Here is a 57523-nt window from a genome sequence, read left to right on the forward strand (position 1 = left end):
GGATTGTCGTTTGCCTTCGAGGAGCGTCGCCGGGAGCATAGCCGGGCTATGTGACCGGCGGCGCGACGAAGAAGGCGAGCGAAAAGACCAGCAAGGCGGTATGAGCTTTGACAGAAATCGCCTTAGTGAGATCGCTTGCGGCCCCGGTCTACGCTGTCGGCGTCGCTTGCGCGTGCGGTGGTCGGGAGCGGCGCGGTACCCGCTGGCGGCGGACGCCGTGAACCCGTCCCTGGGGGCTTGCGGATCGCCGTCCGGGCGATCCACACCGCCGCCAGCGGGTACCGCACCGCTCCTTCTTGCCTCGGGGCGGGTTGCTGCTGGGGCTGATGCTGTGAGGCGGGTCGTTGGGCGGTTCCGGTCACCTAACTGGTCGCCGGGCATCGGTGTTGTGCGAGGCAGAGCTGGCGGGCTGTGCTATGGTGCCGCGCAACTCGTTAATCGTTTTGCTTTCTCCTGAATTTGGCCGTGACCGAGCCGGATCGTGTGATCAGTCCTGATGCTGCCAGCGATGACGGGGCGCTCGATCGGGCGATCCGGCCGCGGCGCCTTACGGACTATGTCGGGCAGCCGGCGGTCTGCGAGCAGATGGGGATCTTCATTGGTGCGGCGCGCGGACGCGGCGAGGCGCTCGATCACACGCTGATCTTCGGCCCGCCCGGGCTCGGCAAGACCACGCTGTCGCATATCATCGCCCACGAGATGCAGGTGAATCTGCGTCAGACCTCGGGGCCGGTATTGGAGAAGCCGGGCGATCTGGCGGCTCTGCTGACGAATCTGGAGTCGGGCGATGTCCTGTTCGTCGACGAGATCCATCGGCTGAGTCCGGTCGTCGAGGAGGTGCTCTATCCGGCGATGGAGGATTTCCAGCTCGACATCATGATCGGCGACGGGCCGGCGGCGCGCTCGATCAAGCTGGATCTGCCGCCGTTCACCTTGGTCGGGGCGACGACGCGGGCTGGGTTGCTGACCTCGCCGCTGCGTGATCGCTTTGGGATCGTGCAGCGGTTGGAGTACTACTCGGATGCCGATCTGGCCCGTATCGTCCAGCGCTCGGCCGCGATCCTGGCGATCGAGGCCGATCAGGACGGTGCCGAGGAGATCGCTCGGCGTTCGCGCGGCACGCCGCGGATCGCGAATCGATTATTGCGCCGGGTGCGCGACTTCGCACAGGTGCGGGCAAGTGGACAGATCAGCCGTGCGGTGGCCGATGAGGCGCTGGCGATGCTCAAGGTCGACGCGCGCGGCTTCGATCACATGGATCGGCGCCTTCTCAGCGCGGTGATCGAGAAGTTCGATGGCGGGCCGGTCGGGGTCGAGAGCCTGGCGGCGGCGATTGGTGAGGAGCGGGGCACGATCGAGGATGTGCTGGAGCCGTTCCTGATCCAACAGGGCTATCTGATGCGCACGCCGCGCGGCCGGATGGCGACCCAGACCGCCTATGCACATTTCGGGCTCAGGCCGCCGCGGCAAGAGTCGCCTGTGGTGCCGGACCTATTTGACGAAAACGGTTAGACTTGCAGTCTGTTGCCGTCGGGTGGATGGCGCCTATGGTGCCGTCGCTCGCCTACCAGCCGCGTTCCCCTTTTATGGCAGTCAAGGACTCCGCGTTCGAATGGCTCGTGCGCGTCTATTACGAAGATACCGATGCCGGTGGTCTCGTCTATCACGCCCGTTATCTCCATTTCATGGAGCGAGCCCGGACCGAGTGGCTTAGGGCGTTGGGTTTCGAGCAGCAACAGCTTCGCGATGAGCGGGGCATCCTATTCGCGGTGCGTAAGATGACGCTGGATTTCGTGCGGCCGGCTCGCTTTGACCAGCTTCTGCGGGTCACCGCGATGCCGACCGCGCGCGGGCGAGCGAGTATCGAGTTCGCGCAGCAGGTCCTGGACGCAGGTGACGGCGCTGTTTGCTGCCGCGCGACGGTCAATGTCGCTTGCATCGACGCTGCTCGGCTGCGGCCCACTCGCATTCCCGGCGCCTTGGGGGCCGTGCTCGAGCCGGCGGATGCTGTTGTTGTCGATGGAGGGGTTGCCCATGGGCGCTGAGCTGTCACTGGTCGATCTGGTGATGCAGGCGAGTCTCGTCGTGCAGTTGGTGCTGCTGGTCCTGGTACTCGCCTCGGTGCTGTCCTGGGCGGCCATCTTCGACCGTGGACGGGTGCTGCGCCGGGCGCGTGCCGCAGCGGATGCGTTCGAGCAACAGTTCTGGTCGGGGGGGGATCTCAGTGCGCTCTACCGTGACCTCGGCAAGGACGAGCACCGTCTCTCCGGGTTGCCGGCGATCTTCCGCAACGGTTTCAAGGAGTACGTTCGGCTGCGCAAGGTTGCACCGAACGACACACTCGCGCTGATCCAAGGCGCCGAGCGCTCGATGCGGGTGGCGCTGAGCCGCGAGATGGACCGGCTCGAGTCCAATCTGTCGTTTTTGGCTACCGTGGGCTCGACGAGCCCGTACATCGGGCTGTTCGGGACCGTCTGGGGGATCATGCACGCCTTCCACGCCCTCGGAAACGTTCAGCAGGCCACCCTGGCGCTGGTCGCTCCGGGGATCTCCGAGGCGCTGGTCGCAACCGCGGTCGGACTCTTCGCGGCAATTCCCGCTGTCGTGGCCTATAACCGTTACTCGAATCAGGTCGAGCGCTTGAACAACCGCTACGAGGAGTTCATGGAGGAGTTCTCGACGCTGTTGCAGCGTCAGGGGCGTGGCTGACTTGCGCCATTGCGAGGACGAGAGCGAAACCGGTCGATGAAACGAAAGGAGCGCCGCAACCGTCGCCGGCCGATGGCCGAGATCAATGTCGTGCCCTACATCGATGTGATGCTGGTGCTGCTGGTCATCTTCATGGTGACCGCGCCGCTGATCACTCAGGGTGTCAAGGTGGATCTCCCGAGGGCCGAGGCCCAGCCACAGCCCGGCGACGGCGCGCCGCCGGTCGTGATCCATGTGGATCAGTTCGGGGATACCTATGTCGACCTCGGTGACGCCGAGCTGCTGCCTGTCGATCAACGATTGCTCTATGAGCGACTCAGGGCCGTGCTGACGAATGCCCCAGGGACGACGGTCGTGATCCGAGCTGATCGCTCGGTCGATTACGGCGTGGTCGTCGAAGCGATGGTTGCGGCCCAGGCGGCGGGTGCGCCGAGCGTTGGTCTCGTGACTCAGCCGCTCGTCAGCCCTTCGGGCGACGCGGTTCGCTGACAGGCGAGTCATGTGGGAGATCCTGCAGCGTTTCCCGCGGGCGTTTCTCTGGTCGATCCTGCTCCACCTGCTGCTATTCGCGCTGATGGTCGTCGGGATCGATTGGCGGGTCCGTAATCAGGAGCTTGGCGCGTTCGAGAACATGGTCCAGGCGCGGATGGGCGCATCACCGGAGCTTGCTGAGCAGATTGCAGCATTGCGGGCCGGCTCCGGTGGGTCGTCGGAGCCGGAACCGCGCGCGTTATCATCGGAGCCAGAGCCAGAGCCAGAGCCAGAGCCAGAGCCAGAGCCAGAGCCAGAGCCAGAAGCTGCGCCTGAAAGCGCAAGGGATGCGGCGGCTGCGGCCGCGCGTCTGCAGGCTGAGGCTGAGGCTGAGGCTGAGGCAGAGCGCCGGGCAGAAGAGGCGGCTCGTCGTGAAGCTGAGCGGGAGGCCGAGGAGGCGGCGCGACGAGAGGCGGAACGCCGTGCTGAGCTCGAGCGCCAGCGGCGGGCCGAAGAGGAGGCGCGACGCGAAGCGGAGCGTCGAGCGGAAGAGGCTGCCCGCCGAGAGCGGGAGCGCCAAGCCGAGGCGGAGGCGCGCCGGGAGGCTGAGCGCCAACGCGAGGCTGAGGAGGCTGCGCGACGCGAAGCTGAGCGCCAGGCCGCGGAAGCGGCTCGTCGAGAAGCTGAACGCCAGGCCGAGCTCGCGCGTCAGCGTCGAGCCGAAGAGGAGGCAAGGCGCGAAGCGGAACGTGAAGCGGAATTGGAACGCCAGCGCCGCGCTGAGGAGGCCGCGCGCCAGCAGGCGGAGCGCCAGGCAGCGCTTCAGCGCAGACGCGAGGCTGAAGAGGCCGCAAGACGTGAGGCTGAGCGTCAAGCGGAGCTTGAACGGCAACGTCGAGCGGACGAGCAACGCCGAGCCGAGGAAGCAGCACGCCGGGAAGCGGAGCGGGAAGCGGCGCGTCAAGCGGAACTGGAGCGCCAGCGTGAGGCTGAAGAGGTGGCGCGCCGGGAAGCGGAGCTGGAACGTCAGCGCCGAGCCGAGGAGACAGCGCGTCTGGAGGCCGAGCGTCAAGCGCAGCGCGAAGCCGAAATCGAGCGCGAGCGGGCGGAACTGCGTCGGATACGCGAGGCCGAGCAGGCCGATGGACAGCGGCGAGCCGAAGACGCGGATCGCCGTGAGGCCGAGGGGCGCGCCGCGGCACGTGAACGGGATCTCCTCGACGCCCTCGAAGCCGAGGAAAGGCGACGCGAGAGCAGTGGCGGACAATCGGGCGCCGCCGCCCGAGCACAGGTCGCAAGCCGTTGGGTGCCGCAGATCAAGAGTCGGGTACTGCAGTATTGGACCCGGCCACCGAGCGCACGTCGCGAGCTGCGCACGGTCGTGAATCTGCGGTTGGAAGAAGGTGGCGCCGTGGTGCCGAACAGCGTGCGCGTGGTCGAGGGCAGCGGCAAGGCGGCCTTCGATCAGTCAGTGGTGGCAGCCATCTATCGGGCGTCGCCGCTGCCCGTCCCGGAGGGGGAGGAGTTTGAGCTGTTCCGGGACTTCAATTTCGTTTTCCGGCCCTGAGTCCGGACTGCTGGGGGAGAAGCAACCGATGCAACGTCTCAGTCTCGTGGTCGCCGGCACGTTCCTTTGCCTGCTGATGCTGGCCGCTATCGGTCAGGCACATGCGAAGCTGACGATCGAGGTCACGGGTGGCGCCGAGGGCGCGCAGCCGATCGCGATCGTGCCGTTCGGCGATGTCGATGGCGCCCGGCCGGGGGTCGATGTCGCCAATGTCATCAGTGCCGATCTGACCCGGAGCGGTCGTTTCCGCGCCATGGCCAGACGTGAGATGTTGGCGACGCCCTCTCGGCAGGAGGATGTGGACTTTCGGGAATGGCAGCTGCTCGGCATGAACAATCTGCTGATCGGGGAGATCCGGCCTGCCGAGGGTGGCGGCTACGACCTGAGCTGGCGCCTGTTCGATGTCTTTAGCGGTGACCAGCTTGCAGCACGCTCTTTGCGCTCGACGGAGCGCGGTCTGCGCCACGCTGCGCATCGCATCGCCGATCAGGTCTACGAAACCCTCACCGGTGAGCGCGGGGTGTTCGCGACCCGGCTCGCCTATGTGACCTCCCGCGATCGCAGCGTTGATTCGCGTGTGATCCTTCGCGTCTCGGATTCGGATGGCTACAATCCCCAAACCATCGTCGACTCGGCCGAGCCGATCCTGTCCCCCGCCTGGTCACCAGACGGGAAGCGCCTCGCTTATGTCTCGTTCGAGAATCGACAGCCGAGCATCTACATCCAGGAATTGGCAACGGGACGCCGGCAGCGCGTCGCGAGCTACGAGGGCATCAATGGCTCCCCGGCGTTTTCTCCGGATGGACGCAGGCTGGCGATGACCCTCTCGAAGGACGGCAGCCCCGACATCTATCTCATGGACCTGGCGTCGGGTAACCTGACCCAGCTCACCGATCACTATGCGATCGATACCGAGCCGGCCTGGTCCCCGGATGGCCGGCATCTCGTCTTCACCTCCGATCGCGGTGGGCGGCCTCAGATCTATCGGGTTGCGGCGAGCGGCGGGCCTGCGGAGCGCGTCACCTACGAAGGCGAGTACAATGCTGCGGCGAGCTATTCGCCGGATGGGCAGTACCTGGTGATGGTGACGCGTGTCGGCGGGCGCTTTCGGATTGCGTTGACCGACGCGCAGGGTGGTTCGCGGCGCCTGTTGAGCAATGGGGCGCTGGACGAGTCGCCAAGTTTCGCGCCGAACGGCAGCATGGTAATTTACGCGAGCGAGAACAATGGTCGCGGAGTGCTGTCAGTGACCCCGATCGCCGGTGGTGCAGGCCAACGTCTGTCGCAAGAGGTCGGCGAGGTCCGTGAGCCGGCATGGTCGCCATTCCCTCGCTAACGTTCATGACGGGGTGCCACTCCGGACGATGCATCTGGCGTGATTCACGGTAAGCGTCCGGCTCAGTCACTCGCCGAGCTCCTGGTTGAGCCGCCATCGCTCAAGCCGGCGATTGGTGCATTCGCTATAACGCTATGAGCTTGCCTGGCTAACGGAGACAGCGGCTTCACCCGCGCAGGAGTCCCATGAGCATTCGCTGGCAATTGTCGCTCTCGGTCTTGGTGCTGGCGCTGACCGGCTGCGCGACCCCGCCACCTCCACCGACCGCTGCGCCGAGCGCCGACGAGCTCGATGCAATGGGGTCGCGCCCGGCTCCGGGGATCGAAGCGACCCGAGAGCGCTCGCCATTGGACGATCCAGCGAGTCCGCTCTATCGCAAGGTCGTCTATTTCGAGTATGACGCTGCCAGGATTCAGCCGCAGTATGCCGGGCTGTTGCGGGCACATGCGGACTACATCTACAACACGCCGGGCGCCGAGGTCACACTTGAAGGCCACAGCGACGAGCGCGGCACCCGCGAGTACAATCTGGCGCTGGGCGACCGTCGCAGCGATGCGGTCAAGCGCTTTCTGATGGCGGAAGGGGTGCCCGAAGAGCGTATCCGCACGCTGAGCTATGGCGAAGAGCGTCCGGCCGATCCGGGCCGCACGGAGCGCGCCTGGAGCGAGAACCGTCGGGTCGAGCTCGTCTACTGAGAGGCATCTGCATGAGCCAAGCGCAGGGTTTCCGCTTACCGCTTCCGGCTGCGATCGCTGCAGCCTTGATGCTGGGGCTGGCGGGTCCGTTGCCGGCGATGGCGGCTGATCCAGCGCTCGAGGCGCGGGTCTCGCGCCTCGAGCAGATGCTGAGCGAGCGCTCGCTGTCCGATCTGCTGCTGCAGATCCAGCAGCTGCAGCAAGAGGTACAGGAGCTCCGCGGCCAGGTCGAGACTCAGCAATATCTCTTGCGTCAGCAGGGAATGACCGGCGCGGGCAGTAACGGGACCGAAGGCGACTCAGCGTCGACCCCGGATAGGGAGCGCTTGCGGCCGCGCTTCTCTGGGGATGCGCCCGGCGGTGCATTCAGAGGCGAAGCAGACAGGACCTCGGATTGGCGGTTGAACCGCGTGCCAGGCAGCCGAGTTACGACTGAGCTCGGCGGCCCGTTGCAACTGGACCCGTTTTCAGCCAGCGATTCCCAAGACCGCGCGACCGCTGCTAAGGCGCGGACTGAGGCTGCTCGAGCGGGCTCTCAGGCCGCGGGCTCCGGCCTATTGGCGCTGCCGTCCCCAGAGACCTCGGCCGGGGGTGAGCGCGAGCTCTACCGCAAGGCCTTCGATCTACTCAAGGCGCGGGATTATCCGGCCGCGCGCACGGCATTCGAGCAGATGCTCAGCCATTATCCGCAGGGCCAGTTTGCTGACAACGCTCGTTATTGGCTCGGCGAGATCGGCTATGTGACCCAGGATTACGCAGCCGCTGAGGCGCAGTTCGACCGGCTCGTGACCGATTACCCGCTTAGTCCGAAGGTGCCGGGGGCGATGCTCAAGCTCGGCTACCTCTATTACGAGCAGGATCAGCTCGTTGAGGCCCGGGAGATGCTGAAGCAGGTGGCGCAGCGCTTTCCGGATACCTCCGAGGCGCAGTTGGCCCAGGGCCGGCTCGAGCGCATGGAGCGAGAGGGCGACTGACCGCTCCGCGCCCGCGTCGGGGCCCCCGCGATTTGCGCTGGCTTCTAGTGCAAGACAGCGGAACTCCCGAGACCGATGGTCGCTGCCGCCAATGGTCGTGGGATAGGAGCCCGCTTGCGGGCGATTGTCGCCGCCGTCAGCGCGGCCTGGTCGCCCGCAAGCGGGCTCCTGCAGCGCTGCGAGCCAGATGGCAGGAAAAGCGTCTCGGGATTTCTGACGCGCTGCACTAGGCAAACCTAAGCGGGGCGAAATAGGCGTGGATTCCATTCGTCTCCGACCCCGGAGCTCTTGAGCAAGATCCCGATAAGCGCTTCAGGCGATCCGGGTTACACTGCGTCCAGTTTGGGCTGTGCAATCTTGACCGCGCCTGCTGCGAAAAAATGACATTTCTTGTCTCTGGACGCGGTTTCAGCCGCCTCCAGTCCGCCCCATGCGGCGGTTAGTCGGCACGCGTCGACGCATTGCCTATCTGCGGTTCCGGATGCGTATGGCGCAGCACCCATTTGGCCGCTTCCAGCACTGGCACGATCGAGAAGGCCGCTGCGAGCACCAACAGCCAATCGCTCGCCGGCAGCGCGTAGGTGCCGAACGCGTTCGATAGCATCGGCACGTAGATGATCAGCGTCAGCAGCCCGAGCTCCCATAGGATCGCGAGGTTGAGCCACTTATTTGCGAAGGTCTGCTGGAACAGCGAACGTCGGTCCGAGCGAAAGTTGTACGCCTTGAAGAACTGGATCAGCACCAATGAGACGAAGGTCATGGTCATTGCGTGCTTCAGCGCCTGCTCTGGATCGAGCCCCGAGGCGGCGCCGTTGTTGAGCTCGTAGACGAACAGACCGAGATTCACCAGCGTCGACCAGATCCCGCCGACCAACATCAGCAGGATGACCGGCGGGGTAAAGATGCCGGTCTTCGGGTCGCGCGGCGGCCGCTCCATCAGGTCGTCCTCGGGCGGATCGACCGCGAGCGCGAGCGCCGGCAGTCCGTCAGTGGCGAGGTTGACATAGAGGATCTGCACCGCCGAGAGCGGCAGCGGCAGGCCGGCCAGGGTGGCGGCCGCCATGAGCCCGATCTCGCCGATGTTCGACGACAGCAGATACATCAGGTACTTCTTGATGTTCGAGAAGATGCCGCGGCCCTCCTCGACGGCACCGACGATGCTGGCGAAGTTGTCGTCGGTCAGGGTCATATCGGCCGCTTCGCGGCTGACGTCGGTGCCGGTGATGCCCATCGCAATGCCGATATCGGCACGCTTGAGTGCCGGGGCGTCATTGACCCCGTCGCCGGTCATCGCGCAGATGCGCCCCTGTTTCTGCCAGGCCTGGACCACGCGCAGCTTGTGCTCGGGCGAAACGCGGGCATAGACCTCGATCTCCTCGACGGCGGCCTCGAGCTCGGCATCGTTCATGCGGTCGAGCTCATGGCCGACGATGACCCGCCCCGCGCGCAGGATGCCGAGCTCGCGGGCGATGGCGCGGGCGGTATCCGGGTGGTCACCGGTGATCATGACGGGCCGGATGCCGGCTCGCTCGCAGGCGGCGATGGCCTCTTGCGCCTCGCTGCGCGGCGGGTCGATCATCCCGGCCAGGCCGAGGAAGATCATCCCTTGCTCGGCGGTCTCCTTGGTGGCGCCGGGCTTGTAGGCGACCGCGAGCACCCGCAGCGCGTCGCTCGCCAGCGCCTTGGCGGCGGCGTTGATCTGCGCGCCTGTTGCGTCATCCAATTCCCTGATGCCGGCGCTGCTTTGGATGCGATCGCAGCCGGCGAGGATCGTCTCGGCCGCGCCCTTCGTATAGGCGGCAAGCTCGGGCGAATCGCCCTGGGGGGCGTCCCCAAGCGGTTCGCGATGCAGCGTCGTCATCCGTTTGCGCTCGGAGCTGAACGGGATCTCGTCGATCCGCGGCGCCTGTTCCTCGACTGTGCTGCGCTCCAGGCCAAGCTTGGCGGCGGCGACCACGAAGGCCCCTTCGGTTGGGTCGCCGTAGAGCCGCCAACCGTCGTCTTCCTGCTCCAGGTGGGCGTCGCTGGCGAGGGTTGCCGCACGCAGTAACCGCTCGACGAGCGGCCGTTGCTCGGGGGCATCGGGGGGCAGCTCCAGCTCGCCCTCCGGCGCATAACCGCTGCCGGTCACGGCGGTTTGGTGGCCATCGGTCCAGACCGCGCGCAGGGTCATCTCGTCGCGGGTCAGGGTGCCGGTCTTGTCGGAACAGATCACCGAGGTGCTGCCGAGCGTCTCGACGGTCGGCAGGCGCCGCACTAGCGCATGGCGTTTGACCATCCGCTGCACACCGATGGCCAGCGAGATCGTGACCACGGCCGGTAATGCCTCGGGAACGACGGCGACCGCCAACGCGACGCCGAAGATGAACATCTCCAAGACCGGCTCGCCGCGCAGGACGCCGAGCCCGGCGATCAGCACCACGACGATTCCGGCGGCGATGGCCAGCACGCGCCCGACCTTGTCGAGGTTCTGCTGCAGCGGCGTGCGTTGCTGTTGCACTCCGGCCAGCATCCCGGTGACCCGCCCGAACTCGGTCGCGAGGCCCGTCTCGACGACGATGCCCCGGCCGCGGCCGTAGGCAATGTCGGTGCCCGAGTAGGCCAGGTTGATACGATCGCCGATGGCCAGGTCAGGGGCCTCGAGCGGCGCGCTGTGCTTGGTCACTGGCACCGATTCGCCGGTCAGCGCGGCTTCGTTGACGCGCAGATTGGCGGTTTCGCTCAGGCGGATATCGGCTGGCACCCGGTCGCCCGCCGTCAGCAGTACCTGATCCCCCGGTACGAGCTCGCGCGCCGGGATCGTCTGCTCGCGGCCATCGCGAATCACCTTGGCCGCCGGCGCGGCCATTCGGCGCAGTGCCTCCATCGCGCGCTCGGCGCGATACTCTTGGACGAAACCGAGTAGGATCGCGAACAGCACGATCACGGCGATCACGACCGATTCCAGCACCTCGCCGAGCAGGGCCGAGAGCGCCACGGCGATGAGCAGGATGATGATCAGGACGTTTTGGAACTGCTCGGCGAGGATATCCCAGGGTGAGATCGTCTCGGCCTGCGGCAGCTCGTTTGGTCCCTGCCGACGCAAGCGCTCGGCGGCGGTTGCCGACGACAGCCCGTGCTCGCCACTGTCGAGGCGCTGGCTGATGGCATCGGCCGAGAGACTATGCCAGCCGTCGCGGTTGGACAAGGAGGGGGTCTCAGGCATCGGCAGGACTCCGCGGGTTCGGTCTGAGCGATGGCGGCCGCTCACGCTTGCCGGGGTCGATCCACGACCGCTCGCGCCTGCGCTAACGGGCCGGTGCACCGATTCACCTCGGGCACCTGGAGCGGCCGCAAAGCCGAGTTGGCGCCGGGAACGAAACGGCCATCAAGCGACTCCATTCTCGCACGCATCACCCTAAGGCGATTGCCGGAAAAGCTCGTACCGAATTGCGCAGGATGTTCGTTTGCCTTCGAGGAGCGTCGCCGGGAGCATAGCCGGGCTATGTGACCGGCGGCGCGACGAAGAAGGCGAGCGAAAAGACCAGCAAGGCGGTATGAGCTTTGACAGAAATCGCCTAAAGACTCGAAACGGCAGTAAGCGGACGTCAGGGTGGGGTCTGCGTGCCTGATCGCAAACAGGCCAGCAAGGCAACTAGCAAGGCACTAGCAAGGCACGATCTGGAGAATCGTCATTCCACTCCAGAGAGAGGTCACGCAGCTGGGCGGCGCAGGTCCGAGGTTGAGCTTGAGGCGGCTGAGACACGCCAGCAAGCCTAAGCGCTGTCACTCTATGAGCCGGCCAGCCGCCGTGTCTAGGATCAGGGGCCGGTCTAACGATCATGGCGGCTAGCCAACCCGGAGAATGAAACGATCACCCCCATTGTTTCAGGTTACGTGGCGAAAGCCTGACGGCTCGGGCGTGCCGGTGTGCGAAGCCGGCCTGTCGCTCCGGGTCTCAACACCGCGATGCGCTCGGTATACTGGGTGCTGGCTGCTGACGGCCGCCTGCCGATCAACACGGCGCGAGTCCGAATTCCCATCTTCTCAACATCGAGGTTTCCCCAATGGATATCGCCCAAGCAAACGAGGAGTTCGGTATCCCCGGTGTGCTGGCGATCTGCGCTGGCAACGGCGGTTTTCCGCTGATCACCGTTGAGAATGCTCATGCGCGCGCATCGGTCTGCGCCCATGGCGGCCAGGTTTTGTCCTATTGCCCGGCCGCGCATGACGAGGACCTGCTGTTCTTGAGTCGTCACGCCTATTTCGAGCCAGGCAAGGCGATCAAGGGCGGTATTCCAGTGTGCTGGCCTTGGTTCGGACCCGATCCGCAGCAACAGGGTCGTCCGGCTCATGGCTTTGTTCGGACGCGCGGCTGGCGCCTGCTCTCGACCGAGGTACGGGTCGACGGCAGCACCCGCTTGCGCCTCGGTACACGCGATGACGAGGGCACGCGCGCCGACTGGCCCTATGCCTTCGCGCTCGAGATCGAGGTGACGATCGGCGCGGACCTGGAACTGGCGCTGACCACGGAGAACACTGGGCAGGAGCCGTTCACGCTGACCCAAGCGTTGCACGCCTACTTTCGGGTCGGCGACGTGCGACAAACGCAGGTGTTCGGACTCGCCGAGTACGATTATCTGGATAAGCTGGCCGAGGGCGCACGCAAGACGCAATCGGGGCCGGTCAACGTCCAGGGGCCGATCGACCGCGTCTACCTTGATACCAGCGAGACGCTGAGCATCAATGATCCGAGCCTGGGGCGCAGCATCCAGATCGAGCGCGAAGGCAGCCGCTCGGCAGTGGTCTGGAATCCTTGGGTCGAGCAGGCGCGCAATATGGGCGATTTCGGGGATGATGAGTATCTGCAAATGCTCTGCGTCGAGACCACAAACGCGGCCGAAGACTGCGTGACCCTGGAGCCTGGTGCGCAGTGGCGGCTCGGCTCGCGTTATCGCCTTGATCACGCCCGAGAAAACGCGTAATGAGTGGGTCTTGCAGTGCCGGCTTCGGCGCTCAGTCGGCCTTCTAGCTGCTGTCGCTGAATACCAGCCCATTGCCAGCCCATGACGAGAAGATAGGACCGAATCATTCGCCGATGCGACAGACCGAAGCGAGCGCAAACGAAGGACACTGGCAACAGTGGCGCGACTGGGCCGAGCAGAACGGGGTCGGCGTGCCCGAGGAGGCCGCCTTTCAGGAAGCCCGGGCGCGGGTCTGGGAGGCGAGCGAGTTCGCCGCGCTGACCTGTGCGCGCGATCCGCAGACACTGGCGGCGCTGTTGGCCGATGGCGATCTCGAGCGCTCGCTCGACGCCGCGGCGTTCAAGGCGCAGCTCGGCGCGGCGCTCGCCGAGGTCGAGGACGAGCCGGGCCTACAGGGAGCGCTGCGGCGTTTCCGACGCCGGCAGATGCTGCGCATCCTGTTCCGGGACCTGGCCGGTTGGGCCGGGCTCGATGAGACGCTCGCGGACCTGAGCGCGCTGGCCGATTGCTGCATCCAGGAGAGCCTGCGGTTGCTGGAAACCTGGACGCGCGCCGAGCTCGGGACGCCGCACGACGGGCACGCCCGCCCGCAGTCGCTGCTGGTGCTCGGCATGGGCAAGCTCGGCGCGCGCGAGCTGAACCTGTCCTCGGATATCGATCTGATCTTCGCCTTCCCGAGCGCCGGGCCGGTGGTCGGCGGCCGGCGCGAGCTCAGCGCCGAGCAGTTCTTCAGTCGCCTCTGCCAACGGCTGGTGCAGGCGCTGAACGTCAAGACCGCCGACGGCTTCGTGTTCCGGGTCGATACCCGGCTGCGGCCGTTCGGCGATGCCGGCCCGTTGGCGATGAGCTTCGATGCGATGGAAGGCTACTACCATGCCCAGGCGCGCGAATGGGAGCGCTATGCGATGACCAAGGCGCGGGTCGTCGCCGGCGAGCCGGAGGCGGCTGCCGAGCTGATGGCGATGCTACGGCCGTTCGTCTATCGCCGCTACCTCGATTTCGGCGCGATCGCCTCGCTGCGCAATCTCAAGACGCTGATCGACCGCGAGCTCAAGCGCAAGGGGATGGCCGACAACATCAAGCTCGGGCCGGGCGGCATCCGCGAGATCGAGTTCATCGGCCAATCGTTCCAGCTGATCCGCGGCGGGCGCGAGCCCGATCTCCAGATCCGACCGATCCAGCCGGTGCTGGCGCTGCTCGAGCAAAAAGGGCTGTTGGATGCCGAGACCGTGGCTGAGCTCACCGCGGCCTATCGCTTCCTGCGCAACACCGAGAACCGCTTGCAGGGCTGGCGCGATGAGCAGACCCATTCGCTTCCCGCCGCACCGGCCGCGCGCGAGCGTCTGGCCCGGTCGATGGGCTATCCGGATTGGCCGGCATTCGCGCAGGACCTGGAGCGGCATCGCGAGCGGGTGCAGCGCCATTTCGATCAGGTCTTCGCCGATCCGGACGAGCAGAACGGCGCCACGCATGCGCTCGCGGCGCTCTGGGAGCGCGATCCGGATGCCGACGAGGCCGCCGAGCGACTGCGCGAGGCCGGATTCGCCGACCCGGAGCAGGCGGCGCAGCGGCTCGTGGCCTTCCGCGAGACGGCCAGCCGCAAGGGCCTGTCGAGTCGCGGCGAGACGCGTCTCGCCTTAGTGATGCCGCGGCTGCTCGAGGAGGTCGCGGCCAGCGGCGCGCCCGACCTGACCCTGGAACGGGTGCTCAAGGTGCTCGAAGCGGTGCTGGGGCGCACCGCCTACCTGGACCTGCTCGCCGAGCATCCCGATGCCCTGCATCAGCTGGTACGGCTGAGTGCGAAGAGCCCCTGGTTCGGCGAGCGCACCGCGCGGCAGCCGCTGCTGCTCGACGAGCTGCTCGACCCGCGGCGGCTGTTCGAGCCGTTGCATCGGGCCGATCTCGAGCAGGAGCTCGAGCAACTGCTCTCCGGTGTCGACGCGGCCGACCTGGAGCAGCGCATGGAGCGGTTGCGGCTGTTCGCCCAGGGCAACCGGCTGCGCGTCGCGGCGGCTGATGTCACCGGTGCCATCCCGCTGATGGTGGTCAGCGATTACCTGACCGAGATCGCCGAGGTGGCGACCGCCGGCAGCCTCAGCCTGACCTGGCATGATCTGGTCGCCCGCCATGGCGCCCCGCCGGGCGCGAGCGAGGCGGCGCCGGGCTTCATCGTGGTCGGTTACGGCAAGGTCGGCGGCATCGAGCTCGGCTACAACTCGGACCTCGATCTCGTCTTCCTCTATGACGAGGCCCAGGCCGGCCGGGCGACCGAGGGCGCGCGGCCGGTCGCGAGCGAGCAATTCTATGTCCGTCTGGGGCAGCGGCTGATCCATGTGATGACGACCCCGACCTACTCCGGGGTGCTCTATGAGGTCGATATGCGCCTGCGCCCGGATGGCAATAAGGGCATGATCGCGCGCTCGCTGGCCTCATTCGCCGATTATCAGGCCGAGAGCGCCTGGACCTGGGAGCATCAGGCCCTGGTGCGCGCGAGGGTGATCGCCGGCGATGCGGCGCTGGCCGAGCGCTTCGCCGCCGTGCGGGCGCAAACCCTGCGGCAAGCGCGCGATCCCGAGCAGCTGCGCGCCGATGTCCGCAGCATGCGCGAGAAGATGCGCGCGAGCCTGGACAAGACGCGCGCGGGCTGGTTCGATCTCAAGCAGGGTGCAGGCGGTATTGCCGACATCGAATTTATGGTCCAATACGCGGTTCTGCGCTGGGCTTGCGAGCACCCGGAGCTGACGATCTGGACCGATAATATCCGCCTGCTCGAGACCCTGATCCGAGTCGGGCGCCTGCCCGAGGCGGTCGGGGCCGACCTGACGGCGGCCTATAAGGCGCTGCGCGCGCTCTACCATCGCAATGCGTTGCAGGATACGCCGGGCCTGGTCCCGGACGATCAGCTCGGTCCTGAGCGCGAGCGGGTGGCCGCGATCTGGGGCGAGCTGATGGGGGCTTGAGCCGCACGCGGGGCAAGCGTTGCCGCAGGCTCGATCACCGGCGCCTTCGGGTGCTTCGACGCTGGAGTTTCAACAATGACGATGATGCACGATCGTGATGGCCTGATCTGGCATAACGGCGAGCTCGTGCCTTGGCGCGAGGCCCAGGTGCATGTGCTGACCCATACGCTGCACTATGGCATGGGGGTCTTCGAGGGGGTGCGCGCCTACGAGACGCCGAGCGGGCCGGCGATCTTCCGCCTGCAGGACCACACGGCGCGGCTGTTCAACTCGGCGCACATCCTCGGGATGAAGCTCCCCTACGACCGCGCGACCCTCGATCAGGCGCAGTGCATCGCGGTGCGCGAGAACGGGCTGCGCTCGGCCTATATCCGGCCGATGTGCTTCTACGGCTCCGAGGGCATGGGGCTGCGCGCCGACAATCTGCGCGTGCATTGCATCGTCGCCGCCTGGGAATGGGGCTCCTATCTCGGTGAGGAGAACATCAAGAACGGGATTCGCGTCCGGGTGTCGTCATTCACCCGGCACCATGTCAATGCAACCATGTGCCGGGCGAAGGCGAATGGCAACTACATGAACTCGATGATGGCGCTGCAGGAGGCCACCCGCGACGGCTATGACGAGGCCCTGCTGCTCGACCCCGAGGGCTATGTCACCGAGGGCAGCGGTGAGAACGTGTTCCTGGTGCGCGACGGCGTGCTCTATACGCCGGAGCTGACCTCGGCCCTAGACGGCATCACCCGACGCACGGTGATGGCGTTGGCCGATCAGGTCGGCCTGGAGGTGGTGGTCAAGCGCATCACCCGCGACGAGGTCTACATCGCCGATGAGGCCTTCTTCACCGGCACCGCCGCGGAGGTGACCCCGATCCGCGAGGTCGACGGCCGCCCGATCGGCTCCGGCACCCGCGGTCCGATCACGGAGCGCCTGCAGTCGCTGTATTTCGATGTGGTGCAAGGCCGGGATGAGGCCCATTGCGATTGGCTGACCTATCTTTAAAGCCGTAGACCGAATGAAGTGAGACCGATTCCAATGGACGAGCAGATCATCGACCCCGCACTGGATACCGCCGGCGTCGAGCCGCCCCCGCATCAGACCCAGCCCCGGATCGTCACGCGCAAGGATCTGCCGCTGAGCTGCCCGCTCCCGGGCGACGAGGTCTGGAACATGCACCCGCGTGTCTATCTGCCGATCGACGAGGAGCCGAGCGGCGAGCTGACTTGTCCCTATTGCGGCGCCCGCTATCGGCTGCAAAAGGATTAGCGCGATTCCCATCGCTTAGCCCGATCATCGCTTGGGGTGCGCGCCCGGTAGCGAACGCATCGCCCACTGCATCGGGCCGATCTCGTTCTCTGCCGCTCGCAATGATGTCGGCTTTTAAAGCCGCTCGGCTGCCTTTACCTTGCGCGCATCAGTGGATAACGCGACAATGATCGCTCAGAGGTTCCCGATGCAGTTGACAAAGCTCGAAACAATGGTCCATCCCGCCGCCATTGTCCTTGGCGGGATCGCGCTCAGCTTTCTGGCCGCACTCGCTCCGACCAAGGCGCACGCCATTCAACTGCTCCCGCTGCAAGTCGCAGCCGGCCTGTTGCCTTATGCAGTCTTCGGCGTGATCGTAGCGATGCTGCGGAACGCCGTCGTGATGCGGGCTGGCCTGGCCACGCTCGCTGCCCATCTGATTGTGACGGTGCTCCAGCGCGGTTTGAGCCCTGACCACGGCAGTGGTCCACTGCTGGTGATCGTGCCGCTCCTCGCAGCGGTTGCGCTGATGACGCTCTGGCCCCAGGCGGTGCAGGCGTCTTCCATCGATTCGGGCCGGGCGGCCAAGCTTCCCGACGAGACCAGCTGATCGCTTTTCGTTCAGGCCGTGATGGGCGGCTGCCATCGTCCCGGTCACTGCTCTCGGCTTGCTATCGAGACAGTGGCCATCCCGGCGCTGTCTGCAGTGTCCGCTTCCGCTCAGCCGATTCGCTTGCCGATGAGATGAGCCATAACGGCCACCACCGTGCAGAGCACGACGCCCCAAAGCGTATCGACCCAGACGATCTCCCAGGGCCAGTCTGGCAGGGTTGCTCGATTCGTTAGCTGATAGGTGATGTAGGTGAAAAAGCCAAAGCCGGCGCCGGACAGCGCCGTTCTTCGCAATGAGCCGCTCACCAAACCGGGGGCGACGGCGAACACCAGGATGCCGGCGGTATAGATCAGATAGAAGCTTATCGCTGCGGTCCAGTCGACCTGATCGGCAAGAAGATGGCCGATGTGATGCTGATAGAGGCTGGGAGCAACGACCCCGAGCCAAACCAGGTCGACGACAAAGAAGACCGGAACGGCGAAGAGATAGAGCCTAAGATAGAACGCCATGGGCGATTGGTCTCCGGGTTTTGATGAAATGGCCGGTTGAAAGTGGTGGCTATGAACCACCGAAGGCGTGCCGTGGCTGTTTGCAGCGACGATCGCCTGGTTCTCCCACCAAGATATCAATGCTAAGGATTGCCGACGGCGTGCACGCGCATTGGCATCGCCTCGGCTTTCGTATTGTGAACGGGTAGACTTGACTTTTTCTAACTTCTGTTTAAATTGCGTAGCGTGATGACGACTACGCTGTCGGAACCGCAAACTGCCGACGGCAATCATTGAATTGACCGCCTTTCACCTTTGGGCCATTTCCTGGCCCTCGAGACAAGCGAGCTCTCTGAGCACGGGCCAGTCCTGGGTATCGTCTCGCACAAGCTCGCACTGGCTGTCGGATTGATCGCGCGCCAACCGTTTGGCCAAAGCGCTTGAGCGGCATTCGATTGGGCCATCGTTCTGGCCGGCTAGTGGGCTTGGCAGGGAGCGGCGTTTAGAACGCCGGTTAGCGCGGTCTTTTCAATAAAACGCTGTCGCCTGACGCGAACCCTGCTCGTGCCAGCGCCGACCCATCCTTATTCGCAACGCTACGGGGACGATTTGTGGAATACCAGAATCTTTCGGCCGAAGAGCTGAAGAACCAGATTGAACAGACCAAGCAACGCGAGGCTGAGCTGCAGCGGGCGCTCGACCACCGGTGGCAAGCCGAGAAGACCGAGCTTGCGCAAGAGATCCGCGGCATGATCGAAGACCGAGGATACGATGTCGAAGAGATCATGAATCACGTCTTGCCGCGCCGGCGCCGAGGTCCAGGTGCGAAGAAGGGAAGTTCAGGTAACTACACCCGTTACGTCGACCCTGAGAACCCCGACCGCGTCTACACCCGGGGTGTATTGCCGGGCTGGATGAAAGAGAAGATGGCTGCGGTTGGGCTCGACCCGGGCAGCAAGGAGGATCGCGAGACCTTCAAAGCGAACCACCTGCAGGCCGTTCAGGACTGAAGCTCGGAGTCGAGTTTGCGTCGGGTGCGGTCGGCGAGAATCTCGATCAGCGCATCGTCCTCGCCGACCAGCCGGGTCATTGCGATCTCGAGGCGCTGATTCCGCGACGCGGCCTCTCGGCAGATCCGGTCCACATCGCCACCCTGCCCGGCGTGCCGCCCCGGCCCGATGAATTGCATTGCCACGACGACAGGTGCACCCTCTTGCTCTGTCTCGAGCTGCTGTAACGCCTCCTCGAGCAGCGGACCATTGAAGGCATATTCAGGGCCGGGCCGGCGTTCCATTGCGGCCTCGATCACCTGATAACGGCCTTCGGAAAGAGACTCCAACCGGCCGGCCAGCCAATGGCGCACCGCGGTCACCTCCGGGATCGGCGAGCCATGATCGACCAGCACGACGGTAGGTGCTTTAGGCCGCGGCGTCGCGAAGCCGGCGATGGTCTGCCTGATCTGCCGATCGAGAATGGCTGCCAGCCGGGGCTCGCCCTCGGGCAACGGGCATAACGACTCCGCTACGTCGACTTGGATCTGGCGGCCGGTGGCATTGACGCGTTCGACGGTCTCGGGGATCAGGCTGCTCAACGCGCGGCTCGGACCGAAGAACAGCGGCACGGCGAGGAAGTGCTCTGCGCCGGCATCCGCTTGCCGCGTCAGGAAAGGCTCGAGGAGATCGGCCGGCTCGCCATTGAGTGCCTCTGGCGCGACCTTTGAGGAATGCGCCAGTGAAACCGGGTGCACAGCTGTTCCGAGGTGCTCAGACAGCCTGCGACTGAGGCGTCGGAGCGCGAGCGTGGCCTCGGCGCGCTTCGAACCGTTATCAACAAGCATGATCCTCGTGTTGCTTCGGTTTGGGTTCATCTGCGTCGGGTACGGATCTGCACTGGTCTCAAGCCCTCGTTGCGGCGTCGAAGATCGCGGCGAGGCCATGCTGATTCAACTCGTGCAAGACAGCGGAAATCCCGAGACCCCTTCTCGCTGCCCGCAAGGGTCGTGCGGTAGGAGCCCGCTTGCGGGCGATCTTCGCCGCCGCGAGCGCGGGTCTGGTCGCCCGCAAGCGGGCTCCTACAGCGCTGAGGGCCCAGCCGGGGCTGTGCTAGGCCTGCGCCTGGCAGTTTCTTAGTATCGAGGAGCTGTGTTGAGCTTCATCAGGAACGAACGCCGTCGAGGCTGACGACCGGATCGTCACCGACCACCTCGGCTGTATGCTCGATATGCTTGGGCACGACCACGAGGTCTCCGGCCTCGAGTATCGCTTCCCGGCCTTGCATGGTGATCCGAAAGCGGCCCGACAGGACGGCATCGATCTTGTCCTCAGCATGTTCATGGGCCGGGAAGAACATGCCGGGCGAATAGACGTATCGTGACACGCGATAACCGCGGCGCTCGAGTTTGCGCCGCAACGCCCCTTCGCTCAGTGGCCCGTCTTGGGTGGGATGCCAGTGCTCAATCTGCATTTTGGTCGTTCTCGTCACCCGATTGGATCAGGCAAGATTCAATGATGGATCGATGCCGTCGCCTCTTGCTTGGAAGCGACGGCGCGCTGTGCGCCGGCCAAAGTTCGGCTGCACCGGTTTGCTCGAAGCCGGGCTGCGCCAATCCCAGCGTGCTCCCAACGTGCTCCCAGCGTGCCGCCTTGCGTGGGTTGCGGCGAGGCTCGGCATTTCTCCTCTGTCTCTTATGTGGGCAGCGATATGCCAGGGTGCTCAGCCATGTCAGGTCGCGGCGCAGTTGTTTAGACTTGATCATCGTGCAGTTATACACAAGCTTCTGACGAAGCAAAACCGCTGAGGAGGTCTAATGAAGGCGATACAGATGCGCGAGCCGGGTGGGCCGGATGTGCTCTCTCTTGTCGATCTGCCACGACCCGAGCTAGACACTGAAACGGACGTCTTGGTGCGCCTCGAGGCCGCTGGCGTCAACCCGGTCGATACCAAGATCCGGTCTCGTGGAACCCTCGTTCCGCAGACGCTGACGGCGGTATTGGGTTGCGACGGGGCCGGCGTTGTCGAGGCCGTCGGCGCAGGGGTGACCCGATTCAAGCCCGGTGATGCGGTCTGGTTCTGCTACGGCGGGCTCGGCGGTCCGCGCGGCAACTATGCCGAATATGCCGTGGTCGATGAGCAGGTTGCCCAGCCGAAGCCCGCGTCGCTCGATTTCGTCCAGGCTGCGGCGGCGCCGCTGGTCTTGATCACGGCCTGGGAGGCGCTCTACGACCGCGCGGGCCTGCATCAGGGGCAGCAGGCCTTGATCCATGCCGGCGCTGGCGGCGTCGGTCATGTGGCGATTCAGCTGGCGCGGCTCGCCGGTGCGCGAGTGGCCGCGACCGTCAGTGGGCCTGAGAAGGCGAGCTTCGTGCACGAACTGGGTGCCGAATATGCGATCAACTACAAGGAGGAGTCGCTGCTGCACTGCCTCTCCGATTGGACCGGCGGGCGCGGCGTCGATGTCGCGTTCGATACGGTCGGCCCCGAGGTGTTTCGACAAACCATTCCGGCGATGGCGGTCTACGGCGATCTCGTCACCATCCTCGACCCGGCCGGCGATCTGGACCTGAAGGAGGCCCGCAACCGGAATCTGCGTATCAGTCTCGAACTGATGCTGACGCCGCAGCTTGGGGGGCTACCGGAGGCATTGGCCCATCAAGGCGAGATCCTACGCCGCTGCGGTGAGCTGTTCGATGACGGCAAGCTGACCATTCACGTCGCTGAGACCTTCCCGCTCGAGCAGGCTGCGGCAGCGCATCGGCGCCTCGAAGCGGGCGGCGCAACCGGAAAGCTCGTCCTGACGATCGGCTGATGGATGCCCGCCGCCGTGCAGCAATCGGGAGTCTCGCCACAGCTGCGTCCGAGCGCGGCGCGGCCGGTGATTCCGGCCGCAGCCCCGTCCGGGTTGCGCTCGTCGCGGATACGCACGGGTTTCTGGACCCGCGTATCGCCGCGATCGTTAGCGGCTGCGATATCGCCCTGCATGGCGGTGATATCGGCAACGCCGAAGTGCTGGCCCAGCTCCAGCCGCGTGGAGGGCACGTCTACGCCGTGCTGGGCAATAATGATGTGGCGCACAAATGGCCGGACGGCCAGCGGGAACTGTTGGTCAGCATCCCCTGGGAAGCCCATGTTGCGCTGCCTGGCGGCGAGCTCGTCCTGTTACACGGTCATCGCGTCTCTGCCGCTCGACGCCACCAGCGCTTGCGCGCCCGTTTTCCGCATGCGCGCGCGATCTGCTACGGCCACAGCCATCGGATGGCCGACGATCGCGACGCGCTTCCGTGGGTGCTCAATCCGGGTGCCGCTGGCCGGGCGCGCACCTATGGCGGTCCCTCCTGTATGGTCTTGATCGCGTCGGAGGCCGGTTGGCAGGTCGAGCCGCACCGCTTCTTGCCACGCAGTGGAAACCGCCGTCTCGGCGCCTCCTCTGGTCAGGACGCTGAAGCAGCTGGTCGCCGCGCGGTTGGCGGTCACTGAGCCCTCACCCGGTTTGGCCGCGTCGTTTCTCTAAGCGCCCCGATCAAAACGGCCGTTCGATTTGCGCAAGCTCCTGAATTTGCAAGCAGAAGGAGTCATTCTGTTAGGACTTCTAAGACCGTTGTCCGTCCGAATGACCCACCGCAAGCTCGACGCGGCCCAGATCGCTGGCGCCGCTGCGTTCCCTTGACCCGTCGGATGGCTTCATCTCTGCTCCACCCTCTGCTGTTCTCCGCGCCCTTCGATGTCGAACCACGCTGAGCCCTCTGTGATGCGGCCGCCTAAGTCCCTGCTGAGGCGGGTTGGTCGGGCTATTGCCGACTACCAGATGATCCGTGACGGGGACCGTATTCTGCTTGGGGTTTCCGGTGGAAAGGACTCGCTCTCGCTGCTCGAGGTGCTGCGCCACCTGCGCCGCTATGCACCGGTGCGCTTCGAGCTCGCAGTGTTGACGATCGATCCGGAGGTGCCCGGCTTCGAGCCCGAGCCGCTGACCGATTGGTACCGGCGGCTGGGTCTGAGCTGGCACTACGAGCGCCAACCGATCATGGAGCAGGCGCAGCAGCATATGGACGGAGACTCCTTTTGCGCCTACTGCGCGCGGATGAAGCGCGGCATCATGTACCGATTGTGTCGGCTCCATGGCTACAACGTCCTTGCGCTCGCGCAGCACCTCGACGACCTAGCCGAAAGTCTGCTGATGTCGATGTTCCACGGCGGGCAGCTGCGCACGATGAAGGCCCACTATCGCAATGACGCCGGCGATGTCCGCATCATCCGCCCGTTGGTCTATTGCCGCGAGCGCCAGACACGTGATTACGCGACTGCGGCGAACCTACCCGTCGTGCCGGACAGCTGTCCGGCCTGTTTCCAGATGCCCACCCGGCGCGAGCACATGAAGGCGTTATTGGCGCGTGAGGAGGGGGAGCACCCGCACCTGTTCGCCAACCTATTGCAAGCGATGCGGCCGCTCTTGCACGACGAATCGCAGGAATGACGAATCGCAGGAATAAGGCGTCGTCCGCAAGAAAAACAGAAATCCTCGACTAGGCTTACGGAGATGACGCGGATGGATGCCTGCGCAGACTGTCCTGCTGCGCGTCCGCCGGCATCCCAAGTCTTTGCTGGTCGGGAGGAACGGTCCGATGATCTCACGCGACACCAGAGCGACAGCGCTAGCGGAGCCTTCGGTTCTCGGCGTGGCGCCGGAATGCGTGGTGTTTTCGCTTGCTGGAACCACCTACGCGGTCGCCGCGGCACTCATGCGGGCCTGTCTATCCTTGCCGCGCCTGACCGCTTTGGATGAGACGCCGGATTACCTCGTCGGGGCGTTCGATCTGCGCGGCGAGCTGGCGCCGGTGATCAGTCCGGCCGTGCTGGGCGGTTGGACGTTGAAGCCGGCGAACGTCGGTGATCTGGTCGTGGTGGTCGATGCGGGACAGCATCCACTAGCGCTTCACGCCGACGCGATGCTCGGGATCGAGCCCGTCTACGACCGTCCTTGGCGGGTCGGCGAAAGACTGCTGAACCTGTCGAAGGAGGTCTTGCTCAGCGGCGGGAGCGCCTGGCTCATCGACCCGGAGGCGATCCGGATGGTCGCGGACCCTCATCTGCCGAGCCTGCATTCCGCCGATGCGAGACTACAGGACTTCGAGCGTCAGCTCGACGCCAAGGCGCTTTCGCGCCTGGAGGCGCGTGCCGAGCGCTATCGGGGGCTGATTCGACCGGGCCGCTGCACGCATCCATCGCGACGGCTCTAACCGCTATCCTTCCCTTGCATCAACGCTTGGTGCCCCGATCGGCTTGCGTTCGGCGGCACTGAGCGGCCTGCTGGTTCGAGCCCGCCATTCAGTCGCGCCAGCCCTCGAGTATCGCCAAGCAGCGTTGATTCAGTTCGCGGGCGCGGTCAACGCTGGCCGCCTCGGTATAAGCGCGCAATTCCGGCGCATTGCCCGATGGGCGCAAGTGGAATACATCGCCGTTTGCGAGCGTTGCGCGGATACCATCGGTGTGATCCACATCGGCGACCGGACCGAATTCACCGCCAAATACCGCCTCGAGAGCAGCGCGGTCGGCCTCTTGATCACCGGTTCGAAATGCGGCAAGGCGTTCGGCGCTGAGGTGGGTTGGAAAGTCCTTGAGCCGATCACTGTAGGTATAGCGCTGCGGCAGCTCCGCCCCAAGTGCCGAGACTGGCACCCCTTTCGCACGGGCTGCACCGATGACGGTGACCGCAACGATCACGGCATCGCGGGTGGGCAGCGCGGCAAGCCGCCTGCCCTCATGGTCGATCTCCGAGTTCGTCAGGAAGCCGCCGTTCGCCTCGTAGCCGACTACCGGGGTGATGCCGCGCGCCGATAGCGTCTGCATGCCGGCGATCACATAAGGCGAGCCGATCCGGGTGCGCAGCGTCTCGCTGAACCAGCCGCTGCGCTCGAGTGCCGTGTTGGAGCTGATCGGCGTGACGACCCCTGCAGCACCGAGGGCGCGGGCACAAAGGACGCCGACGATATCGCCGCGCAGCCACTCGCCGCGCTCGTCCCCGACCAGCGGTCGATCACCGTCACCATCGGTCGAGACCAGGGCGTCGAGCTGGCTATCTGCAGTCCATTCGCGCGCTAGCGCGATGTCTTCGGGCCGGATGGCCTCGGTGTCGACCGGCAAGAAGGTCTCAGAGAAGCCCAGCCGCTCCACCGCGGCGCCGAGGCCGGTCAGTACCCGGAACAGGGCATCCCGGGCGACGCTGGAGTGCTCGTACAGTCCGATTCGCAGCCCAGCGAGCCAGTCATCGGGGAAGAAATGGAGATAGCGCGCGATGTAGTGCTCCAGTGCTGAGGGGTCTTCACGGGGCAGTGCGACCTCGGAGGGGGCCGCGAAACGTCCTGAGGTATCGAACAGCGATGCCGGTATCTCGACCTGCTGGCTGCGGATTCCTTCCTCGTCCTGCTTCAGGATCTCTCCGCTCGCGAGATTGAACTTGATGCCGTTACGGTCATCCGGGATATGGCTTCCGGTGACCATGATGCTCGGCCAGCCCTGAGCGATCCCATAGGCAGCAAGCGCTGGAGTCGGGATGCGACCGAGATAGCGAGCCTGACAGCCGCTATCGGTGACCGCCTTGGCGCAGGCGGTCAGGATGCGCCTGCTGCTGGCGCGATAGTCGCCGGCAAGGCCGACCTCGGCGCCATCGGCGAGTCCTTTGGACGCGAGCAGATACCGCACGAATCCCTGCGTATAGGCATAGCAAACCCGGTCGGTCATGTCTTCGACCCGGCCACGGGCTCCACTGGTTCCAAACTTGACGCCGGTTTCCGTCATGAGGTCGCCGATACGCATGATTCGCTCCTCTGCCTGTTGAGCTGGCTTTCGCATTGACTACATTTTAGTCTGTTCGGCCAGGCAATCCCGACAGCAGGCCGTTTGCTGTGTCGCCATCAGTGCCGCATCAGTGCCGCATCGGGGCTGCATCAGGGCTGCCGGCAGGGCCGCTGCAGTTGCTCGATCCACCCGTCGGTTGCTTTCTCGCTTTCGGCAACCATGCTATGGTCGCTCTCGACATGCAGAATCCGGCACAGAACCGGCCGCCGACGCCTGACCTCGGGGTCGATTAGAACGAACAATAGCCCGATGCCTGCGACCTCGGGCTTGCTGCGCCCAAATGCCTATCCTGATCGCTGAATCGGGCTGCACCACGTCCTTCCATCGAGAGACCACGCAAGAGAGAGGAGCACTATCGTGATGATCCCTAAGCACCCAATCGTCTCAGCCGCATCTGCGATCGCGCTGTCACTGAGCCTCAGCACTGCAGTCGTTGCCGAAGAGTCCGCTGCCCCGGCGGACGCCGATGCCAACGCCAAGCCCGCTGCCGCAGCCGCAGCGCCGTCCGAGCAAGCGGCGAGCCCCGCTCCGGCCGAGTCGGCGCCATCGGAGATGCCGAGCGCCGAGGCGATGCAGTCGATGCGCGACGAGATGAAGAAGCGCTACGAGCAGGCCATGGCCGAGCGTGCCAAGCGTGTCGAAGAGATGCGCGCCGCAGCCGAGAAGCGTCGTGAAGAGATGCTCGCGCGTTACAAGGAGTATCGCGAGACGATCGAGTCGATGACCGACGAGCAGAAGGAGGCGATTGCGGCGCTGTTCGGCAACGCCATGCAGCCGGAGACCCCTCCGGCACCGCAAGGCCCGACCTCGTACGGCGCCGGCTATGGCTACGGCTATCCGGGACAAGGCCCAGGGATCGGCTATCCTGGCTACGGTTACCATGGTATGCATCCGAAGTGTGGCCGCATGGGCGCTGCCGGCTGCCCGCAGATGCACAGGATGCCGAATATGCCCGAGATGCCGCCTATGCGCGGCATGCCTGAGATGCCCGAAATGCCGGCGATGCCTGAGCCGCCGGCAATGCCTGGTGCGCCTGCCGCACCGTCGGCCGCGCCGAGCCAAGGCCCCGCTGCTGCTGCCGGGTCCAACTGAGTCGAGTCAACCGGCCGGAGCGGCTGATTGGCCGCCACCGGCCGGATCGCTCCCGAGTGAGCCCCGTTGCTTTGGCGGGGCTGCACGCGATTGGACCCGCTCTGTAGACGAGGCGCGCCTCAGCGCGCTCCTTGACCAGTACGGCAAAGGCGATCCACTGTCGAGGCCGTGATGAAGCTGATTCGCAATCTCCTTGCGCTGATTGGCGCACTGACCCTCGTCATACTGCTGATCGCTGTGGTCTGGCTGCTACCGCGCCTCAGCGGTTTCGATCCGGCATTCGCTCGTACCTATGCCGATTTCGCCGCCGATCTGATCGAAACCGGCGACCCCGGCGGGGCGATGATGTGGTCGGTGCCGGTCGAGGAGGGCCTAAGCACAGCGGATGTGATCACCTCACTTAAGAGCCTCGCGACCTCCAATAACCTCTTGTTCGTTGGCGAATCGCCTTTCTATCAGCAGGTCGAGGCGGTGACCGGTGAGGATTACCGCTACGTCAACTTCCTGTCGTTCTGTGATGCGCAGGTCGGCAAGATGATGCTGGAGTACCGCAACCACTACAGCGGTTTCATGCCTTGCCGGATCGCGTTGGTCGAGGATCGGCAGGGCAAACTCTGGCTCTATTCGATGAACCTCGATTTCATGATCCACGGCGGTCGCGCGCTGCCCCCCGATCTCAAGCAGGCAGCAATCGGCGTCCGCGATACGCTCCAGGCGATGATGCGAGGCGCCGCGGCCGGCGAATTCTGAGCTGGAATCGCAAGCGTACCCGGTCCTGGCCGCGCCGGATCGGGTGAACAGCCGCCTCGAGCGTGGCGGCTTGGGCGGCCATTCTTGCAGCGGTGGTTTTACCGGGCGCGATGGTTTGCTGGCAAAGCGCTCGCGCCTGACCGATCGCGCTCGGCCTCAGGCTCTGCGAGCTCCAACCATTCGCTCACTCGCGCCTGCGTTGCCTCCAGACCGACCCGGGTCACTGCTGAAAAGGCGAGTACCTCCAAGGGCACCGGGGTCGACGCCAGCGCCTTACGCACGTCCCTTAGGCTCCGCTCCGTCGCGCCACGCTTGAGCTTGTCGGCCTTGGTCAGCAGCAGCAGCAGCGGCAGCTCGGCGGCGCTGCCCCAGCCGATCATCTGCTGGTCGATCGCGGTCAGCGGGTGGCGGATATCCATCATGACCACCAGACCCTTGAGTGAGTCGCGCTGCTCCAGATAGCGTTCCATCAGCGCCTGCCATTGATGCTTGATCGTTAGGGAGACTCGCGCGAAGCCATAGCCCGGGAGATCCACGAGCCGGCGCTCATCGTCGAGCCGAAAGAAGATCAGCTGCTGGGTCCGACCGGGCGTCTTGCTCGTGCGCGCGAGCGCCTTTTGGTGGCACAGTGCATTGATCGCGCTGGATTTTCCGGCGTTGGAGCGCCCTGCGAATGCCACCTCATGGCCGCTGTCGGGCGGTGTCGCAGCCAGGTCAGCGGCTGCTGATAAGAACGCGGCGCGCTGGAAAAACGCATTGGTCTGCGAGCGGTTCGGGTCCCTGCTCATGCTTCGGTACCGGGATCGGCCTCCGGAGCGGCGCGCCAGTGGCCACTGCGGCCCCCGCGTTTCTCGAGCAGGCGCACAGCGTCGATGACCATGCCGCGATCGACGGCCTTGCACATGTCGTAGACGGTCAGTAGCGCGATCTGCACCGCGCACAAGGCCTCCATCTCGACGCCGGTGCGCCCCCGGGTCGCGACCGTCACTTGGCAGGCCACCGCGGGTGGCGCGTCCGCGATCTCAAAGCTGCAGTCGACGCGTGTCAGTGCAAGCGGATGACAGAGCGGAACCAGCTCCGCGGTGCGCTTGGCGCCCATGATGGCTGCGACGCGCGCGATGCCGAGCACGTCGCCTTTGCTGTGGCCGCCGGACTGGATCAGCTGCAGCGTCTCGGGTTGCATCCGGATGCAGCCTGCCGCGGTCGCGACCCGCTCGCTTTCGCCCTTGGCGCCGACGTCGACCATCTGCGCCTCGCCGGCGTGGTTGAAGTGCGTCAGTTCTTTCACTTGGTCTCAGGAAATGGGACACCGAACGCAGAACGATAGCACGGCCTGTCGACAGCATGAGGCGATCGACTAACGCCTCGTCGGCCCTGGGTGAGCCAATGCTTCCGAGCTTCAACTGGACGGGTCAGGTCCCTGCTCGGGTCTTCGCGCCGGCTCCACGCTGGGCGCGGCCTCCTGCGCCGACGGTAGTGGGCTCTGCCGCGCTCCGCTGAGCAAGGCGGCCACCCAGCGGGATTCAGGGAAGCCCTCCATCGCGATCTTGGCGATCATCGTCAGCGGCAAGGACAACAGCATGCCGACCGGGCCGAAGACCCAGTCCCAGAACACCAGCGAGAAGATGACCACCAACGGCGAGAGTCCGAGTCCGCGCCCCATGAAACGGGGCTCGATGATGTTACTCACGCCGACATTGATGGCAATGTATCCAACGGCGCAAAGCAGCGCCGTCCAGGGACCATGCTGGACCAAGGCCAGCGTCACGCCGGGCACACCGGCGAGAACAGAGCCGAACACCGGGATGTAGTTGAGTACGAAGGCCAGAAAGCCCAACAGCGGCGCGAAGTCGATCTGCAGCGTGAAGACCCAAAGCAGCACCAGCCCACCGGTCAGCAGGCTCGTCAAGGTCTTCATCGTCATGTAGCCGCGCACATCACTGAGGACCTGCTCGAACCGGCGCCAGAATACAGGCGAGAATTCCGGGCTGCCTCGCAGCTTGTGCGGAAGGTATTGTGCCTCGAGCAGGATAAAGGCCGTCAACAGGAGTACGAAAAAGGTCTGACCTACTAATCCAGTAGCCCTGGCCAGCGAGGAGCTCGCAAAGGCAAATGCCGAGCGCCAGTCCAGTAACGCCCTGAGCTCTTGCTCGTCGACATCGGCTCCCAAACCTTCGAGCCACTGCAAGAGGCCCTCGAACTGGCGCTGGACAACCGTCTGGTAGGTCGGAAGCCGCTCTTGCAGGCCGCGGAGCGAGACCTCGATGATCGGGACGGTCAGCATCGCGATGAGCACCAGCGCGAGCAGCAAGATCATGATCGCCGCCACAGGGGGGATACGCAGGCGTTGCATCGCGAAGAATGCCGGCGCGCAGATGCTGGCGACGAACATCGCGAGCATCAGTGGTACCAGGATACCGGACGCGGCACGCATCCCGGCGACCGCCACGACGAAGGCGGCAAAGATGATCAGTGCCTTGGCTGGGCCGGAAAAGACCGGCGGCGCAGTCTCTGCCACAGGACGGGTCTCGAGCTGGAATCGTTAGGGGCTTGCGCGACCGACCGTCATCCTGGTGGCTGCATCAGTGGCCGTCAACAGCCGCAGCGGGCCTAGGCGCTCGAGATGGACTTGGTCCAATGAAGCCGGTGGGGGAGAGGTCGGCGATCCCTATCGATGATCTGATCTCGCACACTCGCTGTGCGAAGCAGCCATTATCCCACTCTTATGAGAAAGCGGGTGGCCTTTCGGGATCTCGGATTCCAGTTCAAGACTCTCTAGGAGAATCAAATCCTGAACTCGCCAACGTAGATCGGTCGGTCCGAGTCTGCACGACAATGTCAGCGGTGGTGAGGCATGGGGACTGTCGTGATGGCCATTCACACGCCTATTTGCACCTCATAGGGGCCGCTTCGGCGATCACGTGGGGCCAACTGCTTTTGTTAGGGGCAACCACCACAGCCTGCTCTTGACGATCGGCTAACCGCCGCCGTCCGAGGCCGGAGCGGGCTATGAGCGCTTAAATATGCCGGCCGCCATGGCGGCGGCCGGACTCTCAACAAGCTGTCTCTAATAGCTTAGGGTTGGAACTCAACCCGCCCTTTGGCGCCACCCGAGACCGGCCATGCCGATCACAGCCGAGCCGAACAGCCAAGCCGCCGCCGGCAGGGGGACCACTGTGATGCTGCCATCCACGGTATCCACCGCGAGGGCCTGCCCGACAGCGTCGGTCAGGGCATACTCCAGTCCCAGAGGGTTGCTGATACCAATGTCACTCGTGCCCTGAGCAACCCCGTCAAACAAGAGCGTCGCGAGCAGGAAGGCATCCGGCTGCAGGCTTTCGAGAAACTCTGGAGACTCCAACGACAGTTCGAACAAGTCGACGCTGTCAGCCGCAGGTATCTCGTTCTGAAATGAGGTCCCCAACCAGGTGCTGAAGCTCACATCGGTCAACGACACGACACTATCATCGTAGGAAACGCTCAAGTCGAAGCCTCCTAGTGACGGCGCGGTGAACGCCTCGAGTCCTGAGATGCGCAGGTTGACCTGCGTCTGATCACCAACGCCAATCGGCTGCGCCGGAGTCAGTGCAGAAATCGTCGCCGAGAAGGCGGTCGCGGGAAGAGTCAGGGTCGAAAGCAGGCCAGCAAGCGTAACAACAGATTTAAACATGATGGAGTCTCCCGGAACGTTAATGCCTCCACCCGGACTGGGCAAAGGACTGACGGAAAGATGGTTGTGGCATGAGATGACGCCGGTCACCAACCAATAGGTCGCCGGCGCCAACAGAGACTAGTTCCTCAGCTCAAGGACGAGCAGACGCGCATCGCGAACCGTAATGGCGCCGTCGTCGTCGAGGTCGCAGGCCGGACAGCGACTCGCGGGCTGGCGCAGATAGCCGCGGATCGCCGTCACGTCGTTCCGATCCACAACACCGTTGCCATCCACGTCGCCGAGCGAGGTTTGGGGTAGTACGCTCTTCATCGCGTCGAACAGATCCGTGTTCTGCAGGGCGCCACCGAGGAGGCTGCTACCGGGACCCTGGCTCCAGATGGGGGTATCCTGTGCGGTGTGGCCGCCGGAGGTCCAGCCGTCCTCGATCTTATCGCCCGGCTCGGAGAGCTCGCCGTAAGGACCGTTAATCATCATGCCCCCGGTTTCGTGGTCGCTTACCACGATCAGCAGGGTCTGCTCTTCGCGTGCGGGATCGGCTGCAATCCAGTCCTGAACCACCTGGACCGCCTCGTCGAAGGCGATGGTCTCGGCGAGCAGGTAGTCCAGGTCATTGGCATGGCCGGCCCAGTCGATCTGGGAGCCCTCGACCATCAGGAAGAAGCCCTGGTTCGACTCCTCGAGCACGTCTAGGGCGGCCGTCGTCATCTCGGGTAGCGTGGGCTCACCGAGGGGGTAAGTCTCTTCGGGGTCGACGCGGAACATCTCGGGGGTCTTACCGCCCGGGGTGAAGAGGCCGAGGATCTTCTCGTCGCCGGCGGCAACGGCGTCGTTCATTGCGGTCTCGTCCATGACATAGGTGTAGCCAAGGCCCTGGGCCAGGGCGAGTACGCTATTTGGGTCCTGCCCGGGATACTGCTCACAGTTGTAACCGTCCCTGTTGCCGCCGATGCCACCGCCCAGCAGGACGTCGACGCCGGTTACTTCGACGAGCTGCCGGCCGATCTCCGCCTGGCACTGACGCGAGTGACTGTGCGCGCCGAAGACTGCAGGCGTGGCATGGGTGATGGTCGAGGTGGCGACCAGGCCGGTCATCTTGCCCTCAGCCTTGGACAGCTCGAGGATGGTCGGCGGGCTTTCAAGGCAGGTTAGACCATCGCTGTGACAGGATGCCTCGCCGTTGTTGAACTTCTCACCGGTGGCCCAGGCCGAGCCGGCGGCGGCCGAATCGGTTACGGTGCTGTCGGCCGAATGGGTGCGTTGATAACCGATCTGCGGAAGGGTCTCGAAATAGAGGGGATCACCGTCGGGACCATTCAAGAAGATGCGGGTGGCGGTGACGTAGGACATGCCCAATCCGTCGGGCACCATGAGGATGATGTTCTTGGCAGTCGGGGCGTTGGCGCCCTGGCCGGGTGCTTCAGGGGTCTCCGCGCTGACAGGTGAGACCGCCATCGCGGCAGCAAGGGCGGCTGATGTGGCTAGAACGATCGTGCGCAGCTTGAGTTCTCGCATTGTGCTTTCCCGGATACAGGTTCGGTTTAGCGTTAAGACCTGAATCGCTGCACGATTCCGTGCACGAAGGTCGGATTGGAGAACGCCTTCCACGCCCCGCGGCCGCCTGCCTCGGTGCAGGGGGCGCTCTCGCACGTAACGTTTTACCAGTCCGGTTTGAAAGCTATATGAATTAAGCAAGACGATAACGTGACAGCCTCCGGCCCCCACCCATTGGCGGGGCCAGCAATCCACGGTTGATGCGTCCTCGCGATACGGAAAACTTGTCGGTGTTGGTCAGCGGTTAGACGCATCATCGTTGTGCGCCCGCAGGCCGTTGAGGTCGGGGTGGTTCGCGCATACGCGGTGAAGGATGAGCCGTATTCCTCGGGGATCACTGCCCGGTTATGGCAGGCATTACCCTCTGGGACGACCTGCTGGATGCCCGACAACCGGCATTTGCGCGTTGTACGCGGGAACCGCAGCCGCTTGAATCAGATTGAAGGCTGCTCGGGACAATAACCGGCGTGCCCGGGGATGAATTGCGGGGAGGCTGCCCACAGCGAACGTGGCCGCTACCAGACGGACAGCCGGGAAGCGTCTGAGTCCAATGGGGTTAGGCAGTGCGCGCCTAAGACCGCCATTCGTTAGGACTGCGTGCTGCGAGCCGCGGTAAGCCTGGGTTTGCCATGCTCAGCGGCGGCCCGCAGCCTCATCTTAGAAACTGTCCATCAACGTCTTCCCGATTTGAGGGGCACTGTTGGACGATCATCGGGAAGTAGAAAATGGACAGCCACTTAGTTCGTTTGGAGTACGCTCTCCATCGCGTCGAACAGATCCGTGTTCTGCAAGACACCACCGAGGAGGCTGCTACCGGGACCCTGGCTCCAGATGAAGGTATCCTGTGCGGTGTGGCCGCCGGAGGTCCAGCCGTCCTCGATCTTATCGCCCGGCTCGGAGAGCTCGCCGTAAGGACCGTTAATCATCATGCCCCCGGTTTCGTGGTCGCCTACCACGATCAGCAGGGTCTGCTCTTCGCGTGCGGGATCGGCTGCAATCCAGTCCTGAACCACCTGGACCGCCTCGTCGAAGGCGATGGTCTCGGCGAGCAGGTAGTCCAGGTCATTGGCATGGCCGGCCCAGTCGATCTGGGAGCCCTCGACCATCAGGAAGAAGCCCTGGTTCGACTCCTCGAGCACGTCTAGGGCGGCCGTCGTCATCTCGGGTAGCGTGGGCTCACCGAGGGGGTAAGTCTCTTCGGGGTCGACGCGGAACATCTCGGGGGTCTTACCGCCCGGGGTGAAGAGGCCGAGGATCTTCTCGTCGCCGGCGGCAACGGCGTCGTTCATTGCGGTCTCGTCCATGACATAGGTGTAGCCAAGGCCCTGGGCCAGGGCGAGTACGCTATTTGGGTCCTGCCCGGGATACTGCTCACAGTTGTAACCGTCCCTGTTGCCGCCGATGCCACCGCCCAGCAGGACGTCGACGCCGGTTACTTCGACGAGCTGCCGGCCGATCTCCGCCTGGCACTGACGCGAGTGACTGTGCGCGCCGAAGACTGCAGGCGTGGCATGGGTGATGGTCGAGGTGGCGACCAGGCCGGTCATCTTGCCCTCAGCCTTGGACAGCTCGAGGATGGTCGGCGGGCTTTCAAGGCAGGTTAGACCATCGCTGTGACAGGATGCCTCGCCGTTGTTGAACTTCTCACCGGTGGCCCAGGCCGAGCCGGCGGCGGCCGAATCGGTTACGGTGCTGTCGGCCGAATGGGTGCGTTGATAACCGATCTGCGGAAGGGTCTCGAAATAGAGGGGATCACCGTCGGGACCATTCAAGAAGATGCGGGTGGCGGTGACGTAGGACATGCCCAATCCGTCGGGCACCATGAGGATGATGTTCTTGGCAGTCGGGGCGTTGGCGCCCTGGCCGGGTGCTTCAGGGGTCTCCGCGCTGACAGGTGAGACCGCCATCGCGGCAGCAAGGGCGGCTGATGTGGCTAGAACGATCGTGCGCAGCTTGAGTTCTCGCATTGTGCTTTCCCGGATACAGGTTCGGTTTAGCGTTAAGACCTGAATCGCTGCACGATTCCGTGCACGAAGGTCGGATTGGAGAACGCCTTCCACGCCCCGCGGCCGCCTGCCTCGGTGCAGGGGGCGCTCTCGCACGTAGCGTTTTACCAGTCCGGTTTGAAAGCTATATGAATTAAGCAAGACGATAACGTGACAGCCTCCGGCCCGAAGGTGGGGCCGTTGTAGTCTCGGGGTAGATGCCGAGGCTGATGGCTTTTCTACTCGCTAGCGAATCGGGAGGCGAGCCTGTACCGCTTGGTGCCGCTGGGCCGCACCAGCAGGAACATCCTGCCACCGTCAGCGAGTTTGATGTCGCGCGGTCCTGGGCGGACGCTCTTGAGTTGGGCCGCTCTCAGCTTGTTCGTTGATCGCATGTTGGTAGCGCTGCGTTGTTGGTTGCTTTGACCAACATAGTTACCAGTGGCTTTGCTGGTAACCAACAAGAGCGCGTAACAGCGAGCAACTGGTATAAAAAAGCTTCCAGATTAGAACCTTGGCGGCCCTTCTCGGGTGCTGTTGGCGGCTATTGGTGGTGAAGCTGGCGCCCTCGGCAGGATTCGAACCTGCGACCTACCGCTTAGGAGGCGGTTGCTCTATCCTGCTGAGCTACGAGGGCCGAGCACCGTAGATGGTAACGCGCGCACCACTGTTCGACCAAGCGCGATCATAACCGCCGACGTGACAAACGCTGGCTCTGGCCTTAAACTAGAGGGTCTGGCTGAGTGGCAGAGTGGTTATGCAGCGGCCTGCAAAGCCGTGGACGCCGGTTCGATTCCGACCTCAGCCTCCATTTCAATCAACAACTTAGCCGGCTTCGTGTCGGCTTTTTTGTGCGCGCCTGCCACGCAGCGCCCTTCAGAATCAGTCAGTGACACTCAAGGGAGTGGCAGTACCACGCGGCAGCGGGCGGGCTCGGCCAACGCGATGGCCGCGTGGCGCGGGTTCACGCACTCGGGCGTCCAGGCGAGCCGAGCGCGAGCAGGAGCCATGCGCGGGCGTTCACCGCGGTAGCGATTCGGGGACACGCGTCTCAGTGAGTGGGAGCTGCAGCAGCTTGGGCACGGCCTGCCACTCCGGTTCATCATGTCGGCCGGTCCCGAATTGCACCTGGCTCAGATTGGAGCGCAGCCGGAAACTGCCGAAGAGGCGGTCCCAGAACGAGAACAGGCTGCCGTAGTTCGAGTTGGTCTCGTCCGGGATGCGCGAGTGATGCACGCGATGCATCGACGGGGGAACGATGAGCGCACGCAGTCGCGTCTCGAGCCACGCCGGCAGCGCAACGTTGCTGTGGTGGAGCAGGATTACGGTCAGCATCAGGGCCTTGTAGAGCGTGAGCTGAGCCAGGCCGATCCCGAGCAGGAATACCACGAGCGGATTCAATAGCGACGAGATTAGAAGCTCGCCTGGATGGAAGCGCAGCGCGGTGGTCGCGTCCATTGCCGTATCGGTGTGATGCACCTGGTGGAAGCGCCAGAGAAGCGGCACGCGGTGATTGGCGCGGTGCCAGCCGTACATCCAGAGATCGAATAGGACGATGGTCAGGACGCCGGCGAGCACGGCGCCGAGGATGCCGGGCATCCCGAGTTGGTGCAGTAGGCCGAACTGATGCCGGGACGAGGACTCGGCCGCCAGTACGAGCAGCGGCGCGAGCAGCGCCCCGATACCGGCATTGAGCAGCGCGAGGGAACCGTTGCGCAGCCCATGTCGCACCCGGTGCGCGCGGTCGACGTAGAACGGGACGGTTCCCTCGAGGACCAGCAGCAGCGTCAGAACGATCAGGCCGACGATCAAGTCAGGGGTCATCAGTTCGGTTCCGGTCAGGCCAGCGTGTCTGCGCGTGGCGCGATCAGGTGCGACGGCGCTCGTAACGCCTGCGGAGTGATTCGGGATCTGCTCCGAACGCGAAGCGCAGCATGAGTTCCGCGTTCAGCAGCTGCTGGCGGACGATGCCGCGGTCGATAAAGCGCACCGCCGAGGTCGTGACTGCCGCAGGCAGCTTACGAACTCGGGCCTGTCGTCGCGCCCGCCGCAGCAGCTCGACGTCCTCGAACAGCGGCCAGTCCGGAAAACCGCCGAGTCGGTCGAACAGCTCGCGCCGGATCAGGATGCCCTGGTCGCCGAAGCTGGTCAGAAAGGAGTCGATCGCGGAGAAGCTGGCATAGAAGCGCAGCAGCGGATGCGGGCTGTCGAACGCCAGCCGAAAACAGGCGATCTCGGTTTCGCTGGACTCGAAGGCTCGGGCGATGATCGAGCCCGCCGCATCCGGCAGCTGCGTGTCATCGTGCAGGAAGAGCAGCAGCTCGCCGGTCGCGCGCTTTGCTCCGGCATTGCACTGAGTACCGCGTCCTCGCAGCCCCTGGGTCAACGTCGTACTGGTGTCGCGCAGCGCCCGAGTGAGGGCCGCGTTGCGTTCTGGCGGCTCCTGTGTCGATGCCGGCGTTGGCGCTTCCCGAATGTCGGTCCTTGGCTCCGGTTCTTGCCCTGGCTCTGGCCCTGGTTCCGATTCCGGCTCCGATTCCGGTTCCGATTCTGGCTCGACGACGATGAGCTGCGCGTCGGGGAGTCGTCGACGCGTCAGCGCGAGATGCCGCGCGACGCGCTCATCGCAGCAGCGGGTGGGAACGATGACCGAGAGTTTCATCTCGCGGGTTTGGTGGCCGGCCGGATCGATCTAACAACGTCGGGCTCGGAATGCGTCATTCGGGCAGACGGCGGGCTCAGGAGATTGACGCTTTCACTCGGGCCAGGGTTAGCCTTCTGGAACGGCTGACGGAGTCGCCGATTCTCGCTTACCGAGCATCACGCGACACACATCGTCCAGGGTGGCACTGTGCCGTGAACGTTAGAGCGACGCTGGCTCCGCCTCGATTCAGCTGGACCTCGATGCCGTATCGATGTTTCGACCGGAACCACTGCCGGCATGGTCGAGGGGCCCAGCCTGACGCGCGCGTGCCCGCTTGGACAGCGCCTCAAAGGTGCGCGAAGGCTACGTTGCATCGTTGACTGGTGCAGCCTCGTTCGGCTCGGAAGAATCTGCTCGGGCCGGCGCTTCCGATGCAGCCGGTTCAGCGCGTCCGGTCGCGGTTGGTTCGGGGGCAGGCTCCTGGCCAGCGTCCGGAAGGGCGCTAGGGGTGATGCCGGTGCCTTGGGATGTTCCCGAGGCTGTTCCCGATTGGGGGTCGGCCTGACTGCGGCCATCGGTGCGATCATCCGGCAATTCAGCGTCGGCATTCGTGCTGTCCGTCGTGACGTCGCGATTCGATGGCGAGGACGGCGGGGGGGCGGCACTGGTACTGGTACTCGCACTGGTACTTGCACTGGCCGATCTCGAGGCGGTGCTGTCGCGGGTTTGGGCGTTCGTCGCCCGGGTCTCGCCACCAGCAGCGGGCGAGATCTCTGCGGCGCGGCGCTGCTTGTCGGGGGCTGGCTGTTGGGCTGATGTCAGCTGGCTTGGCTCCAGCTGGCTTGGCTCCAGCTGACTGGGCTCCAGCTGACTGGGCTCCAGCTGGCTGGGCCCCTCTGGGGCCGGCACTGCTGAATCGCTCGGCTCAGTCCTGGCTGGCGTTTGCTCCACGGTCGAGGGCTCCGCAGTTTCCGCCGCTTGGGTCGAGCCCGATGACCCACTCTCGTCGGAATGAGCAGTATTTCGGCGTGCGCTTGCCAGCACGGAATCACCGGTCGCGTCGCTGGGCTGCGAACGTGCCTGAGAAGAACGGGTCGAGCCGGGAGAGGCGCGCGACTGGGCTGTGTCGTTGGCGGCCCCCGATGAGAGCCGCGACGTTGCTTGACGCTCGGCGCTGGCCGCTGAAGCGCTCGCTGCGGCGACCTGCTTCTGCCGTTCTTGCTCACGTTGCCGCTGGATGCGCTCGGCATAGTTGCCGTAGTCGGGACCGTCGCCGACGACGGTGACGCGGGTGCCGAGGTCCACCTGTGCGAACAGGCTCGAGGCGATCTCATCCGGAAGCCGGATGCATCCGTGGGAGGCCGGTTGACCGGGCTGCGGAATGGCGCCTGCGTGCATCCCGATGCCGTCATAGGTCATGCGCATGAAGTGCGGCATGCGCGCACCGACGAACTTTCCGCCGCTCGGTATCGAGTCCCGGCGTGCATGGGCGTTGCGTTTATGCAGGTTGCCGCTGGCATCGTAGATCCGACCATAGAGGTTCGAGCGCTTGTCCTTGACCTTCTCGATGACCTCGAATTCGCCACGCGGGGTCGGATGCGATGAGACACCAGAGGCAATCGTGGTCCAGCCGACCTGCTCCGGCCCGTCGTAGAACCGCGCCCGCTGCGCCTCGGTATCGATGACGACATGGCTGATCGGGCGCCCATGGCCGTTCCACTCGTAGAGTTGCCCTGGCTCCGCTGACTCTTGCGGCCCCGGTATCGCGGTCTCGGCGCTGACCGCTGTTTCGAGCTCGGGCTCGACATCGGCTGGCTCCGATGCGTCGTTTGTCGACGTCTGAAACGGGATCTGCGCACAGCCGGTGAGCAGTAGTGGTATTCCGAGCGCGAGCAGTATGCCCCACAGCGGACGAGCAGAAGCAGGATTGGAGATCATAACGAGTGCGTATTCGCGCGGGCGCAGATTCTGAGGGAAGATCGAAGATCAGCTCGCTAGGGACTGAATGGTTGAGTTTAACTGATCTGCCAGTTGTTTGAATGACTCACCCTGGTTAGTCGGTGAGCTCGTGATGACCGAGGTGACCTACAGATGCCTCGTTTTGTTCCCGCTCGCGGCGCTGTAATTCTGCATGCATTTCAAGGGCAAATGGCTATAATCGCAGCGGGGGCGCTGCTCCCTGGTCATGATTGCCTCGTCCGACATCTGAGGAGAACATATGATGCGTAAGGTATTGATGACTGCTGCTGGTGCTGCACTCGCTGGCGCGTTGTTCAGCATGCCCGCACAGGCCTTCTGGGGCTCTTGGGGTGATGGTCCTTGGTACGGCGGCCCATGGCATGGCGGCCCTTGGTACGGTGGTGGCTATCCGTACTATGGCGGCTGGGGTGGCTATCCCTACGGCCACGGCTATGGCTACGGCTACGGCTATCCTTACCACGGTGGTTGGGGTGGTCCCTGGGGTTATGGTGCCCCCTATTACGGGTACGCTGCCCCGTACGCTGCGCCGGCGCCGCAGACTCCAGCTGAATCGGAGAATGAGCGCTGAGGCATTGACTTGCTCCTAACGGCCATCTAGCGAATCGCTGTTGATGCTGGAAAGGGCCGGTCACGCCGGCCCTTTGTCTTTGGCCCTTTCGCGTTACCGGGCTCGGCGAAGCCGTGGGAGAGGCTCAATAGGGTCTGGCAGCGGGGTAGTCGCGCATCAGGCGGTGGGCATCGAACGGCGGTGGCGAAAGCAGCGGATCGGTGACCGCCCAAACCACCGGCGGCATTCGTCCATCCTGGTAGGCGGCGAGCTCCTGCGCCATCAACGCCCGCTCTTCCGGCGGAACCATCCAGCCGACGCCATCGATCAGTGAGGCGACCGCATCGGCTGCCCGCTCCAGCCTGCCGGTGGCGGCATCGGCGAGTGCGAGCAAGCGCTGATGGGGCGGGATGGGCCTTGCCGCTGCAAGCTCGGCGGCGATCGTCATTGCCGCTTCGGGATCGCGGATCGCGGCATCGGTCGAGCTCGCAAGCAGCCGTGCCTGGGCGTAGGCAAGCTGCATATCCTCCGGTGCCGCCTCTCTCAGCATGGTGAGCGCTGCGGCCAGCTCCCGCTCGTCGACGCCTGTGCGGGCCTGAGCGATCAATCCAAGCAGCCGTGCTGGTCTTGCATCCGGGTCGGCCTCCAGCGTTGCCGCATAGCCCTCAGCGGCGGCTTGGTAGCGGCCCTGAGCGAAGTCCAGATTGGCCAGCTGGAACAGCGCACCGGCATGGCCCGGCTCGAGCGCTAGCGCGCGCCGGTACGCAGCGGCGGCCTGGGTCTGATCACCCTCAGCCTGATCCAGCACGCCGGTGAAGAAATGTGCGAGCGCAGCGGCGGTCTGTTGTCCCTCGACGTCGGCAAGCGCCTGCTGCAGGGCCTGCCGCGACTGCTCCGGATGTCCGGTGAGGAACAGGACCCGCGCGTAGCTGACCCGGGCGGCCGCGTTCGTTGGATCGAGCTCCAGCCCGGCGGCGAGTTCTTCGACTGCGGTCTGGTAATCACCCTGCCGCACAGCATGGATGCCCCGTTTGAAGGCGGGCAACGCGCGTTGCGTCGCGGCCCTGAGCTCATCGAGCAGCGGGTCGGCGACCTCCGGTGAGCGCAGCACGAAGCGTTCGAGATGCTGCTTCGCTTCCTCCTCGCGCCCGAGCGCTTGGTAGGCACGCGCGAGCGGGTAATGCGCCTCGGTCGCCTCCGGGTTGGCCGCGAGTGCCGCCTGGAGATGCCCGACGGCATCGCCGAAGCGCCGCTGCAGGAGCGCGACCTGCCCAAGGTAGTAATGCGCCGGCGAACGCAGTTGCGGCCTGTCGACAACCGCAGTGAATGCCTGCTCGGCGGCGTCCAAATCGCCGCGATCGAGCTGCACCTTACCGAGTCGCAGCGCAAGCGGTGGATACTCGGGGTCGATTTGCCGTGCGCGTTCGAAGTACTGCAGCGCCCGATCCAGATTGCCCGCGAGCATGGCCATGTAGCCGGCGTAGTAAGGCCAGCGCAGCTCGTTCGGGTCGAGCTCCATCGCGTTACGCAGACAGGCATCGGCTTGGGTCTCGACCTCCTCCAACAGCAAGCGTGCCCCCAGTCGGCCGTAGGCGCGCCCCAGAGCTTGCGGTGTGCTTTCAGGGGACTGGAGTAAGGCTGCCACCTCGGCGCGCGCCTCGGCAATGGCCTCTCGCATCGCCGGCTCGGCGCCACTGAGATCGGCCTCAGCGACCGGCTGCAGCCGCTCGAGCCAGGCGGCTGGGAGATCGGAGAGGGCGTCGGCCGACACTGGCGCTGCACAGAGCAGGCTGACGATCAGCAGAGTTGCTAGCTCACCACAGAAGGAACGGCTGGATAGCGGTGGAGCGATCATCGTCTTCTGGTCCAGTTCTTCAACCCGCCTGCGGGCATCATTCCGCGCAATTGAGCCGACTGCAAGCCGCCTGAGCGTGAAACTGGACGTAATATGAAGGTTTCTGTAATGATCATATCCAGGCGCTCGTGCCTGTTCGCCGGCCGAGTCGCCCATCGAGCCAGTCCATCCTCTCTACCGCCAGGAGGTTCGCCCCGATGACCGACCAGAATCCGATAGCGCATCGACTGCGGTTGCTCTCCTTCGCGACCGCCGCGCTGGTCCCGACGTCGCTGATGCTGTCGTATCCAGCTGAGGCCCATTTCCTCGAGCTGATCCCCTCGCATGAGGTCTTGGATGCCGAGACCGGACGCAGCTTGACCCTTGATCTGACCTTCACCCATCCGATGGAGCGCGGCCCGGTGATGCCAATGGCCGCTCCCGCCGAGGTCGGGGTGCTGACCGCTGACGGGCGCGAAGACCTCTCGGGAAGTCTGAAACAGGTCGAGCGCGATGGCGAGCCCGCCTACAGCCTCGATTATGAGGTCACCGAGCCGGGTGATTATCTGTTCTTCGCCGAGCCGGCACCCTATTGGGAGCCGGCAGAGGGCGTGATGATCGTGCACTACACGAAGACCGTCGTCGATGCCTTCGGTGCCGAGACCGGTTGGGACCGCATGGTCGGCTTCCCGGTCGAGATCGAGCCACTGGTGCGGCCCTACGGGCTTTGGGCTGGCAACCTGTTCACAGGGGTGGTCAAGCGCGACGGCGAGCCGGTGCCGTTCGCGACCGTCGAGGTGGAGTGGCGCAACGACGGCTCCGTCGAACCCCCGGCGGCGCCGTTCGTGACCCAGGTCCTAAAGGCCGATGCCAACGGCGTCTTCAGCTATGCGATGCCGCGCGCCGGATGGTGGGGCTTCGCCGCTCTGCTCGAAGGCGAGGAGCCCATGACCAATCCCGATGGTGAGCAGGTGCCCGTCGAACAGGGGGCGCTGATCTGGGTGCGCACGCGCGCGATGTAAGGCGGCGCGCGCGCCCTGAGCGTCCACTCGTGACGCTGCCAGAGATCACTTGAGCACTGACGAGCGCGCGGAGGTCGTTGCCTAGAAGTCGCCCTGCACCTCGGTTCAGGTGATTGCTGCGGGCCTGTCTTGCGACGCCGCAACGGCGCGAGACGACCGAGGATCAGCGCTTGCGAAGCGACGCGATGAGCGCTGCACATTAGGCCGAGCCGGAGAGCGATCGCGTCGGCGGCTTCCGAGCATCGGCCCAGGGAGGGCCGATGCCGGCGCCGTTCCTGTCACCGCCAGCCGGGAGGTGGGGTACGCTGCGGTGGAGTCTGCGGCGGCCAATGCGGTTGCGGCGGTGGCGCGTAGCGCTGCTGATAAGGCCAGGGCGCTCGCGGTGCGGGTCCGCTCGGGCGTGCCGGCTGCTGGGTCGCTCGCTGTTGCTCGCTCCCGCCGTCACCCTGATCCGCGGCGCCGTCGCTGTCCGGCGTCGCGGTGCTGGCTGTCTCGGCATCCTCTTGCGTTGGCACAGCGGGCGCCTGGGTCGTTGGCGCCGGCGTTGTTGGCACCTGCGTGGCTGGCGCCGATGGTGGTGACCGGTCCGGCGGCAACGGTTGCGCTGCCGGCGCCGCGACACCTCCGGCAGCTGCGGCAGGCTCGGCACTGGCTGCCTCGGCTGGCGGCGCCCCCTGGTTGTCCATCGCGGGCTGTGCAGCACCGGCCGCCGACGATGGCGCCCGCTCGCTGTGCCCTGTCTGGGCCGTTGTCGACTCGGCCTGTTCATGTCCCTCTACGGACGCAGCCTGTCCTTGATCGCGTGCGTCGCCGATGTCCTCCTGCTTCTCCTCTGCCATCGGACCCGCGCCGGGGCTGCCGCCCTCTGGGTCGGTCGGTGGCTGCGCCGCGCCTTCAGCGCCGGCAGCAGCGGCTGCCTCGTCCGATGCCTCATCCGATACGGTTAGTGCCTCCGGGCCGACCTCGAGCACGCCATCGAGATCATACTCGGTGAGTTCGTAACGGCGCGGATCGGGGCCGGTGCGAAGCAGGAACCCTCCTTGATCGTCTTCGCTGATCTGGCGCAGGTGGGTGCTGCCGTCCTCCAGCCCGATCTGCAGCGAGAGGCTCGGCTCGGTCGCTGGGTGCCCCTGTTCCGATGCGATCTGGACGCCCTGATAATTCAGATTGGCGACCCGCCGCACGAAGGCCTTGACCTCGGCCTCGTCGAGCGCGCGCTCGTCGCCGGCAATCTGCCAGCCCGCGTCGCCGCGCTCCAGCGTCCAGTCATCGGTGCGGATGCGGGTGATCGCCTCAGCGTCCAGGCGCAGCTGGTCACGACGCACCCAGTCATCGCCGTCGCTGCTGATCTGAAACCCCGCGAGCGGCAGGTCATAGACCGCCTCCTCCCCGGCAACACGCCCGTAGAGGCGCCGAAAGCCGGGCGACTCGCCGGTGAGCAGCTCGGCGAGCAGGCCGCGCTCGCCGAGCAGCCTGATCCGAGCGCCGGCGTTGTCGTCGGCGACCTCGAGGCGGCGCCTGGACTCGGCGCTGGCGGCGACCGGGATCGACCGCGGCAGCTTGCTGAGCTGCACGAGCAGTCGCTCGACCTTGTCCGGATCGGCCGGGAACCCATCGAGCGCCGGCAGCGCCCAGCCCTCGGCCTGCCTGCTCAGACGCAACGTTTGACCGTCGGAGACGATCTCGATGGTGCTCACCTGCTCCGGCGAGAACCGGAGCAACGATTCGTCGGGCGCGGCTCGTTGCCATCCTTGGGCGGCGAGGAACAGCGCGATACCCAACTGGATCAGCAACAGGCCGACCAGTCCGATCACCGGCGGGCTCTTCAGCGCCTTGCGCCAGCTCGGCTGCAGGCGACCGAAGGGATTGGTGAAACGTCCCCGGCGCTCATTCGATGCATTCGTTGCCATGGCTCAACCCTCCAGCATCCTGGCTAGCCGCCGCTCACGCCGTCGCCGCAGCGAGCGGTGCAGCGCGTAGACCAGTCCCAGGCCGCCCAACGCAAGCAGGTAATTCAGGGATTCCAGCAGGATGCGCTGCTCGCGGCCGACCGGCTCGAGCAGCCTCCCGTACTGGCCTCGGCCGCGCAGCGCGAGCAGGCCACGGTCTTCGAGCGACCAGTCGATCGCGTTCTGGATCAGCGTCAGCGGTGCACGGTAGCGGCTCTGGGTCGCCTCGGTCGCCAGCGTGATCGCGGTGTCGGACAGGAAGCTCGACGAGCCGAGCAGGATCAGCCGCGCCGACGCCGGCGAATGGTCGACCACCGTCGAGATCATCGGCTGAGCGGGCGCTGCGGGCTCCTCAGTGCCGCCGTCCGCCGATGCGCCGCCCTGCCCTTGGCCCGCGGAGGCCTCTGCTCGGTCGCCGGGCCCCACCGGCTCGCCATCGGTAGGCTCGCCATCGGTATCGCTGGACGGACCACCGCCGTCCTCATGATCGACCAGCAAGGGCGAAGGCTGGTCGCTGAATGCAGACTCGAACCGTCCCTCGAGCACGACCCCCATCAGCTTGCGCCCGGTGTCCTCGCCGCGCGGGAAGCCCAGGTCCGGATAGGTCTCGAGGTCGGGCTGGACATCGGTCGCATCGCGGGTCCAGGCCGCCGGCGACGACTCGATGAGTCGCGTGACCTTGTGGGCTTCCGCCGTCTCTGGGTCGAGGCTGATCGGCGCGGCCCAGGTCAAGGTGAGCTGATCCATGCCTGCGGTGATCCCGGCGTCGTCGGACAGGCCATCCTCGCGCACATCGGGGAAGTAGGGATAGGGCAGCATCTGCAGCTCCTCGACCAGGAAACCGCCGAGGCGACGCTGTACCGGAATCGGGAACGGGGTGTTCTGGGGATCGAGGACCAGGCCGGGACCGAGGGTCACGCCGAGGTCCGCGAGCCAGTCCTCGAGCCCGGTCGTCAGCGGCTGCGCCCTGATCTGGCCGCCGCCGAGCTCGACGTCCAGGCTGGAGGTGGCGAGGATGACGGTTCCACCCTGCATCAGGAACTGGTCGATCGCGAAGCGCTGGCGCGCGTCGAGCTCCTGCGGCGCGAGTACGAGCAGCAGGTCGGTCTGCTCCGGCACCTGTCCACTGCGCAGGTCGGTGCGTTCGACCTTGAACCCCTCGCGCAGCACCTCCTCGAGCAGGCTGTAGTCGGAAGCGCCGGCGCCCAGATTGCCGCCCATGCCGCCGAGCCCCGCCATACTCGGCCCCGCTTCCGGCTGATACAGTGCGATGGTGCGCAGCACGCCCGGGGTGAAGCGCTTGATCGCGGCTCGCAGGCCGCGACGCAATCCAGCCGCGTCGAGCTGCTCTGGCAGCGCGATCGGGACCGCCTGCTCGCCTTGCTCGAGCACCAGGCCGAAATGGAACGGCTGCGGGTCGAGCAGATCCAGGATCAGCGGCTGCAGCCCGAAGCGCTGGGCGATCTCCTCCTCCAGCGCCGGGTCGCCGGCCGGGTCGATGAGCTTCCAGCTGAATTGGCCGTTCGACTCGGCCTGCAATTCCTCGAGCACGGTCTCAAGCTCGCTGCGCAGCTCGGGCAGCGGCTCGGGCAGCACGTCGGGATCGGAGACATAGGCGGTCAGCCGCAGCGGCTCGCTGATGCCGGCGAACAGATCGCCGCCACCCTGCCAGCCGTAGAGCGCCTTCTTGATCGCCCGGGTGATGTCGTACTCGGGGTTGCGCAGCGCGACCTCGAGGTCGGTCTCGCCGCGCACCTTGACGTCGATCAGGTCTTGGAAACCGAGCACCTCGTCGCTGTCGCCGTACTTGACCAGGATGTCGAAGTACGAGTTGACCACCCCGGCTTGGTACTTGCTGGCGGTCTGGAAGGCGACCGGCCGGATGCCGTACTGCTCGCCGGCCTCGCGCTCGAGGTCGGGGTCATCGTGGGGATCGACCAGTTCGACGATCACGCGGCCGTTGCCGGCCGCCTCGTACTCGCGCAGCAGATCGCGCAGTCTCGGCACCAGCGGCGCCAGCAGCGGATGGGTCTCGTCACTGAAGTAGCCGCGGATCAGCAGCGGCTCCTGCAGTTGATCGAGATAGGTCTTGGTGGTCTCTGAGAGCGTATAGACCGAGCCGCGCGTCAGGTCGGCGCGCACGCCATCGATCTGATGCAGCCAAAGGTTGGCGGCGAGCAGATTGGCCGCTGCCAGGCCAGTCAGCAGGGTCCAGCGGTGATGGGCCATGCGCCGGTCGCTGTCGGCGGCCCAGCGCAGGCGTTCGAGCCAGTCGACGGTCAGGATCAGGAAGGCGCCGACCAGGCTCAGGTAATAGTAGAGGTCGCGCAGGTCGATCACACCGCGCGTGATCGATTCGAAGCGCGAGCCCGAGCCGATCAGCCGCAGCACCTCGCCGCCGGCATGCCCGACCAGGTTGGTCAGCGCCGGCGAGCCGATCAGATAGAACAGCGCCGCGACCAGGGTGGTGCCGATCAGCGCGACGATCGGATTATCGGTTCGCGCCGAGACGAACAGCCCGATCGCGATATAGGCGGCCGCGAGCAGCAGGGTCGCGAGATAGGCGCCGAGTACCGGGCCCCAGTCCAGCGGCCCGAGGAAGGCGACCGTGAGCGGCAGTGGCAGGGTCAGCGCCAGCGCGATCGCGACCAGCGCCCAGGCGGCGAGGAACTTGCCGAGCACCAGCCGCCAGGTCGGCACCGGCAGCGTCGCCAATAGCTCGAGGGTGCCGGCCCGGCGCTCCTCGCTCCACAGGCGCATCGTCAGCGCCGCCGCCAGGAAGATCAGCAGCACCGGCATCCAGTCGAACAGCGGCCGGGTGTCGGCGATGTTGCGCGAGAAGAAGGCCTCAACCCAGAAGAACACGAACAGGCAGGCGGCCAGGAAGGCGCCGATGAACAGGTAGGCGACCGGCGAGCCGAAGAACGAGGACAGCTCTTTGCGGGTGGTGCGCAGGATGTCAGCCATGGGTCGAGTCCTCCGTGGCCGCGGCAGCATCATCGGGCTCGGTCTCGGGGTCGTCTGTCCCGTCGGGCGGGTCGGCCGCGGGGGCGCCGGCCGAGTCCGCGGATGCCGCATCGGCAGTGAGCTCCGAGCCGCCTGCGGAGATGGTGCCGAACAGCGCCTCGAGGTCACGGCGCTCGGGGGTCAGCTGGTACAGCGCCCAGCCCTTTTCGGCCGCGGTCTGCGCGACCAGCGGTGCAAGCCGGCGCGCATCGTCGGTCTCCAGCGCGAAGCGGCGGTGCGCACCGGCGTCGCCCAGATGGGCGACGCCGCTGACGCCGGTCAACGCCGACAGGGTCTCGTTCACCTCCGATAGCGGACGGTCGAGGGTCACGAGCAGCCGGGGCGCGTCACCGAGGGCGTCGAGCCGACGGTCCAGCGCCAGCCGACCGCCGCGCATGATCAGCACCCGCGAGCAGACCGCTTCGACCTCTTGCAGGATGTGGGTCGAGATGATCACCGTTGCCTGCCGCGCCAGCTCGCGGATCAGCGCGCGCATGTGCTGGATCTGCGATGGGTCGAGACCGTTGGTCGGCTCGTCCAGGATCAGGATCGGCGGCTCGTGCAGGATCGCCTGCGCCACCCCGAGCCGCTGCCGGTAGCCACGGGACAGGGTTGCGACTGGGGCCATGGCCTTGGCGCCGAGCTCGGTGCGCTCGACGGCGCGGCTGATCGCATCGGCGCGGTGCCGCGGCGGGATGCCGTGCAGGGTCGCGTGATACTCCAGGTGCTCGAGCACGCTCAGGTCCGGGTAGAGCGGGCAGTTCTCGGGTAGATAACCGATCCGGCGCTGCGCCTCGCGGCGGCGGTTGGCCAGATCCAACTCATCGATCGCGATCTGCCCGCTGCTCGGCTCCAGGAAACCGGTGAGCATCTTCATGATGGTGGTCTTGCCGGCCCCATTGTGGCCGAGCAGGCCGACGATCTCGCGCCGGCCGATCGCGAACGACACCCGATCCACCGCCTTCAGGGTGCCGTAGCTGCGGCTGATCTCTTGTGCCTCGATCATCCGTTACTCCGATACGGTGTTGGGATTGCCGGACGAGGCCCGCGTCGTGCTGGGTGATGGATGCGGGAGCCGGCGAGCGGCGGTATTGCACTGCACTTGAGCAGTGCTGTGCAACTATTACCGTGAATCACGCGAAATGCATCGTCCGGGGTAGCACCATGCTATGAGTGTTAGCGCGCTGTGGGCGGCCACGTCATGGCGCCGCCCGGTCATGAAGCACTCCGATCAGGGGCTCCCACGCTATACTTGCCGACCGAATTTGTCCTGGGGGAGCCTGCACTTGGGGGCTCTTGGGTGCGTGGTGACAAGCGGGAAGCGCGTGCGGTGAGTGATGTGGGTATATAGCGAACGGCCGGTTCTCGATCTGATCCCGAGGGTGCGCGGGATGCTGATCTGCAGCAAGAGGCGAAGGCGGCAGTTGCCGCCTTTGGCTCCCGCGCAACCGGGTCAGTGGGCCTTGAAGGCGGCGCGCTCGGGGCATCGTGAGCGGCATCGACGTCCTCGACCGATCCGGCGAGCCTTATTTCGAGCGCGAGTTCGGTCAGCCCTATCTGCCGAGGCCGAGTGATATCGCCCCGGTCTCGAGTCCTCAGTGATGGGTGGTTGGATTGCCATGCGGCCCATCGCGAGCCTCGGAGGCAAGGCCTCACCGCTGAGTCTCAGGCTGCTGCTGGTGATCATCGTCAGCAGCTCGCTGTTGACGCTGGTTCTGACCGCGATCCAGCTCGCGCTCGAGTATCGGGCCGATGTCGAGTACATCGAGCTGCGCCTCGAAGAAATCGAGATCAGCTATCTGGATTCGCTCACCCAAAGCCTGTGGAACTTGAACGAGGAACAGTATCGCGTCCAGCTCAAGGGCATCCTGAGCCTGCAGGACGTGGTCTACGTCGAGATTCGCGACCCGGAAGGCACCCTGATCGCAGCCGAAGGTGAGCCATTGACAAGCTCAGCAATCATCAATCGAGTCAGGTTAGAGGCCGAGAACTTCGGTCAGGAGATTCTGATCGGTGAGCTCGCGATCTTTGCGAGTCTCGAGCGCGTCTATCGGAATCTGCTCTATCGCGGACTGGTCATCCTGCTCAGCCAGGCGATCAAGACGATCCTGATCTCGACGGTCATCATCCTGGCCTTCTATTACCTGGTTGCCCGCCACGTGCGCTTCATCGCCGATTACCTCAAGCGACTCGATGTGCGCTCCGACGAGCGGCTCGCGCTCGCGCGCCGGTGGCGGATTGGCCGTAGCAAGGACGAGCTGGATGTTGTGACCGAGGCGATCAACGAGATGAAGGAGGCGCTGCGTGCGAGCTACGAGCGTATCCACCAGCTCAACGCCGGTCTCGAATCCAAGGTCGCGGCCCGCACCCGAGAACTGGAGCGCGTTCGGGCGAACGTCGAGGCGTTGGCGATCCCGCACGCGGAATCATCGACGGCCCCGGTGCTCACGGTCAGCATCGGCTGTGTCAGCGAGACGCCCACCAGCACATCCGGCCCCGAAGAGCTGGTCGCCCAGGCTGATCAGCTCTTGTATCGCGCCAAGCAGCAAGGCCGCAACCGCGTCCTATGCAACCCATGACCCAAATCGGCGCGGAAGTGGCGGATTCCGCCCAGACGCCACTGGCCGAGCGTATGCGTCCGCGCCGGCTCGATGAGGTCGTCGGCCAGATGCACCTGCTTGCCGCGGGACGGCCGCTGCGCCACGCGATCAGCGGCGATCGCCCGCACTCGCTGATCTTCTGGGGACCGCCCGGCACCGGCAAGACGACCTTGGCGCGGCTCATCGCCCGGCACACCGACAGCCGCTTCCTGGCGGTGTCGGCGGTGCTCGCCGGGGTCAAGGACGTCCGGGCCGCGGTCGAGCAGGCGCAGCAGACGCGGGCGCGCGAGCAGCGTGGCACCATCCTGTTCATCGACGAGGTCCACCGCTTCAACAAGGCCCAGCAGGACGCCTTCCTACCGCATGTGGAAGACGGGACGCTGGTGTTCATCGGCGCGACGACCGAGAATCCATCGTTCGCACTCAACGATGCGCTGTTGTCGCGGGCCCGCATCTATCCGTTGAAGCCGCTCGAGGCCGCGGACCTAGAGCGTCTTGCCGATCGCGCGCTCACCGATGCCGAGCGCGGCCTTGCTGGTGCTGACCGCGAGCCGCTCGCCATCGATGCCGACGCCCGCGCGCTGCTGGCCCAGGCGGCCGATGGCGATGCACGGCGCCTGCTGAACCTGCTCGAGCTCGCCGCCGACCTCGCCACCGATGTCGCAGATAACCCAGCCGGCGCGCCGGTCACAACCGGCGCCGAACCTGAAGCGGGTTCCGACGCCGCGCCCGGTCCTGACCCCACGTTTGCGGCTAGACAAGCCGAGCCCGGGCGCATCTGCGTGGAGATTGCTCGGCAAGTCGTCGAGGGTGGGGTGCGCCGCTTCGACAAGGGCGGTGACGCGTTCCACGACCAGACCTCGGCGCTGCACAAATCGGTGCGCGGATCGGCGCCTGACGCCGCGCTCTACTGGCTCGCGCGCATGATCGACGGCGGCTGCGATCCGCTCTACATCGCGCGGCGGTTGGTGCGAATGGCGAGCGAGGACATCGGCAACGCCGATCCGCGCGCGCTCGATCTGGCGCTGAATGCCTGGGAGGCCCAGCGCCGGCTCGGCAGCCCCGAGGGCGAGCTGGCGCTGGCGCAGGCCACGGTCTACCTGGCCGCCGCGGCTAAGAGCAACGCGGTCTACAACGCCTGGAATCAAGCCCTGAAGGATGCCCGCCAGCACGGCTCGCTGGAGGTGCCGGTGGATCTGCGCAACGCGCCGACGCGGCTGATGAAGGAGCTCGGCTACGGCCACGCCTACCGCTACGCCCATGATGAGCCGGACGCCTATGCGGCCGGCGAGCGCTACTTCCCGGACGGCATGACTCAGCGCCGTTACTACCAGCCGGTCGAGCGCGGCCTCGAGGTCCGGATCAAGGAGAAGCTCGCGCGGCTCGCTGAGCTGGACGAGGCGGCCGCCAAGGACCGGCCGCCCCGCCGATAGCCTGGCCAGATCGTTTGCCGTCGCCGGACGGTTGTGCGCTCGAGAGAGACCCTCTAGCATCCAGCCGACAGGTCGTACCGCTGCTCCGTTCGAGCCGGGAGCCCACCCGATGGAAACTCAGCGATCCTTGAGCGCGTGGCTTCGCACTGCGTTGACCCTGCTGCTTGCGGCAGTGGCTTTAGTCGCGACGGTTGGCGCGAACGGCGAGCCGGCTGCGATCCCGGCTCCCTTGGAGCCCTGGGTCGACTGGGTGCTAGAGGATGATGACGAGCGGGCCTGCTCGCTCGATGGCGCGGGCGCTGGCGAGCGGGTCTGTGCCTGGCCGGGGGTTCTGCGTCTCGATCTCGACACTGACGGTGGACAGTTCGAGCAGGAGTGGACCCTGCAAGCCGAGCATTGGGTCCCGCTCCCCGGCGGTATCGGTCAGTGGCCGCAGCAGGTCAGCATCGACGGCGAGCCGGCGGCCGTCGTCGAGCGTGACGGCCGGCCGTCGGTTCGCGTCGACCCCGGCGAGCGACGGATCAGCGGCCGCTTTGCCTGGCCACGACGACCGGATGTGCTGAAGCTGCCGCCCGAGATCGCGTTGATCTCGCTGCGGCTCGACGGCGCGCCGGTGTCCCCGCTGCGTTTCGACCAGGGCCGTGGGGACCAGGGCCGTGGGGAACGTCGCGGCGGGCTTTGGCTCGGGGGTCAGCCGCCGCGGCCGCAGACCGGCGAGGCGGAGCGTCTGAGCCTCGAGGTCGCCCGGCGGATCGAGGACGGGGTGCCGCTGCGGGTGCAGACGCGCCTGATGCTCGACGTTGCCGGCCCGCCGCGAGAGGTCCTGCTGGGCCCGGTGCTGCTGCCCGGCGGCATCCCGCTGCGGCTCGAGAGCCCGCTGCCGGCCCGGCTGGTCCGGTCCGAGGAGCGCGCTCGCGGGCGCTCCCGCGCTGGCGCCGACGGTGGAGCGCCAACGCGCTCGGGAACCGGTGTTCCAACCGGCGCTGCGACGGTTCCGGAGACGGCCTCTGAGCCCGCGCCGGACCCCGCCGCGGCGCCTGCTGGCGCGGCGCGCGCCGACGAGCCCACTGCGCAGCCGGAACCCGACGCAGCCGAGCCGGCCTTCCTGCAGGTCCAGGTTCGTCCCGGCCGATGGCTCCTGGGCATCGAGACCCATCATCCGGGTCCGGTCGACGCGCTGCGATTGTCCGAGTCCGAGTCAGTGCCCGAGTCAGTGCCCGAGCCGGCGCCGCGCGCCGACTGGCCGAAGCAGGAGGTCTGGGTCTTCGCCGCCCGGCCGGACCTGCGCCAGGTCACCCTTCACGGCGGTCAGCCGATCGACCCGCGCCAGGCGCGCATCCCTGAGGACTGGCGGCAGCTGCCGACCCTGCTGATGCGGCCCGGCGAGACGCTGCGGCTCGAGCAACAGCGGCGAGGGGCGGCGGGCAGCGACCGGGTGCGTTTGCACCGAACCTTGCGGTTGGACTTCGACGGGGCCGGGTTCAGCGTTCGGGATCGGTTGTCGGGCCGGCTCGAGGTCCGAAGCCGCCTGGAAGCCGAGCCATCGATGGCGCTTGGTCAGGTGCGCGTTGATGACGAGCCGCGCCTGATCACCCGGTTGCCGGAGCCCGACGCGCCGGAAGGGGTGGAGGTGCGCCCTGGGCCGCTCGCGATGACCGCCGACGCCCGGCTCGAGACCGGCCCGATCGCGATCCCGCAGACGTTGCCGGCGTCCGGCTGGGCGCTGCCGCTGGCCGAAGCCAGCGCCGAGCTGCTGCTTCCGCCGGGCTGGGACCTGCTCGCCGTGAGCGGGGTCGATAATCTGCCGGATAGCTGGCTCGGCCGCTGGACCCTGCTCGATATCTTCTTGGTGTTGGTCGCCGCATTGGCGGTGGCACGGATCTGGGGCGCTGGCTGGGGGTTGCTGGCGCTTGCGACCCTGGTGCTGACCTGGCAGGAGCCGGGCGCGCCACGCTGGGCCTGGCTGCACCTGATCCTGGCCGCAGCGTTGCTGCGGGCATTGCGCGCGCAACGCAGCGCGAAGACCGATGATGCCCCGCGGCCTCGAGGCCCAGGCTGGCTCCTGAGCCTGGTCCAGGTCTATTTCGGCGCCGCGGTGCTGAGCCTGGCGGTGATCGCGGTGCCGTTCCTCGTGACCGAGATGCGCGACGGCCTGTTTCCGCAGTTGGACCGACAGGGTGCCGGTCTGTTCGGGCTCGTGATGCTCCGTGACGCGACGATGGCATCGGCTCCCAGCCGGCCATCGGGCGCGGTGCGAACCGACCGTTCCGAACTCGACTTGCTCGCAGACGCGGTGCAGCCGCAGGTCTCCGCGCTCGGCGGCGCCGCGCCGTCGAGCCTGCCGGCGGCGAGTCCGCGGCCTAAGCGCCTGCCGACGCTCGACCCGAATGCCCAGGTGCAGACCGGCCCGGGTGTACCCGATTGGACTTGGCGCCGTTACCCGCTCGGCTGGACCGGGCCGCTGGCTGCCGGTCAGCAGCTCGCGCTCTGGCTGCTGCCGCCCGCGGGCTCGCTCGTGCTGGCGTTGCTCGCACTGCTGCTGGTCCCGCTGCTGGCACTGCGCTTGGCGGACCGCTTGCCGCGCCGCTCGGGTGACGCCGCTCGGCCGATGCTGGGTCTTGCGGTCCTGGCGTGCGGTGCTTGGCTCGCCGTGCAGCCCGGTCTCGGCAATGCCGCCGCAGCGGCCGCAGCCGGCGAAACCGCGGCCGCCCAAGACGGAGGCTTTCCGCCGCCGGCATTGCTGGATGCCCTCAAGCAGCGGCTGCTGAAGCCCGCCGACTGCGTGCCGCGCTGCGCCGAGATTGCGCGCATGCAGCTGATGGTCGCCGGGGACCAGCTCCAGTTGGTGCTCGCCGTCGACGCCGCGGCATCGGTCGCGTTGCCCGTCCCGGGCAGGCGAGGGGGCTGGATGCCAACCCTGATCCGACTCAACGGTGAGCCCTGGCAGCGGCTGCGGCGGTCGGGAGATGCGTTGTGGTTGCCGCTTCCGGCGGGCCGGCATCTGCTGCAGCTCAGCGGGCCGCTGCCGGCGTCGGATGCCGTCGTGCTGCCGCTGCCGCTGCGCCCGCGGCTGGTCGATGCCCGGCTCGCGAAGCCCTGGCAGCTGAACGGGCTGAAGGCGAACGGGGTGCCCGGTGATCAACTCGAGCTGAGCCGCACCCCGGCCGCGGGCAGGGCCGACGCGGTGGATGCGGCGACCGGCGCTGGGTCGGGTCGGGAGAGCGATCGCTTTCCGCCGCTGCTGCGCATCATACGGACCTTGCGGTTCGGGCTGGACTGGCAGGTCGAGACCCGGGTCGAGCGCCTCTCGCCGGCGGATGGGCCGGCCAGCCTCAGCCTCGAATTGATCGAGGGTGAGTCGGTCACGACCGACGCTGTGCGCGCCAATGCCGAGGGGGCGTTGATCGCGTTGGGTCCGAGGCAGCGGGCACTGCGATGGAACTCGACCCTGGAGGCTGTCGACCGGTTGACCTTGTCCGCGAGCGAGGCCCCGCGCTTCAGCGAGGAGTGGCGTCTTGCGGTGAGCCCGCTCTGGCATCTGGAGGCCGATGGCGTACCGCCCGTTCAGGCGACGCAAGCCGAGACCGAGCGCTTGCGGGTCTACCGTCCCTGGGCCGGCGAGCAGCTCACCCTGCGAGTCTGGCGGCCCGTTGGCGTGCCGGGGCCGCAGTTGACGCTGGACCGAAGCCTCTATCGCGTCACACCGGGGCGCCGATGGACCGAGGCCCAGCTCGAGCTCGTCGTCCGCAGCACCCGCGGCGGTCGTCACCCGCTCAGGCTGCCGGACGGCGCCGAACTGACGCTGTTCGAGGTCGATGGGCGCTCGAGACCGCTGTCGCTGCAGGCGCCGATGCTCGACCTGCCGCTCGTGCCCGGGGTGCAGCAGATCGAGATCGGCTGGCGCACGCCCGACGGCCTCGCCTGGCGTTATCGGCCCGCCGTGCTCGACCTCGGCATTGCCGGAGTGAATGCCGAGACCCAGGTCCGCCTGCCGGACGATCGCTGGGTCCTGTGGACGAGCGGACCCGGGATCGGGGCGGCGGTCCAGTTCTGGGCCCTGCTCATTGCGCTGGCCGTGCTGGCCTGGCTGCTCGCGCGCTCCCGCCAGACCCCGCTCGGTTTCGTCGATTGGCTGTTGCTCGCGGTCGGCCTGAGCCAGGTGCCGGCCTGGATGGGCGCGCTGGTGGTGCTCTGGCTGTTCGCGCTCGGCTGGCGGCGGCGGCTCGGCGAGGATGTGCAGCCGTGGCGTTTCAACCTGGCCCAGATCGGGCTGGTGCTGCTCAGCATCGCCGCGCTGATCGCGCTGCTCGCGGCGCTGGAGCAGGGCCTGCTGGGTGCGCCGGCGATGCAGATCGCCGGTAACGGCTCCACCGCGAGCCGGCTGCAGTGGTATCTCGATCGTCAACCGGGCGAGACGGCCGCCGTGACCCTGGTCTCGGCGCCGATCTGGGCCTATCGCCTGCTGATGCTGGCCTGGGCGCTCTGGCTCGCATGGCGCCTGACCGGCTGGCTGCGCTGGGGCTGGAATAATCTCATGAGCCCGGTGCCTTGGCGCCCGACGCGGCGCCAGCAGCTCAAGCGTCAGGTCGCGAACGAGAACCTGAGCGTCGATCTGTGACCCGCCTGTTCGGCAGCGGCAGCGGCAGCGGCAGCAACATGGTCTCGCGCGGCAACCGCGGCGTGGACAGATCCGCAAGCCGCCGCTCGAGGCCGCCAAGCAGGATCAGCGAGGGTCGGTTCGCACCGTTGCTGCCAGAGTAGGCCGGCTGATCTTGGCGGCCTGGAGGCACGGCGCAGCGGCCGGAGGTCACGGCACAATCTCACAAGCCGGCCGGCAGCGTGAACGGTTTTGCGACGATGTAGGGCAGCTCTTGATCAAAGGTCCTGGATTGCTCCTGCGCTTCTTTGATCTGCTTGGGAGAGAGCAGGCTGCCGATCTGATCGCGGTCGATCGCGGCCTCACGGTGACCTCGAGCCGCCGCGATGTTGCACCAGGCATAGGCCTCGACGAGGTCTTTGTCGGCGCCGACACCTCGTCTCAACATCGATCCCACTCGGTGCATCGCAACCGTCTCGCCTTGCATCGCTGCAACGCGATACCACTCGAGCGCTTGCTCATAATCCTGGATTACACCGCTTCCGTCCTCATGCAGCACGCCAAGCATGAGCTGAGCTCTGCCGTGGCCTTCCTCGGCCGCCCGGCGCAGCCATTGCGCTGCGCTGGGCAAGGCGGACCGGGCTCCCCGCTGCGCGGAGCGACGGAGCAGCTCCAAGCCTTTGCGATAATGGCGTTCGGCTGGGTCGAGCGCCTGCTCTGTGTCGTCGGCTTCAGCAGCCTCTGGACCCTGAACGACATCGGCGATTTCAGGCTCGGCCGTAGCCGGTTGGTAGCGAACCGCCCAGGTCAGGACGCCGACAGTCAATATCAGGGCGAGGACGCCGCCCCCCACGGCCAATATCAGGAAGCGATCATGAGCGGGGAACCGTGAACGACAGTCTCGGCAGCGGTAAAACCGGCTGAATAGTGGGAGGCTCTGGCGCTTCGGGTCTGAGGCCTTCCAACGGGAAGGGCGGACGTTGGTGCTTC

General features: G+C 66.0%; 45 protein-coding genes and 2 tRNA genes. 27 read left to right on the forward strand and 20 right to left on the reverse strand.

Going from position 1 to position 57523, the window contains the following annotated elements:
* Positions 1-465: 465 nt before the first annotated feature.
* From ruvB to ybgF, 8 genes are all read left to right on the forward strand, one after another.
* Positions 466-1512, forward strand: a complete 1047-nt coding sequence (gene ruvB, locus CKO40_RS05680) for a Holliday junction branch migration DNA helicase RuvB (RefSeq protein ID WP_200345234.1) — start codon at positions 466-468, stop codon at positions 1510-1512.
* A gap of 74 nt (positions 1513-1586) precedes the next feature.
* A complete protein-coding gene (ybgC, locus tag CKO40_RS05685; protein WP_200345235.1) occupies positions 1587-2045 on the forward strand; it encodes a tol-pal system-associated acyl-CoA thioesterase in 459 nt (152 codons plus the stop codon).
* Positions 2035-2709 carry a protein TolQ gene (gene tolQ, locus CKO40_RS05690; RefSeq protein ID WP_200345236.1) on the forward strand — a complete coding sequence of 225 codons (675 nt, stop codon included), beginning with the start codon at positions 2035-2037 and terminating at the stop codon, positions 2707-2709. The genes ybgC and tolQ overlap by 11 nt, the downstream gene beginning before the upstream one ends.
* A 36-nt stretch (positions 2710-2745) precedes the next feature.
* Positions 2746-3198, forward strand: a complete 453-nt coding sequence (gene tolR, locus CKO40_RS05695) for a protein TolR (RefSeq protein ID WP_200345237.1) — start codon at positions 2746-2748, stop codon at positions 3196-3198.
* Between the two features lie 10 nt (positions 3199-3208).
* Positions 3209-4747: a cell envelope integrity protein TolA gene (tolA, locus tag CKO40_RS05700; protein WP_200345238.1), complete on the forward strand. Its 1539-nt coding sequence runs from the start codon at positions 3209-3211 to the stop codon at positions 4745-4747.
* 28 nt (positions 4748-4775) lie between these two features.
* Positions 4776-6083, forward strand: coding sequence for a Tol-Pal system beta propeller repeat protein TolB (tolB, locus tag CKO40_RS05705; protein WP_200345239.1), 1308 nt, complete (start codon positions 4776-4778; stop codon positions 6081-6083).
* Positions 6084-6268: 185 nt separating this feature from the next.
* Positions 6269-6778, forward strand: a complete 510-nt coding sequence (gene pal, locus CKO40_RS05710) for a peptidoglycan-associated lipoprotein Pal (RefSeq protein WP_200345240.1) — start codon at positions 6269-6271, stop codon at positions 6776-6778.
* Positions 6779-6789: 11 nt separating this feature from the next.
* Positions 6790-7752 (forward strand): tol-pal system protein YbgF, encoded by a 963-nt coding sequence (gene ybgF / locus CKO40_RS05715; RefSeq protein WP_200345241.1) that lies wholly within the window; start codon positions 6790-6792, stop codon positions 7750-7752.
* 439 nt (positions 7753-8191) lie between these two features.
* Here the strand turns inward: ybgF and CKO40_RS05720 are convergent, their stop codons facing one another.
* Positions 8192-10957: a cation-translocating P-type ATPase gene (locus tag CKO40_RS05720; protein ID WP_200345242.1), complete on the reverse strand. Its 2766-nt coding sequence runs from the start codon at positions 10955-10957 to the stop codon at positions 8192-8194.
* An 841-nt stretch (positions 10958-11798) separates the two neighbouring features.
* On the opposite strand from CKO40_RS05720, the gene CKO40_RS05725 reads away from it, so the two are divergent.
* The 5 genes from CKO40_RS05725 to CKO40_RS05745 all read left to right on the forward strand — a co-directional run bounded on the left by CKO40_RS05725 (position 11799) and on the right by CKO40_RS05745 (position 17528).
* A complete protein-coding gene (locus tag CKO40_RS05725; protein ID WP_200345243.1) occupies positions 11799-12716 on the forward strand; it encodes a D-hexose-6-phosphate mutarotase in 918 nt (305 codons plus the stop codon).
* A 113-nt stretch (positions 12717-12829) separates the two neighbouring features.
* The gene (glnE, locus tag CKO40_RS05730) at positions 12830-15676 is read left to right on the forward strand and encodes a bifunctional [glutamate--ammonia ligase]-adenylyl-L-tyrosine phosphorylase/[glutamate--ammonia-ligase] adenylyltransferase (RefSeq protein ID WP_200345244.1); all 2847 of its coding nucleotides are present in this window, start codon (positions 12830-12832) and stop codon (positions 15674-15676) included.
* A gap of 75 nt (positions 15677-15751) precedes the next feature.
* Positions 15752-16675: a branched-chain amino acid transaminase gene (locus tag CKO40_RS05735; protein ID WP_200345245.1), complete on the forward strand. Its 924-nt coding sequence runs from the start codon at positions 15752-15754 to the stop codon at positions 16673-16675.
* Between the two features lie 33 nt (positions 16676-16708).
* Entirely contained in the window at positions 16709-16939 is a 231-nt protein-coding gene (locus CKO40_RS05740) for a zinc-finger domain-containing protein (RefSeq protein ID WP_200345246.1), read from the forward strand.
* A 187-nt stretch (positions 16940-17126) separates the two neighbouring features.
* Complete coding sequence (locus CKO40_RS05745) at positions 17127-17528, forward strand: hypothetical protein (RefSeq protein ID WP_200345247.1); 402 nt, start codon at positions 17127-17129, stop codon at positions 17526-17528.
* A gap of 110 nt (positions 17529-17638) precedes the next feature.
* On the opposite strand, the gene CKO40_RS24190 is transcribed toward CKO40_RS05745, so the two are convergent.
* A complete protein-coding gene (locus tag CKO40_RS24190) occupies positions 17639-18313 on the reverse strand; it encodes a DUF2177 family protein (protein WP_242476852.1) in 675 nt (224 codons plus the stop codon).
* A gap of 317 nt (positions 18314-18630) precedes the next feature.
* Between CKO40_RS24190 and CKO40_RS05755 the strand changes: the two genes are divergently transcribed.
* A complete protein-coding gene (locus CKO40_RS05755; protein ID WP_200345248.1) occupies positions 18631-19029 on the forward strand; it encodes an H-NS family nucleoid-associated regulatory protein in 399 nt (132 codons plus the stop codon).
* Here CKO40_RS05755 and CKO40_RS05760 read toward each other — a convergent pair.
* Both CKO40_RS05760 and CKO40_RS05765 read right to left on the reverse strand, forming a co-directional pair.
* The gene (locus CKO40_RS05760; protein WP_338074128.1) at positions 19020-19886 is read right to left on the reverse strand and encodes a sirohydrochlorin chelatase; all 867 of its coding nucleotides are present in this window, start codon (positions 19884-19886) and stop codon (positions 19020-19022) included. The genes CKO40_RS05755 and CKO40_RS05760 overlap by 10 nt on opposite strands.
* A 287-nt stretch (positions 19887-20173) precedes the next feature.
* Complete coding sequence (locus tag CKO40_RS05765) at positions 20174-20482, reverse strand: cupin domain-containing protein (RefSeq protein ID WP_200345250.1); 309 nt, start codon at positions 20480-20482, stop codon at positions 20174-20176.
* A gap of 343 nt (positions 20483-20825) precedes the next feature.
* Between CKO40_RS05765 and CKO40_RS05770 the strand changes: the two genes are divergently transcribed.
* The 4 genes from CKO40_RS05770 to CKO40_RS05785 all read left to right on the forward strand — a co-directional run bounded on the left by CKO40_RS05770 (position 20826) and on the right by CKO40_RS05785 (position 24252).
* Positions 20826-21824 (forward strand): zinc-dependent alcohol dehydrogenase family protein, encoded by a 999-nt coding sequence (locus tag CKO40_RS05770; RefSeq protein ID WP_200345251.1) that lies wholly within the window; start codon positions 20826-20828, stop codon positions 21822-21824.
* Positions 21824-22492 carry a metallophosphoesterase family protein gene (locus CKO40_RS05775; RefSeq protein WP_200345252.1) on the forward strand — a complete coding sequence of 223 codons (669 nt, stop codon included), beginning with the start codon at positions 21824-21826 and terminating at the stop codon, positions 22490-22492. The genes CKO40_RS05770 and CKO40_RS05775 overlap by 1 nt, the downstream gene beginning before the upstream one ends.
* 271 nt (positions 22493-22763) lie before the next feature.
* On the forward strand, positions 22764-23489 hold the full coding sequence (locus CKO40_RS05780) for a PP-loop family protein (RefSeq protein ID WP_242476853.1): 726 nt from the start codon (positions 22764-22766) through the stop codon (positions 23487-23489).
* Between the two features lie 148 nt (positions 23490-23637).
* The gene (locus CKO40_RS05785; protein WP_200345254.1) at positions 23638-24252 is read left to right on the forward strand and encodes a chemotaxis protein CheW; all 615 of its coding nucleotides are present in this window, start codon (positions 23638-23640) and stop codon (positions 24250-24252) included.
* Between the two features lie 88 nt (positions 24253-24340).
* Here the strand turns inward: CKO40_RS05785 and CKO40_RS05790 are convergent, their stop codons facing one another.
* A complete protein-coding gene (locus CKO40_RS05790) occupies positions 24341-25828 on the reverse strand; it encodes a phosphomannomutase (protein ID WP_200345255.1) in 1488 nt (495 codons plus the stop codon).
* Between the two features lie 399 nt (positions 25829-26227).
* On the opposite strand from CKO40_RS05790, the gene CKO40_RS05795 reads away from it, so the two are divergent.
* Complete coding sequence (locus CKO40_RS05795; RefSeq protein ID WP_200345256.1) at positions 26228-26962, forward strand: hypothetical protein; 735 nt, start codon at positions 26228-26230, stop codon at positions 26960-26962.
* 171 nt (positions 26963-27133) lie between these two features.
* Entirely contained in the window at positions 27134-27712 is a 579-nt protein-coding gene (locus CKO40_RS05800) for a DUF302 domain-containing protein (protein ID WP_200345257.1), read from the forward strand.
* Between the two features lie 98 nt (positions 27713-27810).
* Here the strand turns inward: CKO40_RS05800 and yihA are convergent, their stop codons facing one another.
* From yihA to CKO40_RS05835, 7 genes are all read right to left on the reverse strand, one after another.
* Positions 27811-28500, reverse strand: a complete 690-nt coding sequence (gene yihA, locus CKO40_RS05805; protein ID WP_200345258.1) for a ribosome biogenesis GTP-binding protein YihA/YsxC — start codon at positions 28498-28500, stop codon at positions 27811-27813.
* Entirely contained in the window at positions 28497-29000 is a 504-nt protein-coding gene (gene moaC, locus CKO40_RS05810; protein ID WP_200345259.1) for a cyclic pyranopterin monophosphate synthase MoaC, read from the reverse strand. The genes yihA and moaC overlap by 4 nt, the downstream gene beginning before the upstream one ends.
* Positions 29001-29111: 111 nt before the next feature.
* Positions 29112-30230 (reverse strand): AI-2E family transporter, encoded by a 1119-nt coding sequence (locus CKO40_RS05815; RefSeq protein ID WP_200345260.1) that lies wholly within the window; start codon positions 30228-30230, stop codon positions 29112-29114.
* A gap of 570 nt (positions 30231-30800) precedes the next feature.
* Positions 30801-31382 carry a hypothetical protein gene (locus tag CKO40_RS05820; RefSeq protein WP_200345261.1) on the reverse strand — a complete coding sequence of 194 codons (582 nt, stop codon included), beginning with the start codon at positions 31380-31382 and terminating at the stop codon, positions 30801-30803.
* Between the two features lie 120 nt (positions 31383-31502).
* Complete coding sequence (locus CKO40_RS05825; RefSeq protein WP_200345262.1) at positions 31503-32897, reverse strand: alkaline phosphatase; 1395 nt, start codon at positions 32895-32897, stop codon at positions 31503-31505.
* A 776-nt stretch (positions 32898-33673) separates the two neighbouring features.
* Positions 33674-34903 (reverse strand): alkaline phosphatase, encoded by a 1230-nt coding sequence (locus tag CKO40_RS05830; RefSeq protein WP_200345263.1) that lies wholly within the window; start codon positions 34901-34903, stop codon positions 33674-33676.
* Between the two features lie 578 nt (positions 34904-35481).
* Positions 35482-35558, reverse strand: a tRNA-Arg gene (locus CKO40_RS05835).
* Between the two features lie 100 nt (positions 35559-35658).
* On the opposite strand from CKO40_RS05835, the gene CKO40_RS05840 reads away from it, so the two are divergent.
* Positions 35659-35732: transfer RNA gene (locus tag CKO40_RS05840), tRNA-Cys, on the forward strand.
* Positions 35733-35941: 209 nt separating this feature from the next.
* On the opposite strand, the gene CKO40_RS05845 is transcribed toward CKO40_RS05840, so the two are convergent.
* From CKO40_RS05845 to CKO40_RS05855, 3 genes are all read right to left on the reverse strand, one after another.
* Positions 35942-36745 carry a sterol desaturase family protein gene (locus CKO40_RS05845; RefSeq protein WP_200345264.1) on the reverse strand — a complete coding sequence of 268 codons (804 nt, stop codon included), beginning with the start codon at positions 36743-36745 and terminating at the stop codon, positions 35942-35944.
* A gap of 43 nt (positions 36746-36788) precedes the next feature.
* Positions 36789-37583 (reverse strand): glycosyltransferase, encoded by a 795-nt coding sequence (locus tag CKO40_RS05850; RefSeq protein ID WP_242476854.1) that lies wholly within the window; start codon positions 37581-37583, stop codon positions 36789-36791.
* Positions 37584-37928: 345 nt separating this feature from the next.
* Complete coding sequence (locus tag CKO40_RS05855; RefSeq protein WP_200345265.1) at positions 37929-39503, reverse strand: L,D-transpeptidase family protein; 1575 nt, start codon at positions 39501-39503, stop codon at positions 37929-37931.
* Positions 39504-39786: 283 nt separating this feature from the next.
* On the opposite strand from CKO40_RS05855, the gene CKO40_RS05860 reads away from it, so the two are divergent.
* A complete protein-coding gene (locus tag CKO40_RS05860) occupies positions 39787-40113 on the forward strand; it encodes a hypothetical protein (RefSeq protein ID WP_200345266.1) in 327 nt (108 codons plus the stop codon).
* 124 nt (positions 40114-40237) lie between these two features.
* On the opposite strand, the gene CKO40_RS05865 is transcribed toward CKO40_RS05860, so the two are convergent.
* Positions 40238-41947, reverse strand: a complete 1710-nt coding sequence (locus CKO40_RS05865; RefSeq protein ID WP_200345267.1) for a tetratricopeptide repeat protein — start codon at positions 41945-41947, stop codon at positions 40238-40240.
* 197 nt (positions 41948-42144) lie between these two features.
* Between CKO40_RS05865 and CKO40_RS05870 the strand changes: the two genes are divergently transcribed.
* Positions 42145-42948 (forward strand): DUF4198 domain-containing protein, encoded by an 804-nt coding sequence (locus CKO40_RS05870; RefSeq protein ID WP_200345268.1) that lies wholly within the window; start codon positions 42145-42147, stop codon positions 42946-42948.
* Positions 42949-43226: 278 nt separating this feature from the next.
* Here the strand turns inward: CKO40_RS05870 and CKO40_RS05875 are convergent, their stop codons facing one another.
* Genes CKO40_RS05875 through CKO40_RS05885 form a run of 3 tightly spaced genes read right to left on the reverse strand, consistent with a single transcriptional unit; the run spans position 43227 to position 48909 of the window.
* Positions 43227-44858, reverse strand: coding sequence for a DUF4340 domain-containing protein (locus tag CKO40_RS05875; RefSeq protein ID WP_200345269.1), 1632 nt, complete (start codon positions 44856-44858; stop codon positions 43227-43229).
* 3 nt (positions 44859-44861) lie between these two features.
* Entirely contained in the window at positions 44862-47864 is a 3003-nt protein-coding gene (locus tag CKO40_RS05880; protein WP_200345270.1) for a Gldg family protein, read from the reverse strand.
* Positions 47857-48909 carry an ABC transporter ATP-binding protein gene (locus CKO40_RS05885; RefSeq protein WP_200345271.1) on the reverse strand — a complete coding sequence of 351 codons (1053 nt, stop codon included), beginning with the start codon at positions 48907-48909 and terminating at the stop codon, positions 47857-47859. The genes CKO40_RS05880 and CKO40_RS05885 overlap by 8 nt, the downstream gene beginning before the upstream one ends.
* Before the next feature lie 595 nt (positions 48910-49504).
* Here CKO40_RS05885 and CKO40_RS05890 point away from each other — a divergent pair.
* The 3 genes from CKO40_RS05890 (at position 49505) to CKO40_RS05900 (ending at position 56554) form a co-directional block, all read left to right on the forward strand.
* A complete protein-coding gene (locus tag CKO40_RS05890) occupies positions 49505-50482 on the forward strand; it encodes a diguanylate cyclase domain-containing protein (RefSeq protein WP_200345272.1) in 978 nt (325 codons plus the stop codon).
* Positions 50479-51936 (forward strand): replication-associated recombination protein A, encoded by a 1458-nt coding sequence (locus CKO40_RS05895; RefSeq protein ID WP_200345273.1) that lies wholly within the window; start codon positions 50479-50481, stop codon positions 51934-51936. Before CKO40_RS05890 ends, CKO40_RS05895 begins: the two co-directional genes overlap by 4 nt.
* A 109-nt stretch (positions 51937-52045) precedes the next feature.
* Positions 52046-56554 (forward strand): hypothetical protein, encoded by a 4509-nt coding sequence (locus CKO40_RS05900; protein ID WP_200345274.1) that lies wholly within the window; start codon positions 52046-52048, stop codon positions 56552-56554.
* A gap of 202 nt (positions 56555-56756) precedes the next feature.
* Here CKO40_RS05900 and CKO40_RS05905 read toward each other — a convergent pair whose 3' ends face one another.
* Entirely contained in the window at positions 56757-57101 is a 345-nt protein-coding gene (locus CKO40_RS05905) for a tetratricopeptide repeat protein (protein WP_200345364.1), read from the reverse strand.
* Between CKO40_RS05905 and CKO40_RS05910 the strand changes: the two genes are divergently transcribed.
* Complete coding sequence (locus tag CKO40_RS05910; RefSeq protein WP_200345275.1) at positions 57084-57425, forward strand: hypothetical protein; 342 nt, start codon at positions 57084-57086, stop codon at positions 57423-57425. The two genes, CKO40_RS05905 and CKO40_RS05910, sit on opposite strands and share 18 nt — an antisense overlap.
* Positions 57426-57523: the final 98 nt, after the last annotated feature.

The sequence above is a fragment of the Halochromatium glycolicum genome, from assembly GCF_016584085.1.
GTDB classification, from domain to species: Bacteria; Pseudomonadota; Gammaproteobacteria; order Chromatiales; family Chromatiaceae; genus Lamprobacter; species Lamprobacter glycolicus.

Excerpts from the sequence above, each read along its gene's own strand:
- ybgC (WP_200345235.1), top strand. The coding sequence starts at position 1,587 with ATGGCAGTCAAGGACTCCGCGTTCGAATGGCTCGTGCGCGTCTATTAC.
- tolQ (WP_200345236.1), top strand. The coding sequence starts at position 2,035 with ATGGGCGCTGAGCTGTCACTGGTCGATCTGGTGATGCAGGCGAGTCTC.
- tolR (WP_200345237.1), top strand. The coding sequence starts at position 2,746 with ATGAAACGAAAGGAGCGCCGCAACCGTCGCCGGCCGATGGCCGAGATC.
- tolA (WP_200345238.1), top strand. The coding sequence starts at position 3,209 with ATGTGGGAGATCCTGCAGCGTTTCCCGCGGGCGTTTCTCTGGTCGATC.
- tolB (WP_200345239.1), top strand. The coding sequence starts at position 4,776 with ATGCAACGTCTCAGTCTCGTGGTCGCCGGCACGTTCCTTTGCCTGCTG.
- pal (WP_200345240.1), top strand. The coding sequence starts at position 6,269 with ATGAGCATTCGCTGGCAATTGTCGCTCTCGGTCTTGGTGCTGGCGCTG.
- ybgF (WP_200345241.1), top strand. The coding sequence starts at position 6,790 with ATGAGCCAAGCGCAGGGTTTCCGCTTACCGCTTCCGGCTGCGATCGCT.
- CKO40_RS05720 (WP_200345242.1), bottom strand. The coding sequence starts at position 10,957 with ATGCCTGAGACCCCCTCCTTGTCCAACCGCGACGGCTGGCATAGTCTC.
- CKO40_RS05725 (WP_200345243.1), top strand. The coding sequence starts at position 11,799 with ATGGATATCGCCCAAGCAAACGAGGAGTTCGGTATCCCCGGTGTGCTG.
- glnE (WP_200345244.1), top strand. The coding sequence starts at position 12,830 with ATGCGACAGACCGAAGCGAGCGCAAACGAAGGACACTGGCAACAGTGG.
- CKO40_RS05735 (WP_200345245.1), top strand. The coding sequence starts at position 15,752 with ATGACGATGATGCACGATCGTGATGGCCTGATCTGGCATAACGGCGAG.
- CKO40_RS05740 (WP_200345246.1), top strand. The coding sequence starts at position 16,709 with ATGGACGAGCAGATCATCGACCCCGCACTGGATACCGCCGGCGTCGAG.
- CKO40_RS05745 (WP_200345247.1), top strand. The coding sequence starts at position 17,127 with ATGCAGTTGACAAAGCTCGAAACAATGGTCCATCCCGCCGCCATTGTC.
- CKO40_RS24190 (WP_242476852.1), bottom strand. The coding sequence starts at position 18,313 with ATGATTGCCGTCGGCAGTTTGCGGTTCCGACAGCGTAGTCGTCATCAC.
- CKO40_RS05760 (WP_338074128.1), bottom strand. The coding sequence starts at position 19,886 with ATGAACCCAAACCGAAGCAACACGAGGATCATGCTTGTTGATAACGGT.
- CKO40_RS05765 (WP_200345250.1), bottom strand. The coding sequence starts at position 20,482 with ATGCAGATTGAGCACTGGCATCCCACCCAAGACGGGCCACTGAGCGAA.
- CKO40_RS05770 (WP_200345251.1), top strand. The coding sequence starts at position 20,826 with ATGAAGGCGATACAGATGCGCGAGCCGGGTGGGCCGGATGTGCTCTCT.
- CKO40_RS05775 (WP_200345252.1), top strand. The coding sequence starts at position 21,824 with ATGGATGCCCGCCGCCGTGCAGCAATCGGGAGTCTCGCCACAGCTGCG.
- CKO40_RS05780 (WP_242476853.1), top strand. The coding sequence starts at position 22,764 with ATGCGGCCGCCTAAGTCCCTGCTGAGGCGGGTTGGTCGGGCTATTGCC.
- CKO40_RS05785 (WP_200345254.1), top strand. The coding sequence starts at position 23,638 with ATGATCTCACGCGACACCAGAGCGACAGCGCTAGCGGAGCCTTCGGTT.
- CKO40_RS05790 (WP_200345255.1), bottom strand. The coding sequence starts at position 25,828 with ATGCGTATCGGCGACCTCATGACGGAAACCGGCGTCAAGTTTGGAACC.
- CKO40_RS05800 (WP_200345257.1), top strand. The coding sequence starts at position 27,134 with ATGAAGCTGATTCGCAATCTCCTTGCGCTGATTGGCGCACTGACCCTC.
- yihA (WP_200345258.1), bottom strand. The coding sequence starts at position 28,500 with ATGAGCAGGGACCCGAACCGCTCGCAGACCAATGCGTTTTTCCAGCGC.
- CKO40_RS05820 (WP_200345261.1), bottom strand. The coding sequence starts at position 31,382 with ATGTTTAAATCTGTTGTTACGCTTGCTGGCCTGCTTTCGACCCTGACT.
- CKO40_RS05825 (WP_200345262.1), bottom strand. The coding sequence starts at position 32,897 with ATGCGAGAACTCAAGCTGCGCACGATCGTTCTAGCCACATCAGCCGCC.
- CKO40_RS05830 (WP_200345263.1), bottom strand. The coding sequence starts at position 34,903 with ATGCGAGAACTCAAGCTGCGCACGATCGTTCTAGCCACATCAGCCGCC.
- CKO40_RS05845 (WP_200345264.1), bottom strand. The coding sequence starts at position 36,745 with ATGACCCCTGACTTGATCGTCGGCCTGATCGTTCTGACGCTGCTGCTG.
- CKO40_RS05850 (WP_242476854.1), bottom strand. The coding sequence starts at position 37,583 with ATGAAACTCTCGGTCATCGTTCCCACCCGCTGCTGCGATGAGCGCGTC.
- CKO40_RS05855 (WP_200345265.1), bottom strand. The coding sequence starts at position 39,503 with ATGATCTCCAATCCTGCTTCTGCTCGTCCGCTGTGGGGCATACTGCTC.
- CKO40_RS05860 (WP_200345266.1), top strand. The coding sequence starts at position 39,787 with ATGCGTAAGGTATTGATGACTGCTGCTGGTGCTGCACTCGCTGGCGCG.
- CKO40_RS05865 (WP_200345267.1), bottom strand. The coding sequence starts at position 41,947 with ATGATCGCTCCACCGCTATCCAGCCGTTCCTTCTGTGGTGAGCTAGCA.
- CKO40_RS05870 (WP_200345268.1), top strand. The coding sequence starts at position 42,145 with ATGACCGACCAGAATCCGATAGCGCATCGACTGCGGTTGCTCTCCTTC.
- CKO40_RS05875 (WP_200345269.1), bottom strand. The coding sequence starts at position 44,858 with ATGGCAACGAATGCATCGAATGAGCGCCGGGGACGTTTCACCAATCCC.
- CKO40_RS05880 (WP_200345270.1), bottom strand. The coding sequence starts at position 47,864 with ATGGCTGACATCCTGCGCACCACCCGCAAAGAGCTGTCCTCGTTCTTC.
- CKO40_RS05885 (WP_200345271.1), bottom strand. The coding sequence starts at position 48,909 with ATGATCGAGGCACAAGAGATCAGCCGCAGCTACGGCACCCTGAAGGCG.
- CKO40_RS05890 (WP_200345272.1), top strand. The coding sequence starts at position 49,505 with ATGGGTGGTTGGATTGCCATGCGGCCCATCGCGAGCCTCGGAGGCAAG.
- CKO40_RS05895 (WP_200345273.1), top strand. The coding sequence starts at position 50,479 with ATGACCCAAATCGGCGCGGAAGTGGCGGATTCCGCCCAGACGCCACTG.
- CKO40_RS05900 (WP_200345274.1), top strand. The coding sequence starts at position 52,046 with ATGGAAACTCAGCGATCCTTGAGCGCGTGGCTTCGCACTGCGTTGACC.
- CKO40_RS05910 (WP_200345275.1), top strand. The coding sequence starts at position 57,084 with ATGCAGCACGCCAAGCATGAGCTGAGCTCTGCCGTGGCCTTCCTCGGC.
- CKO40_RS05905 (WP_200345364.1), bottom strand. The coding sequence starts at position 57,101 with ATGCTTGGCGTGCTGCATGAGGACGGAAGCGGTGTAATCCAGGATTAT.